Source organism: Microbacterium sp. VKM Ac-2923, assembly GCF_022815605.1.
Taxonomy (GTDB): domain Bacteria; phylum Actinomycetota; class Actinomycetes; order Actinomycetales; family Microbacteriaceae; genus Microbacterium.
In genome coordinates this window covers 1-57,671 of sequence record NZ_JALGRP010000003.1, presented here as the reverse complement: position 1 = coordinate 57,671, position 57,671 = coordinate 1, and the positions used below count along the sequence as shown (strand labels likewise).

The following is a 57,671-nucleotide window of genomic DNA, read 5'->3' as shown; positions in this document are numbered from 1 at the left end:
GCGTCGTCTCCGGCGAGCCAGGCGACGACACCGGCCACCTCGCCGGGCGACGCGAAGCGCCCCGCGGGAATGTTCTTCTTGTACTCCGCCTGGGTGTCGGCGGTGAGTTCGGCGGTCATCTCGGTCTCGATGAACCCGGGCGCAACGACGTTGGCGGTGATGCCGCGGGCACCGAGTTCCCTCGTCAGCGAACGGGCGAACCCGACCAGGGCGCTCTTGGACGCGGCGTAATTGATCTGACCAGCGGAGCCGTAGAGCCCGACGACGCTCGAGATGAGGATGACACGACCCCAGCGTGCCTTGAGCATGCCCTTCGATGCGCGCTTGACGACGCGGAACGCTCCGCCGAGGTTGGTGTTCACGACGCTGTCGAAGTCGTCCTCGCTCATGCGCAGCAACAGGGTGTCCTTGGTGACACCGGCGTTGGCGACGACCACCGCGATCGGGCCCAACTCCCTCTCGACCTGCGAGAAAGCGACATCCACGGCGGCGGCATCCGTCACGTCGGCACGCACGGTGAGCGTGCCCTCAGGACCCTCGCCCGACCGGGCGGTGACGGCGACCTTCCATCCCTCGGCGACGAAACGCTCGGCGATGGCACGACCAATGCCCCGGTTTCCTCCGGTGACGACGACGACGCGGTCCTGGGACATGGTGACACTCCTGTGCGGGCGGGGGACGTAATCGGCCCAGCCTAGCGAGCAGCGCCTTGCGCCGATGTCGGTGGTCGCCGCGAGGCGCGCGCCGGCGGGGTTTGACACGAGCCGAGCGCCGCTGGAACGCTGGAAGCCCGCGCGATGAAAGGCACCCCGTGAGCGACGACCGCACCAACGACCCCTCCCCGTACGGGCACACCCCCGACTCCGCCGGCCCCGACGCATCGTCGAGCCCGTCGGCCGACAGCGCGCCCCCGGCGCCCGGCTCTGGCGCCCCCGCAGCACCGCGCAGCGACTCCGCCTCGGCGGGGTACCCCGCGCCGCCCGCACCCGCGTACGGCGCGCCCGCGGCGCCCGGCGCCGACCCCATGTCGACGGGGTACCCCGCGCCGCCCGCACCCTCGTACGGCGCGCCCGCCTACCCGGCCGCCGCCTACGACTCGTCGGCATCCGGCTCCGCGCCGCAGGCGAGCGACCAGTACGCGGGGGCGGCCTACGGTCAGCAGGTCTACGGCCAACAGGCCTACGGAGCGCCCGCCTACGGCTGCGGCGCTCTTCCGCGCGTCAACCCGCTCGCCATCGTGGCGCTCGTCTCGTCGCTCGTCGGGTTGTTCGTCATCCCCCTCATCGGGCAGATCGTCGGCATCATCACCGGCCACATCTCGCTCAAGCAGGTCAAGACCACGGGGGAACGCGGCCGCGGCATGGCCCTGTCGGGTGTGCTCATCGGTTACATCAGTCTCGGACTCGGCATCCTGCTCATCATCTTCATCGCGGTCATGATCGCCGCCACCAGCGGGACGAGCGCTCGTTACGGCGCCTGACCTCCGCAGCGACCACGAGCGGGTGCCGCCATGTCGGCGGCGCCCGCTGCCGCGCCCGGCTTGTCATGACGTCGAGAAGACGTCCGACCGAACGCGCTGGCCCCCTCGTCGACGGGCGTACCCTGAGACCACTGTGAAGACACACCGCGCCCAGTCTGCGACGTCGCTCCCCAAGGCACCCCGGGAGGACGCCGACGGTCGTTTCGCCAAGTACATGCTGATGATGGGGATCCGCATCGCGTGCTTCATCGCGATGGCCGTCGTCACCCCGTACGGCTGGTACACCTTTGTCTTCGCCGCGGGCGCCATCTTCCTGCCGTACGTCGCCGTGATCGTGGCGAACGTCGGCCAGGATGCCGCCGAGACGAAAGCGATCAACCCGGAACGCGCGCTCGAAGCTCCTCGGCCTGCACCGGTGGCCCCGTCTTCACCCGACGCCCCGCTCGTCATCCGGATCGCCGAGACCCCGCGCATCGACCCCCCGCGCGACGGTCGGTCGTGATCGACCCGGCGCGCCCGCCGGTCGAACACCCGCCCGTCGCGCCGCAGCCCGCCGTGGAGCACACGCCCGCCGAGCAGACGGAGTGCTCGCGCGCAGGATGCCGCAACGACGCGGTCTGGGCCCTCCGCTGGCGCAATCCCCGCATCCACGCGGCCGACCGACGCAAGACGTGGGTGGCGTGCGACGAACACGTCGTGTACCTGCGCGAGTTCCTCAGCGCCCGAGACTTCCCCGTCGAGGTCGCCGCTCTCTCCTCTCCACGCGCGTGAGCGGGAACCAGCCGACCGACGTACCCTGGGAGACGTGGCCAGGGCAGACGACGTGAGCGATCGCGGAGCGCGGGTCGCCGACAGGGCGCCCGCGACAGTGCGCGAGACCCCCGCCGCCGCGCGGTGGGCGATGTACATCGGCATCGCGATCCTCTTCGCGATCGCGTGCGCGTTCCTCTCGAACTGGCAGTTCTCGCGCAACGCCGAGCGCACCGAGCAGCTGCAGCTCGTCGAGAACAATTACGACGCAGCCCCCGTCCCGCTCGGGGACCTGCTCGCCCCCGGAGCCGCGATGAATCCCGCCGACGAGTGGCGCCCCGTGCGCCTGGAGGGTCGGTATCTGGCGGACGAGCAGCTCCTCGTGCGCAACCGCGCGCACGGCGGGTCCGCCGCGTACGAACAGCTCGTCCCGTTCCGGCTCGACGACGGACGCACCTTCCTCATCGACCGTGGCTGGTTGCCCCCGGGTGAACGTCAGGCCGCACCGGACGAGATCCCCGCTCCCCCGTCGGGCCCCGTGACCGTCCAGGTACGTCTGCGGCCCGAAGAGGCAGCTCCCACCTCGGGACGCACCGCGGAGGCGGGCCAGGTCCCCACGATCAACCTCGGCCTCGTCGCCGAGCAGACCGGCCCTCTCGAACAGGGCGCGTACGGGCTGCTGACGTCGGAGACGCCCGCCCCCGCGACGGCCCCGTTCACCGTCGCTCCCCCCGACAACGACCCGGGCCCGTATCTGTCCTACGCGATCCAGTGGATCCTCTTCGCCATCATGGGCTTCGCCTTCATCGGCTACGTGATCGTCAACGAACGCCGCCTCCGCCGCGAAGACGCCGAGGACGCCGAGGACGGCGAGAGCGAAGGCGACGACGACGAGAGCCCGACCCCGGCACGCGAGGCGCGGCCGACCGATCGCCGCCGCGTCGATCCGGTCGCTCTGCACCGCTCCCGCAAACGTCCGCGCGACCGCGACGCCGACGACGAAGACGCCCTGCTCGACGCCCGCTGAGAGATCGGATGCCGCATCGCGGCATCGGTGAGGCCCGTTGCACGCGTGACGCGCTCAGATCCGGGCCGGCGCCACACCCCGGCGACGACATCACGCCGGGCTCCGGGAACCGCCCGACCAGGCAGCGGGTCAGGCGAGCGTCATGAGGCGCCCGTGAGGAGACGCCCGTGATGAGACGAACGGTGTCAGACGAGCGCGACCAGGCGCGCTCGATCAAACGATCGTGATCAGGCGCGCGCGATCAGACGAGCCCGATCAGGCGCGCATCATCAGGCAAGCGTGATCAGGTCTGCGTAGTCGCGCCCCCAGATGTCTTCGACACCGTCGGGGAGGATGAGGACGCGCTCGGGGTTGAGCGCCTCGACGGCTCCCTCATCGTGCGACACGAGCACGACCGCGCCCTCGTAGTGCGAGAGGGCACCGAGGATCTCCTCGCGCGAGGCGGGATCGAGGTTGTTGGTCGGCTCGTCGAGCAGCAGCATGTTGGCCGACGACACCACCAGCGTCGCCAGCGACAGACGCGTCTTCTCGCCGCCCGAGAGCACACCCGCGGGCTTCAGCACGTCGTCGCCCACGAACAGGAAGGAGCCCAGCACCTTGCGGGCCTCGGTCGCGGTGATATGGGGGGCCGACGACATCATGTTCTCGAGCACCGAGCGACCCACGTCGAGGTTCTCGTGCTCCTGCGCGTAGTAGCCGATCTTGAGCCCGTGGCCGGGCTCGAGCTGCCCGGTATCGGGCTGATCGACACCCGCGAGGATGCGCAGCAGCGTCGTCTTGCCGGCGCCGTTCAACCCCAGGATCACCACGCGCGAACCGCGGTCGATGGCGAGGTCGACGTCGGTGAAGATCTCCAGTGACCCGTACGACTTCGAGAGACCGGATGCCATGAGCGGCGTCTTGCCGCACGGCGCGGGCTTGGGGAAACGGAGCTTGGCGACCCGCTCGTCCTGACGCACCTCGTCGAGGCCCGACAGCATCTTCTCGGCCCGAGCGACCATCTGGTGCGCCGCCGCGGCCTTCGAGGCCTTGGCGCCGAAGCGCGCGGCCTGCAGCTGCAGGGCGGTGGCCTTCTTCTCGACGTTGACGCGCTCCTTCTTGCGGCGCTCCTCGTCGGCCACCCGCTGGCGGAGGTAGTTCTTCCAGTTCATGTTGTAGATGTCGATCACCTGGCGATTGGCATCCAGGTAGAACACGCGGTTCACGGTCTCGCCGACCAGCTCGACGTCGTGCGAGATCACGATGAGCCCGCCCTTGTAGCCCTTCAAGAACTCGCGCAACCACACGACGCTGTCGGCGTCGAGGTGGTTGGTCGGCTCGTCGAGGATCATCGTCTGCGCGTCCGAGAAGAGGATGCGCGCCAGCTCGATGCGCCGGCGTTGACCGCCGGACAGGGTCTTCAGCTGCTGATCCAGGATGCGGTCGGGCAACGACAGGTTGTGGGCGATGGATGCCGCCTCGGCTTCGGCCGCGTACCCGCCCGCCGCTTCGAAGCGCTCGGTGAGGTTGCCGTACTTCTTCATCGCCTTCGCGGCCACGGCGGGGTCGTCATCACCCATCGCCAGCGATGCCTGGTGCATGCCGAGGGCGAGTGAGCCGAGCCCGCGGGCATCGAGGATGCGCGTGCGAGCGAGCATCTCGGGGTCGCCCGAGCGGGGATCCTGCGGCAGGTAGCCGAGTTCGCCCGAGCGGTCGACGCCACCGTTCGAGGGCAACAGGTCACCCGCCAGAACCTTGGTCAGCGTGGTCTTGCCCGCGCCGTTGCGCCCGACGAGGCCGATCTTGTCGCCGTCGGAGACGCGGAACGCCACGTCGGACATGAGCACGCGGGCACCCACGCGGATCTCGAGGTCGTGCACGGCGAGCACAGCGAACGTCCGTTCAGTCGGGGAAGGGGAACCGGCCCGATAAGGCCAGCCATCCAGTATAAGTCGCTCTTCCCGAACACCCGCCGATAGCGCGGTCAGGTCGCGGGGAAGGCGGATGCCGCGGCGCCCGACGGCAGGCGCGGGCGGCGCCGGCGCCGCGGCGCGCGCGGTACTTCGGCGTCGAGACGTTCCTCCGGCGCATCGGCGTCCCGGTTTGCGTTCCACCCCGATGACTGACCTAAACTAAGCCAATCCTTACCTAACACGCAGGAGGCTCTTCGTGTCCCGATTCCGCGCTCTGGCGGCCCTCGCCGCCGGTTCCGCCCTTGTCCTCACCGGCTGCGCCGGCACCTCGGCCACTCCGGGAGGCGAGGCGGCGCAGGGTTCCGACGACGTCTTCCCCGTGACGGTCGACAGTGCCCTCGGCCAGGCCGTCATCGAGAAGAAGCCCGAGCGCGTCGCGACCGTGGCGTGGTCGAACCAGGAGGTTCCCCTCGCCCTCGGCGTCGTGCCGGTCGGCATGGCCAAGGCCACGTGGGGCGATGACGACGGCGACGGCGTGCTCCCCTGGGTCGAGGACAAGCTCACCGAGCTCGGCGCCGAGACCCCCGTGCTGTTCGACGAGACCGACGGGATCGACTTCGAGGCCGTCGCCGACACGCAGCCCGACGTCATCCTGGCCGCGTACTCGGGCCTGACGCAGGAGGACTTCGACACGCTGTCGAAGATCGCCCCGGTGGTCGCCTACCCCGAGGCCGCGTGGGGCACCACGATGGACCAGATGATCGAGCTGAACGCCAAGGGCCTCGGTCTCGAGAGCGAGGGCAAGGCCCTCATCGAGCAGATCAAGACCGAGTCGCAGGAGGCGTTCGACGCCTACCCCGCCCTCGCCGACGTCAAGCCGGTGTTCGCGTTCACCGACCCGACCGACCTGAGCACCGTCACCTACTACACCGCTCACGACCCCCGGCCCGGCTACCTTCACGAGTTCGGCATGCCCGTCCCCGAGCAGGTGACCACCGCCTCGGCCGAGACCGAGGCCTTCTACACGGAGATCAGCGCCGAGAACGCCGACGCCTTCGACGACGTGGGCCTGTGGATCACCTACGGTCCCACCGACGGTTCGCTCATCGCCCAGCTGCAGGCTGACCCGCTGCTGTCGAAGGTCCCCGCGATCGCCGCCGGTCACATCGCTGTCCTCGAGGACAGCACGCCTCTCGCTGCCGCGGCGAACCCCTCGCCGCTGTCCATCAGCTGGGGCCTGTCGAAGTACCTCGACCTCCTCAACAGCGCCCTCGGCTGATCCGCCGCCGACCGTGCCCACCGTGAGCTCCCGCTTCGCCGTCGCCCCGACGCTGCCCGACCCCGCTCCCCTGCGGCGGTCGGCCGGCCGTCGGCTGGCGTGGCTGCTGGCCCTCGCGGTGGGCGCGGTGGTGGTGTCGGCGGCATCCGTCGCCTTCGGCACGCGCGACGTGTCGATCACCGAGATCGTCTCGGCCTTCAGCGGCGGCACGGGCGTCGGAGAAGCCGCCGTGCTCGCCCGCATCCCGCGGACGGTCCTGGGCCTCGTCGTCGGTGCCGCCCTCGCGATGGCCGGCCTGACCATGCAGGCCGTCACGCGCAACCCGCTCGCCGACCCCGGCATCCTGGGCGTCTCTGCGGGGGCGTCTCTCGCGGTCGTGACCGGTATCGCGTTCTTCGGCCTCTCCAGCTCCCTCGGCTTCATGGGCTTCGCGATCGTCGGAGCCGCCGTCGCGGCGGTGTTCGTCTATGTCGTCGGTTCGCTCGGACGCGGGGGGGCCACTCCCCTCAAGCTCGCCCTCGCCGGGGCGGCCACCACCGCGGCTTTCGGCTCGCTGTCGAGTGCGATCCTCCTCCCCCGCGTCGACCTGCTCGAGGTGTTCCGGTTCTGGCAGATCGGCGGCATCGGCGGCGCCACGTGGGAGCGCGTGCAGATCGTGCTGCCGGTGCTCGCCGCGGGTGCGTTGGTGTGCGTCCTCTGTTCGCGCGGGATGAACTCCCTCGCCCTCGGCGACGACGTCGCCACGGGTCTCGGCGAGCACGTGGGGCGCACGCGCCTGGTCGCCTCGCCCGGAGCCGTCGTCCTCGTGGGGGCGGCGACCGCCGTCGCCGGTCCCATCGCGTTCGTCGGTCTCGTCGTGCCGCACGTCTGCCGCCTGCTCGTCGGCACCGACCACCGCTGGCTGGTGCCCTTCTCGGCGCTCGGCGGAGGGGTGCTGCTCGTCGGGGCCGACGTCGTGGGCCGTCTCATCGCCCGGCCCACCGAGGTCGAGGTCGGCATCCTCACCGCTCTCATCGGTGCCCCCTTCTTCATCTGGATCGTCCGTCGGCAGAAGGTGCGCGAACTGTGAGCCAGGTCGTCGAACGGCCCGCCGACGTCGCCGCCCTCGTCCGCGGACGCCGCTCCCGCGCGCGTCGACGCTCGAGCGTCGCGCTCGTCCTCGTGATCGCCGTCTTCGCCGTCTATGTCACGACGCTGATGGTCGGCAACACCTTCTACACCCCCGATCAGGTCCTGCGGGTGCTGCTCGGCCAGACCGTGCCGGGCGCGTCCTTCACGATCGGCGAGCTGCGTCTGCCCCGCGCCACGCTGGGCCTCCTGGCCGGCCTCGCGTTCGGCATGGCAGGTGTCACGTTCCAGACGATGCTGCGGAACCCCCTCGCCTCCCCCGACATCATCGGCATCTCCTCGGGTGCGAGCGCCGCCGCCGTGGTCGCGATCATCGGCTTCTCCCTCTCGGACACGCTCGTCTCGGTCTTCGCGCTCGTCGGGGCCTTGGTCACCGCCGGGGCGATCTACCTGCTCTCCCGCAAGGGCGCGTTCACGGGCACCCGGCTCATCCTGATCGGCATCGGGGTCGCCGCCATGCTCGACAGCGTGACCACGTGGATGCTGACCCGCGCGGCCAACTGGGATCTGCAGACCGCGATGCAGTGGCTGACCGGCAGTCTCAACAACGCCTCGTGGGGGCGGCTCCTCCCCCTCGCCGTCGTCATCGCGGTCGTCGTGCCCCTCATGGCCGCCAACACCCGGGGGCTCGCCGTCCTGCGTCTCGGCGACGATTCTGCGGCCGGTCTCGGCGTCCGCGTCGAGCGCACCCGCCTGCTCCTCATCGTCGGGGCGGTCGTTCTTCTGGCCGTCGCGACCGCGGCATCCGGCCCCATCGCTTTCGTCGCCTTCATGGCCGGCCCGATCGCCGCACGACTCATCGGCCCGGGAGGGTCGCTCCTGCTGCCCGCGGGCCTCGTCGGTGCGCTGTTGGTGATGGTGTCCGACCTCCTCGGGCAGTTCGCCTTCGACAACCGCTACCCCGTGGGCGTCATCACCGGCGTGCTCGGTGCGCCGTACCTCATCTACCTCCTCATCAGGACGAACCGCTCGGGAGGATCGCTATGACCCGCGATCGAACGCTCTCCGCCGAAGGCCTCACCCTCGCCTACGGCGACCGCACCATCGTGGACGAGCTCGACCTCGAGCTCCCCGCCGGTCGGATCACCGCGATCGTCGGGGCGAACGGCTGCGGCAAGTCGACGTTGCTTCGCGCCCTCGCGCGCCTGCTGCCGCCTCAGGCCGGCCGCGTCATCCTCGATGGCAAGGCCCTGCACGAACGCCCCTCGAAAGAGGTCGCGCGTATCCTCGGCCTGCTGCCGCAGAACCCGATCGCGCCGGAGGGCATCGCCGTCGCCGACCTCGTCGGTCGCGGACGCCACCCCCACCAGCGAGCGCTGGCCCGCTGGAGCGCCCGCGACTACGAGGTCGTCGCCGAAGCCCTCGCCGCCACCGGCACGAGCGATCTCGCCGACCGCTCGATCGACGAGCTCTCGGGCGGTCAACGCCAGCGCGTCTGGATCGCGATGGCTCTCGCGCAGGAGACCGACATCCTGCTGCTGGACGAGCCCACGACGTTCCTCGACGTCGCCCACCAGGTCGAGGTGCTCGACCTCCTCACCGACCTCAACCGCGACCGCGGCACGACCACGGTCATGGTGCTGCACGACATGAACATGGCCGCTCGCTACGCCGACCACCTGGTGGCACTGCGCGAGGGGCGCGTCGTCGCCGCGGGCGACCCGAACGAGGTCATGACCAGCGAACTCATCGCCGACGTCTTCGGCCTCGACGCCCTCGTCGTCCCCGACCCCGTGTCCGGTACGCCGCTCGTCCTGCCCCGGGGCCGCCACCACGTGACGGCCCGCGCCGCGCACGCCGACACCCCCCGGGAGACTCACGATGCCCTCCAGCCTTGAGACCTCGCGGTTCTTCCGCGTCCGCGTCGCACGCATCACCGACCTCACCCCGAGCTTCCGCCGATTCACGTTCGCCGGCGACGACCTCCACGAGTACGGCGACCCCGGCTTCGACCAGCGCGTCAAGGTCGTCTTCCCCACCGACACCATCGGGTTGGATGCCATGCCCGTCGGCGGCGACTGGTGGACGCAATGGCGGGAGCTGCCCGACGATTCGCGCCCGCCGTTCCGCACGTACACGACCCGTGCGGTCCGCCGCGCCGACCGCGAGGTCGACATCGACATGGTCGCGCACGAGGTGCTCGGCCCGGCCTCCGCGTGGATCCAGGACGCGCGCCCCGGCGACGAGGTCCTCATCTTCGCGCCCACCGTGGCGCTCACCGACGTGAGCTTCGGGGTCGACTTCGTCCCGCCGGCCCGCACGGGCGATTACCTCCTCGCGGGCGACGAGACCGCCGCCCCCGCCATCGCCGTGATCCTCGAGCAATTGCCCCCGGATGCCACCGGCACGGTCGTCCTCGAGGTCCCGACGCCCGAGGACTGCGCATACCTGCCGCGGCATCCCGGGTTCGACTACCGCCTCGCCGCCCGCACGGCCGGCGACCGCCACGACCACCTCGTCGCGGCCACGCGCGAGGCGGCGTTCGCGCTGACGCCGGAGGGACACGGCGACGAGGTCGAAGAGGTCGACATCGATGAGGGCATGCTCTGGGAGGTCCCCCGCACGGCCAAGGGCGGCGCGGCGCTGAAGAAAGCCCCGCTGTACGCCTGGCTCGCCGGCGAGGCCTCGGCCATCAAGACCCTGCGCCGCCATCTCGTCACCGAGCGCGGCGTCGACCGCCGCGCCGTGGCCTTCATGGGCTACTGGCGCACGGGCCGCGCGGAGTGCTGAGCCGCGGCCGGGGGCACCGGTCGCGCGAGTGCTGAACACCGGTCGGGGGCACCGGCCACGCGAAGTGCTGAACACCGACCGGGCGCGCTGGCCGCGCGAAGTGCTGAATACCGACCGGGCGCACCGGTCACGCGAAGTGCTGAACACCGACCGGGCGCGCTTCGCGGTAACCTCTCGCTGTCAGCGGCCTGCCGCGACCCGCCCGATGCGTTCGATCGCGTCGCGCAGCACCTCGGGGGCGCAGCCGACGTTGATGCGAACGTGTCCCACGCCCTCGACGCCGAACAGCGGGCCGTGGTGCAGCGCGACCCCGGCCTCGCGGCGGAGGAACGGCGCGGGGTTCTCGCCCCATCCGTAGGCCGAGACGTCGACCCACGCGAGGAATCCCGCATCCGGGATGCGATAGCGCGCGAGGGGAAGGTGCTCGGCGAGCAGGTCGGCCAGCAGGCGGCGGTTGAGGTCGAGAGCGGCCAGCAGGCCCTGGAGCCACTCATCGCTGTCCGCCGAGAACGCGGCCCGGTTGGCGATGACGCCGAACAGTCCCGCGCGCCATTCGACCTCCCACGGCAGCCCGCGCACGACCTGCGCAGTCTCCTCCGCGCCGGTCACGATCACCGCGCACTTCAGCCCCGCGAGGTTGTAGGTCTTGCTGGCGCTGGTGACGGTGTACCCCACCGCGGCGGCCTCGGGGGCGGCATCCAGGAATGGAGTGAAAACCGCGGGCGCGTGGGTGAGGGGGGCGTGGATCTCGTCGCTGACGACGGTGGCTCCGTAACGGTGCGTCAGTCGCGCGAGGGCGGCGAGCGACTCGCGGGTGTGCACGGTGCCGGTGGGGTTGTGCGGGTTGCACAGCAGCACCGAACGGGCGCCGTCGTCGAGTGCCCGCTCGATGCCATCGAGGTCGAGTCTCCACCCCTCACCGTCCGTGAGCAGAGGAACCCGCTCCACGACCGCGCCCGCCTCCTCAACCGTGTCGTAGAACGGTGGATACACCGGCGGCGTCACGATGACCCGGTCACCGGGCGAGGTGACGGCGCGCAGCACCTCGACCACGCCCATCATCACGTCGCCGGTCCAGCGGATGCGCGCCGGGTCAGGACGCCATCCCCAGTGACGATCGGCGTAGTCCGCGAAGTCCAGGTCGATGCCCGGCCGCGGCGGGGTGTACCCGGTGTCGCCGATCTCGACGGCCCGGTGGAGCGCCGCCGTGATCGCCGGTGCCAGCGCGAAGTCGGTCTCGGCCACGAACATGGGGATGACGTCGTCGCCGTAGGAACGCCACTTGGTGCTGGTCCGCTGGCGCAGAAGATCGAGCGGCAGGGCCTGCAACGGGGGAACGCTCATTCCGCGAGCCTAATCAGACCGATGCGGACGATCGAAACCCACCGTCAGACGGAGAAACACGAACGCCCACCCCGTGCGGGATGGGCGTTCGTGAACAGTTCTCAGATCGCGAAACCGAGGGCGCGCATCATGTCGCGGCCGTCGTCGGTAATCCGCTCGGGGCCCCACGGCGGCATCCACACCCAGTTGATCCGGAAGCGGTCCACCACGTTGTCGAGGGACTGGGCGGTCTGTTCTTCGAGCACGTCGGTCAGCGGGCAGCCGGCCGAGGTGAGGGTCATGTGGATGACGAGGGCGTCGTTCTCGTCATCCCACGCGAGGTCGTAGATGAGCCCCAGGTCGACGACGTTGATCCCCAGTTCGGGGTCCATGACGTCTTTCAGGGCCTCGGTGACCTCGTCGTACTTCTCGGGCGCGAGCGTTGCGGTCATGTAACGATCTTACGCGTCCACCGGCGTACCGGCCTCGAGGAAACGGTCGTAACCCTCTTCTTCGAGACGGTCTGCGAGTTCCGGGCCGCCCTCTTCGACGATGCGGCCCTTGACGACCACGTGGACGAAGTCCGGACGGATGTAACGGAGGATGCGCGTGTAGTGCGTGATGAGCAGCACGCCCAGGTCGGTCTGCTCCTTGGCACGGTTGACGCCCTCCGACACGATCTTGAGCGCGTCGACGTCGAGGCCGGAGTCGGTCTCGTCGAGCACCGCGATCTTGGGCTTCAACAGCTCGAGCTGGAGGATCTCGTGACGCTTCTTCTCGCCGCCGGAGAAGCCCTCGTTGACGTTGCGCGCGGCGAACGTCGGGTCCATGCGCAGGTTGGACATGGCGCCCTTGACGTCCTTCGTCCAGCCGCGGATCGCGGGGGCCTCGCCGTCGATGGCCGTCTTGGCCGTGCGGAGGAAGTTGGTGACCGTGACACCGGGGATCTCGACCGGGTACTGCATCGCGAGGAAGAGGCCGGCGCGGGCGCGCTCGTCGACGCTCATCTCGAGCACGTCTTCGCCGTCGAGCGTGATGGAGCCGCTCGTCACGGTGTACTTGGGGTGACCGGCGATGGTGTACGCCAGGGTCGACTTGCCGGAGCCGTTGGGGCCCATGATGGCGTGGGTCTCACCGGTGCGCAGCGTCAGCGTGACGCCGTTGAGGATCGGGGTCGTACCGTTCTCCGTCTCGACCGTCACGTGGAGGTCGCGGATCTCGAGGACAGGCATGGTGTTCCTTACGTAAGTCTGGGGTCGTGGGCGCGGCTCAGGCCGTCGCCTTGGTGACGGAAGGATCGATGAGCACGTCGTCTCCGTCGATCACGACCTCGTACACGGGCACCGGCTCGAAAGCCGGGAGGTTCAGGGGACGACCGGTTTTGAGCGAGAACGCCGAGCCGTGCGCCCAGCACTCCAGCGTCTCGCCCTCGACGAAGCCGTCCGACAGCGAGATGTCGCCGTGGGTGCAGACGTCTCCGATCGCGTGCACCTCGCCTTTGCCGTCGAGGACGACGGCGATGGCGGTGCCGTCGATCTCGACGCGGTGCGCTTCGTCTTGCACGAGGTCGCTCAGCGCGCAGGCGCGGGACGCGCTCATGCGGCAGCCCCCTCGGCCAGTTCGCGCTCGATCGCCTCGGTCAGCTCGGTCTCGAGCTCGGGGATGCCGATGCGCTGCACGATCTCGCTGAGGAAGCCGAGCACGACCAGACGTCGAGCCTCGTCTTCGGCGATGCCGCGAGCCTGCAGGTAGAACAGCTGCTCGTCGTCGAAACGACCCGTGGCGCTGGCGTGGCCTGCACCCTGGATGTCGCCGGTCTCGATCTCGAGGTTGGGGATCGAGTCGGCGCGCGCGCCGTCGGTGAGCACGAGGTTGCGGTTGGCCTCGTACGAGTCGGTGCCGGTGGCATCCGGTCCGATGAGCACGTCGCCGATCCACACGCTCCGGGCGCTCTTGCCCTGCAACGCCCCCTTGTAGAGCACGTCGCCGACCGTGTGCGGTCCCTTGTGGTGCAGGTACACCTGCGACTCGAGGTGCTGGCCGGCATCGGCGAACGAGAGGCCGTACAGGCGGCCCTCGGATCCCGCGCCCGAGAGCTCGACGGAGGGGTTCACGCGAACGACGCCGCCGCCGAAGCTCACCACGACGTGCGTGAGCTTGGCGTCGCGGTCGACACGGGCCTGGTGGGACGCTGCGTGGATGGCGTCGTCATCCCACTTCTGAACGGAGACGACCGTGAGATCGGCACCGTCGCGAACGAGGATCTCGACGTTCTGCGCGTGCTGGGCTGAGCCCTCGTGACGCAGCACCACGGTCCCGCGGGAGTGGGCCTGCGCCTCGATCACGACGTGTGCGTGCGCGAGGCCGCCGGTGCCGGTCAGACGCACGATCACGGGCTCGTCGAGTTCGACGTTCGCGGGGATCCGCAGCAGCGGTGCCTCGGTCTCGTGCGTCCACGCCAGAGCGGCCGTCAGGTCTTCGGGCCGGAAGTGCTCGCCGCGCGGTGCGTCGCCCGCGGCCAGGCGCAACTGCTGCACCTGATCGGGCGCCTCGACCTCGACGCGCATGACGCCGGTCGGACCCGCCTCGTCGACGAACAACGGCGCGAGCCTGTCGATCGGGGTCAGCTTCCAGTTGACCTCGCGGCCGGTCGGCGTGCCGAAATCGGCCGGATCGAACGAGGTCGCCCGCTCCGAGCGCGTCTGCACCGGAACGATGGATGCCACGAGGGCGGCCGGGTCGATATGACCCTCCGCGGTGCCCGCGGGGGTCGTGGTCGCTGTCGTCACTTAGCTAACGCTCCATTCGGCGAGAGGGCGGGGAACTGAGGGCGGGGCGGCGATCGCCGGAGCGATCATCCGACGCTGCCCTCCATGCCCATCTCGATGAGCTTGTTCAACTCGAGCGCGTACTCCATGGGCAGCTCCCGCGCGATGGGCTCGATGAACCCGCGCACGATCATGGCCATGGCCTCGTCTTCGGGGAGTCCGCGCGACTGCAGGTAGAAGAGCTGCTCTTCGCTGACCTTCGAGACGGTCGCCTCGTGACCGAGTTGCACGTCGTCGACGCGGATGTCGATCGAGGGGTAGGTGTCGCTCCGCGAGATGGTGTCGACCAGCAGCGCGTCGCAGCGCACCGTGTTGGCGGAGTGGTGCGCGTTGGCATCCACTCGCACTTCACCGCGGTAACCGGCGCGACCGCCGCCACGGGCGATGGACTTCGACACGATCGAGGACTGCGTGTACGGCGCCATGTGGATCATCTTGGCGCCGGCGTCCTGGTGCTGACCGGGACCGGCGAAGGCGACCGACAGGGTCTCGCCCTTGGCGTGCTCGCCCATGAGGTAGATGGACGGGTACTTCATCGTCACCTTGGAGCCGATGTTGCCGTCGACCCACTCCATGGTCGCGCCCTCGTGGGCGACGGCCCGCTTGGTGACGAGGTTGTAGACGTTGTTCGACCAGTTCTGGATCGTCGTGTAGCGCACGCGGGCGTTCTTCTTCACGATGATCTCGACGACGGCCGAGTGCAGCGAGTCGCTCTTGTAGATCGGCGCCGTGCAGCCCTCGATGTAGTGCACGTAGCTGTCTTCGTCGGCGATGATCAGGGTCCGCTCGAACTGACCCATGTTCTCGGTGTTGATGCGGAAGTACGCCTGCAGGGGGATCTCGACGTGCACGCCCTTGGGGACGTAGACGAACGAGCCGCCCGACCACACGGCCGTGTTCAGCGCCGCGAACTTGTTGTCGCCGGCGGGGATGACGGTGCCGAAGTACTCCTCGAAGAACTCGGGGTGCTCGCGCAGTGCAGTGTCGGTGTCCATGAAGATGACACCCTGCTGCTCGAGGTCTTCACGGATCTGGTGGTAGACCACCTCGGACTCGTACTGCGCGGCCACGCCGGCGACGAGACGCTGACGCTCGGCCTCGGGGATGCCCAGCTTCTCGTAGGTGTTGCGGATCTCTTCCGGAAGGTCTTCCCAGGACTGGGCCTGCTTCTCGGTCGAGCGCACGAAGTACTTGATGTTGTCGAAGTCGATCTCACTGAGATCGGCGCCCCAGGTGGGCATGGGCTTGCGACCGAAGAGCTGGTAGCCCTTGAGACGCGTCTTCAGCATCCACTCGGGCTCGGACTTCAGGGCGGAGATGCCGCGCACGACGTCCTCGTTGATTCCGCGCTGGGCGAGCGCGCCGGCGGCATCGGTGTCGTGCCAGCCGAACTCGTATTGCCCCAGGCTTTCGAGCTCGGGTCGGTCGATGAGTACATCGGACATGGTGGTCACTCTCCTTCTCGGACCTCAACGGTGTCATCCGTCCCGACATTCCGGACTCCGGTCGAAGTCCCAGGAAGGTCGCTGGTGGGCCCGCTCGAAGGCGCTGGCTGCGCGCCTAGACTGTCAGCGGTGCGGAACGCGTGAAGCGCTGCACCCGGACCCTTCGATTCTACAGGCAACACCCGCTCCCGGCATGGCAGGCCCGCTCCTCCGAACGCCCGGAGCACCTCGACGCCAGGAAGCCGTACGCATGCCCTCCGCCCCGTCCTCCACCGCCCCGTCACGCCTCCCGTCGCCGGTGCGCCGCTTCGTCGCGTGGCTGCCCGCCGACGTCGACCGTCGGGTGCGGGTGTTCGCGTGGCTGTCGTTCGTCGCGGAAGTGCTCATCATCGGCACCGGGGGCGCCGTGCGCCTGACCGGCTCGGGACTCGGCTGCCCCACGTGGCCGCGCTGCACCCCCGACTCGCTCGTGAACACCCCCGAGATGGGTATCCACGGCATCATCGAGTTCGGCAACCGGACGCTGACCGGGCTCGTCGGCATCCTTGCCCTCGCCGTGGTGGTGCTCGTGTGGCGCATGCGGCATGAGCGCCGGGTGCTGTTCGTGCTGTCGCTCGTCGTGCTCGCGGGCATCGTCGCGCAGGCCCTGGTCGGCGGCGTCACGGTGCTCACGGGACTCAACCCCTTCATCGTCGGCTTCCACTACGTCGCGTCCGTCTCGCTCGTGGCGGTCTGCGCCGCGTTCCTCGTCTTCATGTATCAGCCCGCGGGCCCCCGCGCCCGTGCCGTTCCCCGCTGGTTCGCGGGGCTGGTGCACGCGACGACCGGCGTGCTGGCCCTGACGATCGTGTTCGGTGTGCTCACCACGGGCGCCGGTCCTCACTCCGGCGACGAGGCCTCGGTCCGCAACGGCTTCGACGCCCAGGTGCTCGAGCACGTCCACGCGTGGCCCGGTTACGCGCTGTTCGTCCTGACGCTGGCGGTCGTCGTGATCGCCTGGCGGCTCCGCCTCCCGGTGCGTCGCTGGGCGAGTGCCCTGCTGGCCGTCGAACTCGTGCAGATCGCCATCGGCCTGTATCAGGCGCGCAACGGACTGCCCGAGCTCGCCGTCGGGGCGCACATGGTGCTCGCCGCTCTGGCCGCGGCGACCATGACCGTCGTCGTGCTGCGCCTGAAGCAGCCGGCCATCGCCGACGAGCCGATCAGGCGTCGCGAGACGGCGTCCGCGCGACGCTGAGCACACGCCGGCCGGTGCCGTCGGGGCGAGACGGCGCTCTTATACGCTCATAGGCCATTCATGGGCGACCCCTAACGCCGACACCGCCGGGTGAGACAGTCTTGTTCCCCGGGTGCCCTGCGCCCGTGATCCATCCGATGCCACCGCGTCGGATGACGCTGTCCGACTCCCCGGGTCGGAACGACAAGGAGTTCAACCCATGCACACTCGTCCCCGTCTGCTGACCAGCATCCCCTTCTGGGTGCTCGTCGCCGGATCCCTGGCCGCCATCATCGGCGGTCTCGCGATCGTCCTGAACGGGATCACCGCGATGGAGGAGGTCCTCAACGACCCCAACGCCACCGTCGTGCAGGTCTACGTCGGTCAGTCCTGGGTCGTGGTCGGAGCCGCCGTCCTCGGCGCCGGCGCCGTGGGCATCGTCGCCGTGCTCGCGCTCGGCGCAGCCGCAGCCCTGACCCGCCGCCCCGACGTCGCGGTCGAGAGCATCGACTGGAACACCGACGACGAGACGGCCGCCGCGCCCGCCGTCACCCCGTACACGCCCGCCGCGACCGCCGCCCCCATCTCGGTGGAGGATGCCGACATCGAGACGCCGTCGACTGCTCCGGCTCCGCCGCAGGCCGCCGCGGAGCGTCACGACGCACCCAAGCTCGACGCCGGTCACGACGCACCCAAGCTCGACGCCGGAGACGACGCCACGCGCCGCTGACCCGCGTACCGAAGCGCCCGCTCCCGCGATGGGGGCGGGCGCTTGCACGTTCACCGTCCTTCGGTGTCCGAAACACCCGGACCGCCCGCGCGCAGTTCCGGGTGTCCTGGACATGCACCCCACGGCTCGCGGATGCGGTGTCCACAACACCCGGACGATCCACGCGCGACTCCGGGCGTCCTGGACACCCAACGAACCTGCCCACCGCCCCGCCCGGCGTCCACAACACCCGGACGATCCACGCGCGACTCCGGGCGTCCTGGACACCTAACGAACCTGCCCACCGCCCCGCCCGGTGTCCACAACACCCGGACGATCCACGCGCGACTCAGGGCGTCCTGGACACTCACCTGCCACGCCACCGAACAGCGGCGCACCGCCTGGCATCCGGAACACGAAACGCCCGCCCCGGAGAGGGACGGGCGCCTCGGATCAGGTCAGAAGGGCAGCAGCGGGTCGACGGCGATCGCGACGAACAGCAGTGTCAGGTAGGTGACCGAGGCGTGGAACACGCGCATCGGGCGCGACTCCCCGCCGCGGACGGCGCGCGAATACAGGCGGTGCGATTCGTAGATGAACCAGCCGCCGAACACCAGCGCCGACACGGTGTAGACCAGGCCCATGGATGCCACCGGGATGAGCAGCAGCGAGCAGGCGACGGTGGCCCACGCGTACAGGATGACCTGCAGCCCCACCTGGGAACCGGTGCGGGTCGCACCCAGCATCGGAACGTCGACCTCTTCGTACTGCGCGGCGTACTTCATCGACAACGGCCAGTAGTGCGGCGGCGTCCAGAGGAACACCAGCGCGAAGAGGATGAACGGCGCCCAGGAGAGCGAACCCGTGACGGCCGACCAGCCGATGAGCACCGGGAAGCAGCCCGCAATGCCGCCCCACACGATGTTCTGCTCGGTGCGGCGCTTGAGGATCATCGTGTAGATCACGACGTAGAAGAAGATGGCCGCGGCGGAGAGCCCCGCGGTGAGCGGGTTGGTGAACGCCCACAGCCAGACGGTCGAGACCGCCGCGAGCGTCCACGCGAACACCAGCGCGCCGCGCGGGGAGACCTCGCCCGTCACGAGCGGTCGATTCTCGGTGCGCTGCATGTGCGCATCGATGTCGCGGTCGAGGTACATGTTGAACGCCGCGGCGGAGCCGGCGCTCAGCGAGCCGCCGATCACCGTGGCGAAGATGAGCCACAGATCGGGGAGCCCGCCCTGGGCGAGGATCATCACCGGAACGGTGGTGACCAGCAGCAACTCGAGGACGCGGGGCTTGGTCAGGGCGACGTAGGCCCGGACCGTGCGCCCGACGGAGCGGCGATCGGTCGTCGCAATGACGTGCGACGTCGTCGAGATGTCCATCGTCCCCCGGGGTAGCGCGTAAAGATCCTCACTGATTCTATGCCATCCGCACCAGACGCCCGGCCGCCTGTCGACCCCCGTCACGATCCGCAACAGCGTCGCCCGTTCTCGCTATGCTGGCGGTGAACGCGCGCCCCGCGACGACACCCCCACCCCCCTCCCACTCCTACGGTGGTGAGCGCGGACGTCGGCCGTGAACGGGCGCAGATCGAGAGAGGCACCGTTTTGTCGGACTTCGAATGGGATGACATCGATCGGCGCGCGGTGGACACCGCCCGCATTCTGGCGGCGGATGCCGTCGAGAAGGTGGGCAACGGCCACCCCGGTACCGCGATGTCGCTGGCCCCGGCCGCATACCTGCTCTACCAGCGGGTTCTGCGCCACGACCCGGCCGACACGCACTGGCCCGGCCGCGACCGCTTCATCCTCTCGGCGGGACACTCCTCCCTCACCCAGTACGTCCAGCTCTACCTCGGCGGTTTCGGCCTCGAGCTGAAGGACCTCGAGGCGCTCCGCACGTGGGGGTCGCTGACCCCCGGGCACCCGGAGTTCGGGCACACCGACGGCGTGGAGATCACCACGGGCCCGCTCGGCCAGGGACTGGCATCGTCCGTGGGCTTCGCCTACGCCGCCCGCTACGAGCGCGGCCTGTTCGACGCCGAGAGCGCCCCGGGTGAGAGCCCGTTCGACCACTTCGTCTACGTCATCGCCGGTGACGGCGACCTCCAGGAGGGCGTGACGAGCGAGGCCTCCTCGCTCGCCGGCCATCAGGAGCTCGGCAACCTCATCGCGATCTACGACTCCAACCAGATCTCGATCGAGGACGACACCAACGTCGCTTTCACTGAAGACGTCGCCAAGCGCTACGAGGCGTACGGCTGGCAGGTGCAGACCGTCGACTGGAAGAAGACCGGCGAGTACGTCGAAGACGTCGCCGAACTCCACGCCGCGATCGAGGCCGCCAAGGGCGAGACGAGCAAGCCGTCGCTCATCATCCTCAAGACGATCATCGGCTGGCCGTCGCCCGGCAAGCAGAACTCCGGCAAGATCCACGGCTCGGCCCTCGGCGCCGACGAGCTCAAGGCCACCAAAGAGGTCCTCGGCTTCGACCCCGAGCAGCACTTCGCCGTCGCCGACGACGTCATCGCGCACACCCGTCAGCTCGTCGAGCGCGGCGAGGCCGAGAAGGCCGCCTGGCAGTCGACCTTCGACGCGTGGGCCGCGAAGCACCCGGAGCGCAAGCAGCTGTGGGACCGCCTGCAGGCCCGCGAGCTGCCCGAGGGCATCGCCGACGCCCTGCCCGCCTTCGAGGCGGGCAAAGACGTGTCCACCCGCGCCGCCTCCGGCACGGTCATCAACGCCCTCGCCGCCGAGCTCCCCGAGCTCTGGGGCGGTTCGGCCGACCTCGCCGAGTCCAACCTGACGACGATCAAGGATGCCAAGTCCTTCATCCCCTCGTCGTGGTCGACGCACGAGTGGTCGGGTGACCCCTACGGTCGCGTGCTGCACTTCGGCATCCGCGAGCACGCCATGGGCGCGATCCTCAACGGCATCGTGCTGCACGGCCCCACCCGCCCGTTCGGCGGCACCTTCCTCATCTTCAGCGACTACATGCGCCCGCCGGTGCGTCTGGCCGCCCTGATGAACATCCCGACCCTCTTCGTCTGGACGCACGACTCCGTCGCGCTCGGCGAGGACGGCCCCACGCATCAGCCCATCGAGCAGTTGGCCACCCTCCGCGCCATCCCGAACTTCGCCCTCGTGCGTCCCGCGGATGCCAACGAGACCTCCGTGGTCTGGCTCGAACTGCTGCGCCGGACGGCCGGCCCCGCCGGTATCGCGCTCACCCGCCAGAACATCCCCGTCTTCGCCCGCGGCGAGGGCGCGGCATCCGGTGACGAGTTCGCGTCGGCCGCGGGCGCCGTCAAGGGAGCGTACGTGCTGGCCGAGGCCGCAAGCGGCGAGCCCGACGTCATCCTGATCGCCACCGGTTCCGAGGTCCAGCTCGCCGTCCAGGCGCGCGAGACCCTGGCCGCCGAGGGCGTCCACGCCCGCGTGGTGTCGGCTCCGTCGCTGGAGTGGTTCGCCGAGCAGGACGAGGCGTACCGCGAGTCCGTGCTGCCCGCAGCCGTGAAGGCGCGCGTGTCGGTCGAGGCGGGCTCCGCCCTCAGCTGGCACGGCATCGTCGGCGACGCCGGCCGTTCGGTCGCCATCGACCACTTCGGTGCGTCGGCCGACTACAAGACCCTGTTCCAGAAGTTCGGCATCACGGCCGAGGCCGTCGTCGAGGCCGCGCGCGAGTCGCTCGCCGCCGCCAAGAAGTAACCCGAGGAGATTTACGACATGAGCACTCCCACCGCAGACCTCGCCGCCGCCGGCGTCAGCATCTGGCTCGACGACCTGTCGCGCCAGCGGATCCAGTCCGGCAACCTCGCCGAGCTCATCGACGCCCGCAACGTCTCGGGTGTCACGACCAACCCCACGATCTTCGCCGGCGCCCTGTCCAAGGGCGAGGCGTACGAGGGTCAGGTCAAGGAGCTCGCCGCCGCAGGCGCCGATGTCGACGAGGCGATCTTCTCGATCACCACCGACGACGTCCGCGACGCGTGCGACATCTTCCTCCCCGTCTTCGAGGCGACCAACGGCGTCGACGGCCGCGTGTCGATCGAGGTCTCCCCCGATCTCGCGCACGACACCGACGCCACCGTCGCGCAGGCCAAGGACCTGTCGGCCCGCGTCGACCGCAAGAACGTGCTGATCAAGATCCCCGCGACGAAGGCGGGCCTGCCCGCCATCACCGAGGTCATCGGTGCGGGCATCTCGGTGAACGTCACGCTCATCTTCAGCCTCGAGCGCTACGAGGAGGTCATCGACGCCTACCTCGCCGGTGTCGAGAAGGCGCAGGCCGCGGGCCACGACATCTCGACCCTGCAGTCGGTCGCGTCGTTCTTCGTCTCGCGCGTCGACACCGAGATCGACAAGCGACTCGCCGCCCTCGGTTCAGACGAGGCCGCCGAACTCAAGGGCAAGGCGGGAATCGCCAACGCCCGCCTGGCCTACGAACTGTTCGAGAAGAAGTTCTCCGAAGACCGCGCGAAGACGCTGCTCGATGCCGGCGCCACCGTCCAGCGTCCCCTGTGGGCGTCGACCGGTGTCAAGGACCCGGCCCTGCCCGACACGCTCTACGTGACCGAGCTCGTCGCCCCCGGAACCGTCAACACCATGCCGGAGAAGACGCTCGAGGCCACGTACGACCACGGTGTCATCGCCGGAGACACCGTGACCGGCGCCTACGCCGACGCGCACGACGTCTTCGACCGTCTCGCCGCCGCGGGTGTCGACGTCGCCGACGCGACGCAGACGCTCGAGGACGAGGGTGTCGAGAAGTTCATCGCCTCCTGGCACGAGCTGCAGGACACGGTCAAGACCGCCCTCGACGCCGGAAGCGCCCAGGCCGCCAAGTGAGCTTCGCGGTCAAGGTCACCGGCCGCGTCGGCTCGGTCGTCGCGGCCGAGCTGCCGGGCCTGACCGGCTCGCTGATCGCGTCGGGCATCACCGCCGGCGACGCGAGCTTGTGGGGCCCTGCCGCCGAAGACGAAGCGTCCCGTCGGCTCGGGTGGGTGCGGGCGGTCTCCGTCTCGCGCCCGCTCGTGCCCGAGATCACCGCCCTGCGCGACGAGCTCGTCGCGCAGGGCGTGACGCGCGTCGTGCTCGCGGGGATGGGCGGTTCGTCGCTCGCTCCCGAGGTCATCGCCCAGACGGCCGGCGTTCCGCTGGTCATCGTCGACTCGACCTCGCCCGCCCAGGTGCTCGCCGCGATCGACGGCGACGGCGAGGCCGGCGGTCTCGCGCAGACCGTCCTGGTCGTGTCGAGCAAGTCCGGTTCGACCATCGAGACCGACTCCGTCAAGCGGGCGTTCGAGGCGGCATACCGCGATCTGGGGATCGACCCCGCCGACCGCATCGTCGTCGTGACCGACCCCGGTTCACCGCTCGAAGAAGCGGCGCGTGCCGACGGATACCGCGTCTTCACCGCCGACCCCGAGGTGGGCGGCCGGTATTCCGCGCTCACTGCGTTCGGCCTCGTGCCGACCGGGCTCGCCGGAGTCGACATCGACGACCTCCTCGACGAGGCGGATGCCACGCTTCTCGAGGTCGCCATCGACTCCCCCGAGAACCCGGCGCTCGTCCTGGCCGCCGCGATCGCCGGTGGCGGCGCCCTGCGCCGCGACAAACTCGGCCTGATCACCGACGGAACCCACATCGTGGGCCTGCCGGACTGGATCGAGCAGCTGGTCGCCGAGTCGACGGGCAAGGACGGATCCGGCATCCTCCCCGTGGTTCTGCTGCCGGTCTCGCCCGAGCTCGAGTCCCAGCCCGACGATCTGCAGGTCGTCCGTTTCGTCGAGGACGCGCACGCGTTCCACCTCTTCGAGCGGCACACCGACGAGGTGCTCGTCAGCGGGTCGCTGGGCGCGCAGTTCGTCGTGTGGGAGTACGCGACTGCCGTCGCGGGACGCCTGCTCGGCATCGATCCCTTCGATCAGCCCGACGTCGAGTCGGCGAAGGACGCCACGCGTGGCCTGCTCCAGGCGCAGCCCGCCCCCACCGCTCCGGCGTTCGTCGCCGACGGCGTCGAGGTGCGCGTGTCCGACCCCGCCCTCGCGGCCGGCGGAACTGTCGCGGCAGTGCTCGAGGCCCTGTACGCGCAGGTCCCCGCCGACGGCTACGTGAGCATTCAGGCGTACGTGAACCGCCTCGACCTCCCGCAGCTCGCGGGCCTTCGCGAGCTCGTCGCCGCCGACTCCGGTCGCCCCACCACGTTCGGTTGGGGTCCCCGGTTCCTGCACTCGACGGGCCAGTACCACAAGGGGGGACCCGCCACCGGTGTCTTCCTTCAGATCATCGAACGCACCGATGTCGACCTCGAGATCCCCGGTCGACCGTTCACGTTCGGACAACTCATCCAGGCACAGGCCGCGGGAGACGCGAGCGTTCTGGCGGGGGCGCCGCATGGCCGTCCCGTCGTCACGCTGACGCTGACCGACCCGCAGGTCGAGGTGCTCTCACTCTTCGAGGCGGCACAGTAAGTCATGGTCGTAGAGATCACACCGGGTCACAATCCCCTGCGCGATCCCGAGGATCGCCGTTTGAGCCGGATCGCGGGGCCCAGCGCCCTCGTGATCTTCGGCGTCACCGGCGATCTGTCGCGCAAAAAGCTCATGCCGGCGGTCTACGACCTCGCCAATCGCGGCTTGCTGCCCCCCGGGTTCGCCCTGGTCGGTTTCGCGCGTCGCGACTGGGAGGACCAGGACTTCGCCGAGGTCGTCTACGACTCGGTCAAGAAGTACGCCCGCACCGAGTTCCGCGAGGAGACGTGGAAAGAGCTGCTCGAGGGCATCCGCTTCGTCCAGGGCGAGTTCGACGACCCCGAGGCGTTCCAGCGCCTGCGGGCCACTGTCGACAAGCTCGACACCGAACGCGGCACGATGGGCAATCACGCGTACTACCTGTCGATTCCGCCGAAGGCCTTCCCGCTGGTCACGACGCAGCTGAAGGCGTCCGGCCTCGTCGGCGAGACCGCAGACGACACGACCGGATGGCGTCGCGTCGTCATCGAGAAGCCGTTCGGGCACGACCTGGCATCGGCCCGCGCGTTGAACGAGGTCGTCGAGAGTGCGTTCCCGGCTGACGCGATCTTCCGCATCGACCACTATCTCGGCAAGGAGACGGTGCAGAACATCCTGGCGCTGCGCTTCGCCAACGAGCTGTACGAGCCGATCTGGAATCGCAACTACGTCGACCACGTGCAGATCACGATGGCCGAGGACATCGGTGTAGGCGGCCGTGCCGGTTACTACGACGGCATCGGCGCCGCGCGCGACGTGATCCAGAACCACCTGTTGCAGCTTCTCGCGCTGACGGCGATGGAGGAGCCCATCAGCTTCAACGCCGCCGACCTCCGCGCTGAGAAAGAGAAGGTGCTCGCGGCGGTACGACTGCCCGAGAACCTCGCCGAGGCCACCGCCCGCGGGCAGTACGCCGGCGGCTGGCAGGGCGGTGAGGAGGTGCTCGGCTTCCTCGAGGAAGACGGGATGAACCCCGAATCCGTCACCGAGACGTTCGCCGCGATCAAGCTCGAGATCAACACGCGCCGCTGGTCGGGCGTACCGTTCTATGTCCGCAGCGGAAAGCGGCTCGGCCGGCGCGTCACCGAGGTGGCCGTCGTGTTCAAACGTGCGCCGCAGCAGCTGTTCTCGCAGAGCCAGACGCAGGAGCTGGGGCAGAACGCCCTCGTCATCCGCGTGCAGCCCGACGAGGGCGTCACGATCCGCTTCGGTTCCAAGGTCCCCGGCGACGGCACGCAGGTGCGCGACGTGACGATGGACTTCGGGTACGGTCACGCCTTCACCGAGGCCAGCCCCGAAGCGTACGAGCGGCTCATCCTCGACGTCCTGCTCGGCGACCCGCCGCTGTTCCCGCGGCACGAAGAGGTCGAGCTGAGCTGGAAGATCCTCGACCCGATCGAGGAGTTCTGGGCCGCGGAGGGCGGTCCGCTCGAACAGTACTCGCCCGGGTCGTGGGGGCCGGCATCCGCCGATGAGCTCCTCGCCCGCGACGGCCGCACCTGGAGGCGCCCGTGATCATCGACCTGCCCGACACCACCGTCAGCGCGATCTCGAAGAAGCTCGTCAGCGTCCGCGAAGAGGGCGGCGCGGTCGCCCTGGGCCGCGTGCTGACGCTCATCATCGTCACGCATCACGGCGCCGAAGAAGAAGTCATCGAGGCCGCGAACGACGCCTCGCGCGAGCACCCCATGCGCGTCATCGCGGTGCTGTTCGGCGACGAGGACGAGGCCCCCCGTCTCGACGCCCAAATCCGCGTGGGAGGTGACGCGGGCGCCAGCGAAGTCGTTGTGCTGCGTGCCCACGGTGCCGCCGGCTCCAACGCCGAGAGCCTTGTCACGGGACTGTTGCTGCCCGACGCCCCGGTCGTGGCGTGGTGGCCGGCCGAGGCCCCGTCGAACCCGTCGCGCTCGGCCATCGGCCGCATCGCCCAGCGCCGCATCACCGACGCCTCGTCGCAGGCCGACCCGGCCGCGTGGGTCGCCGAGCTCGGGGAGCACTACTCCCCCGGCGACACCGACTTCGCGTGGACCCGTGTCACCCGGTGGCGCGAACAACTCGCGGCGGTGCTCGACCAGCCGCCGTACGAGCCGGTCACCGCGATCGAGGTGCGTGGCGCGTCGGACTCCCCGTCCACCGCGCTGCTCGCGGCGTGGCTGGGGATGAAGCTCGACGCCCCCGTCGACTACGCCTACCTCCCGGCCGACGCGTGGTCGAGCGGCATCAAGTCGGTGCGCCTCACGCGCGCAAGCGGCGACACTCTGCTCGAGCGTCCCGAGGCCGGCGTCGCGATCCTCAGCCAACCGGGGCAGCCGACTCACGACCTCGCCTTCCCGCGACGCACCCTGCGGGAGTGCCTGGCCGAGGAGCTGCGGCGACTCGACCCCGACGTGCTTTACGGCCGTGTGATCACCGAGGGCCACGACTTGCTGCACGCCGCGAGCGAGAAGAGCGGGTCGTGAGCGACTCGGGCGCGAAGCGCGTCATCATCAAGCGCGACGCCGACGCCCTGGCGGAGTACGTGGCGACGCGGTTCGTGAACCGCATCGTGAAGCGCGTCGCCGAGGGCAAGCGGATGCACATCTGCCTGACCGGCGGAACGATGGGCGGCGCTGTCCTGCGTACGGCCGCGCGCGACGAGCGCGCGGCCGACATCGACTGGTCTCTCGTGCACTTCTGGTTCGGTGACGAGCGTTTCGTGCCCCGGGACAGCGACGATCGGAACGAGAAGCAGGCGCGCGAGGCATTCCTGGACCACCTCGACATCCCCGCCGAGAACATCCACGTCGTCGCCTCCAGCGAAGACGGCGTCGATCTGGATGCCGCGGCCATCGCCTATGCCGACGAACTGGCGCAGTTCGCTCCGTCGGATCGCAGTGAGACCGGCCCCTGGCCCTCGTTCGACATCTGCTTCCTCGGCGTCGGGCCCGATGCCCACATCGCCTCGCTGTTCCCCGACCGGCCCGAGATCTCGGTGACCGACCGGGCGACCGTGCCGGTCCGGGAGTCGCCGAAGCCGCCGAGCGAGCGGGTGTCGCTCACGCGCCCCGTCATCAACAGCTCCAAGCGCGTGTGGATGGTGATCGCGGGGGCGGACAAGGCTGCCGCCCTCGGCCTCGCCCTTGCCGGAGCGAGCTACCAGAGCGTTCCCGCCGCGGGGGCGAAAGGACGCCGACGCACGGCGTTCTTCGTGGACGAGATCGCCGCCGATCACGTACCGCCGCAGCTCATCGACCGCGAGTACTGAGCGCTCGAACCCGAGAGGACCGGATGCCCTGGCATCCGGTCCTCTCGTGCGTCACCGTCTTGCGGAGAAACACCCCTTGTCTTCGTCCCGACCGCGACTTAGCCTTCCGAAGGGGGGCATCCTGATCCGGTCCGGGGAGAGATCCTCGGCTCCGGACGACGCAGTTGGGAGCGTTCGGATGCCATTTATCGGTCGCGCGCACGAGAAGCGGATCGCGGAAGAGGTGATCGGCACGTCCGGAGGGGCGGCGTGCCTGTTCGTCGGCGCGGAGGGCATCGGCAAGTCCGCCCTCGCCCGAGAGATCGCCGAGCAGCACGGCGCCGTCGTCGTCTCGGCGAGCCCGAGCGAACGCCTGTGGCCGTACTCGGGGCTGTCGGCACTGGCGACGGGCCTCGGGGGCGAACGGCGCGAAGCCGTGAACGCCGTCCTCGCGCGCGGCCGGGACTGGCCCGAGCATCTCCTCGCCGAGGAACTCAGCCGCACCCTGCATCTCGTCCATGAACAACCCGATGTCGTCGTCGTCGACGACCTCGATCAGATGGACGGGGCGAGCATCACGGTGCTGTCGTTCGTCTTCGGTCGACTACGAGGCACCGGACTGAGCGTCGTGGCCACCGCGGGCGCCGCCGACGGGCGCCGCGACTTCGCCGGCATGCGGCACGAGCGCATCGGCCGGCTGTCGTTCGAAGAGACCCTCGACCTCGCTCGGGTCGTCCTCGGGTCGGGTGCGGCCCTCGCCGTCCTGCACACCGTGGCCGGGTTCGTCGGTGGCGACCCGGGGATCCTCTCGCGCGTGCGGCTGACTCCGTGCGAGGCGGCGGGCGACGACCCGCTCCCTCTGCCGCTCCGACTTGCCGACGAGGTGCCGGGTCGGCGCGGGCGCACGGTTGAGACGTTCCGCGACCCTCGTGTCGCCGCGGTCATGGACCTGTTGTGCGTGGGACCGATCTTCGCTCACGACCGCCTGCGGTCCGTCGCCTCGGGCCTGGGGATCGAGCTGAACGCGTTGATCGACGGGGGCCTCGTGGCCGTCCACGGCGAGCTCGCCCGCGTTGCCGACTCCGCTCTGCGTCTCCGGCACCTCGGCTCGCTCACCGCCGATGAGAGGTACCGGCTGCATGACCGGGCCGCCGCGGAACACGCGGGAGAGTACCCGGCGACCGTCCTGTGGCATCAGAGCTACGCCGAACCCGACGGCGATCGCGAACCGCTGCTGGTCGCGGCGGTGGAGCTCGCTCGCTCGGGTGAACCGTCCGCGGCCGTCGAGTTCGCCGAGCGCGCTCAGGCCGGCCGGATCGACGACGTCGCCCGGTGCCGCCTCCTCGTCGAGCTCGGAGAGGCCCTCGTGCTCGAGGGGCACGTGGTGCGGGGCCGGCACTACCTCTGGCGGGCCGGAACACCGACCGATCCGGCCGTGCGGATCCGAGGGACACTCGCGTGGTCGATGGCGACGGCGGCGCCCGACCACGTCCTCGACGACCTGGTGCTGCGCGTCGCGGACGAGACCGACGACCCGCGGGCCGTCGAACGACTGTTGTGCGAGAGCGCACGACGACACCTGTCGCGCGGTGAGGTCGGACGGGCGCACGCCCTCGTCGTGCTCGCCACCGAGCGTGGAATCGCTGCGACGGAGACCACGCTGCTCGCTCGACTGCTCGAGGAGCTGGGCGCCGATGTCCTGCTCCCCATCACCATCGACACCGGGAGCGTCCGGAGCGCACCGGAGCCGGACGCCCCGATCGAACAGGCGTTGCTCGCCCTGCACATCAGCGTGCTGCGCGAGGACTACGCGGCGGTTCGACGCGGCATCCGGTCCCTGCTCGACCGCCGACCGCGTCTCGCGCCGTACTGGCGCGATCAGCTGGGGTGTCTGCTGGTGACGACGGAGGCGCGCGGAGGCGACCCGATCGCGGCGCGCGAGGCCGTGGACGCCTGGAGACGCGAGTGGGTCCCGGGTCGACGGTCGGAGGTGGCGGACACCCTCGTACTCGCCGGCGCTGCCGCGGTCGATCCCCTCGGGCGGGAAGTGTCCGAACTCGTCCGCCGCGGTCGCGATCTCTGCCGACGAGAGGGCACGACGACCGCGCTGCCGTGGTTCGCCGTCATCGAGGGCGGCTGCGCGCTGGCGGAGGGACGGTTCGACGACGCCGTGGCCGCGCTCCAGGCCGCGCGGGAGGCTGTGCCCTGCGACGACCCGTCGCTCTTGCGCGCCGACGCCGACCTGATCGAGGCGCTGTGGCTGAGCGGCCTCCGCGGAGATGCGCGTCGTCTGCTCGCCCGCCTCGAGGAGGCATCGCAGCGCATTCCCCGCCGCTGGACCACACTGGCGGTGGCGCGGTCGCGTGCTGTCTGCCGCAGCGACCACGACGGCGCGCAGGCATTCCGCGAAGCCGCGGCCATCGGTCGCACCGACGACCCTCCCATCGAGCGCGTCCGCCTCCGGACGACGCGGGAGAGGTGTCTTCCGATCACCGAGCGACCACCGGCGCGGGCGGTCCCCCGACCCGGTGATCGGGGACGCTCGCTCACCCCCCAGGAGCGCGACGTCGTGGCCCTGGTCGGTCGTGGGCTGCGCAACCGCGAGATCGCGGCCGCCCTGTTCATCTCCCTGCGCACCGTCGAGCTGCGCCTGACCGGCGTCTACCGCAAACTCGGGGTGAGCTCGCGTGTGCACCTGGTGGCGCTGCTGCACGCTTCCCCGGCGGAGACCTCCGGCGCCTGAGGGAACGTCGGGATGCCGGAAGGGGTCACGAAGCGATCGGCGACAGCGCCGCACGACGGTCGGGACTGCGCCAGCGTCCGTCCGAGGGCCGGCCGAGTGCGGCGACGAGCGCGCGCAGGCACAGCACCGCGTCCCAGACGCGCAGAAGCGGATACAGGAGCATCCACACCCGCGGACGCGTACCCGTCACTGCGCACGCGAACGCCGTCATCGCGGCATCCGTCACGACGAACGCCGCCGCCAACGGGCCGACCGGAAGCGCCGATGCCATCGTCGCCGCGACCGTCGCGGACTCACCGGTGAGAACGGGCGCGGCCACCGCGGCCAGCGCCGCGACGACGAGGGCCGGCACCATCGCGGCGAGGACCAGGCTGGAGACGACCGTCTCGACCGCGAAGACGCCGACCGATGTCCAGAACAGGCCGCGGCGCGGACCGTGACGCCGGAGCGTCTGCCAGAAACCGAGGCTCCACCGGCGCATCTGGGCCGAGTAATCCCGGAGGATGGCGGGGTCCTGCGTCTCCGCCACCGCGCAGGCGGGGTGGAAGGCGATGCGGCCCAGACGCTTCGCGTGCACCTCGAAGGTCATGTTGAAATCCTCGATCGTCAACCCGGGCGCCTCGATGTCGATGCGGTCGAGGACGTCGGTGCGGTACATGCTCGCGAACCCCGGCACGATCGTCACCGCGTCGGCGGCCGTCGCGGCCTGCCCGAACTTGTGCAGGTACTGCGTGCACACGTAGGTGCGCTCGCGGTAGGAGGTGAGCACCCGTCCCATTCCTCGCGTCGCGGCATCCGGTGCCGTCGTGGCCCGCCCCGCCACCGCGACCACCCCGTCGTCGGTGAACAGCGGCAGCCCGGTGCGCAGGTAGTCCGGCCGGGGACGCGAATCCGCGTCCAGCAGCAGCAGGATCGGGTACCGTTCGGCAATGCGGAAGTGCGCGAGGCCGGAGCGAATGGCTCCCGCCTTCCCCCGGTTGGTGACGAGGTTCCAGGCCGTGGCGCCCGCCTCACGGGCCCGGTCCACGGTCTGATCGGTCGACCCGTCCGAGACGACGAAGACGTTGCGCGCGGGTACCAGGGCGCGGGCGGCGCGGACGGCGTCGGCGATCACAAGCTGCTCGTTGTGCGCGGCGATGAGCACCGCCACCTCGTCGGCGCGGTAGAACATCGACGGCGACATCAGGCCGGCGCGGGTGCGTCCCCCCGCCGCGAGTCGGCAGAGGGCGACGATGCCCCACACCACGGTGGAGAAGCCGATCGTGCAGATCACGACGACGACGATGCCGACCGTCGTCACGTCGGGCGCCCCGTCGACGAGGCCACGACGCAGGCGGTCGGTCGGTCGTCGATCCCGGTTCCGGTCATGGCATCCCCCGTCAGATCTGCGCTCGACCGTACGCGATGACACGGGCAGGCGGCGGGCCGGGACCCGCATGCGCGGTGCGGTTTCCCGCAGGATCCGCTGCGGTGCGCGGCGTCCCGCATGATCGCCGCTCGTTCCTTGACCGATCGCCGGGGGCGGCTCAGGGTGGGCCGTGGATCGCGGTCGATACCCGACTGCCGCTTGCACCACGCTCCAGGAGGATGATGATGTCCACACTCGATGTCCGGGCGGACCTGTTCGACGCCCCGCTCCCACCGAGGTCCGGTGACGCCCCGTTCGACTTCGATGTCGCCATCGTCGGCCTCGGATATGTCGGCCTGCCGACAGCCCTCGCCTATCACGCGAGCGGTTCGAGGGTGATCGCTTTGGACGTGTCGTCTCGTCGACTCCGGACGATCGCGGCTCGAGGCGCCGATCTCATCGATTCCGACCGGGAGCGGCTCGACGCCGCCCTGCGCGCGCCCGCGGCATTCCGGTTGACCGGTGACGTCTCGGAGCTCTCCCGCGCTGCCGCCGTCGTCGTGTGCGTCCCTACCCCCGTCGACGACCGGCAGGTGCCCGATCTCGTCCCGCTCCGCGCGGCGTGCGCCACCGTCGTCGCCGCCGCGCGCCCGGGCCAGCTGATCATGCTCACCTCCACGACCTACGTCGGATGCACTCACGACCTCGTGGAGCAGCCCCTGCGCGAACGGGGGATGCAGATCGGTCGCGACGTCTTCGTGACCTTTAGCGCCGAGCGGATCGACCCGGGCAACGTCGGCTTCGCCCAGGAGGTCGTCCCGCGCGTCGTGGGTGGGGCCACCCCGCAGTGCGAGGAGGAGGGCGCGCTCCTCCTCGGCCGGTACGCCGCACGGGTGCACCGCGTGTCGAGCCTGGCGACCGCCGAAATGACGAAGCTGCTCGAGAACACCTTCCGCGCGGTCAACATCGCTCTGGCCAACGAGTTCGCCGACATCTGCGGCGCCCTCGACGTCCCCGTCACCGAGGTGATCGAGGCCGCGAGCACGAAGCCTTACGGATTCATGGCCTTCTACCCCGGGCCGGGCGTCGGAGGTCACTGCATCCCGTGCGATCCCCACTACCTGCTGTGGCAGCTGAAGGCACTGCACGTGGATGCCGGCGTCATCACCGAGGCGATGACGCGCATCGCCGCGCGCCCCCGGCGCGTCGTCGAGCGCATCCGCGACGTCCTCGGGCGGGCGGGCAAGGGCACGCGCGGCGCCCGGATCCTGATCGTCGGCGTGACCTACAAGCCCGACGTCGCCGACCTGCGGGAGTCCCCCGCGCTGGAGATCATCGACCTGCTCATCGACCTCGACGCCGAAGTGCAGTACGTCGACACGCACGCCCCGCACGTGTTCCTCGGCTCCGGTCGTGAACGGGATTCCCTGGTCGATCCCGCCGCCTTCCGTCCCGATCTGGTGCTCGTTCACACCCGCCACCACGACTGCGATCTCACCTGGTTGAATGCCGACACCCTCGTCGTCGACGGTACCTACCGCAGCGCGGACATCGCGGGGCGGGTGCTGCTGTGACGGTGTCGGTCTACCCCGGACACGGGGCGAGAAGATCCCTGGTCACCGGGGGTGCAGGTTTCGTCGGCAGTCACCTCGTCGAGCACCTGCTCGGTCTCGGCGACGAGGTCGTCGTCCTCGACGACCTCTCCACCGGATCCGCACGTAACCTGGCCGGCGTCGCCGACCACCCGCGGGTCACGATGGTGCACGGATCCATCCTCAACCCCCTGACGGTGGGAGAGGCGATGCAGTCGTGCGATCGGGTGTTCCATCTGGCGGCGGCCGTCGGGGTGAAGCTCATCGTCGAGCAACCGCTGCGGGGCCTGCGCATCAACATCCACGGAACCGAGAACGTCCTCACCGCCGCGATCGAGCGGCAGGCGTCCGTGCTGCTCGTCTCGACGAGCGAGGTGTACGGCAAGAACACGGCCGATCGCCTGCGCGAGGATGCCGACCGGGTGCTCGGCGACCCGCTGCTGTCACGCTGGACGTACGCCGGGGCGAAGGGCATCGACGAGGCGTTCGCGAAGGCCTACTGCGACCAGGAGGGCCTCGACGTGTCGATCGTGCGGCTGTTCAACACGGTCGGGCCGCGCCAGACCGGCCGCTACGGCATGGTGCTGCCGAACCTCGTCGGGCAGGCGCTGCGCGGGCAGCCTTTGACCGTGTTCGGCGACGGGCTGCAGACGCGCTGCTTCTCCGCCGTCGAGGACGTGGTGCCGGCGATGGTCCGCATCGAACGCGACCCGCGGGCACGTGGCCAGGCGTACAACCTCGGGGGTGCCCGCGAGATCTCCATTCTCGACCTCGCCCACGAGATCATCCGCACGCTCGACAGCCGCAGTGTCGTCGAGCTCATCCCTTACGACCAGGCGTACGCGCCCGGCTTCGAGGACATGCGCCGCCGGGTGCCCGACAACACCAAGGCGCACGACCTCGTCGGCTACGAACCGCGCACGTCGCTGACCTCGACGATCATGCGCGTCGCCGCCGACCTGCTCTCGCGCGAGCGACTGGGGTCGGACGCCATGCCGCTCGCGGGCGCGGACTCGTTCCGGGGCGCGCTGTGATCGCCGGCGTCCTCGTCGATCGCTCGGCCGCGTCGACCCTGCGTCGCACCGTCGCCGTCGTCGCCGCGCTGGCGGTGGGGGCCGGAGGCGTGATGGCCGTGGCACCCGCCCCGCCCGCCGCGGCGGCGACCCGCACCATCGTGAGCCTGACCTTCGACGATGCGAACGCCAACCAGCTGCAGGCGCTTCCCACGCTCCGCGCGAACGGGATGAAGGCGACGTTCTACGTCCCGTCGGGCTTCATCGGGGCGGCGGGCCACATGACGCGCGCCGATCTGACGAGTCTGAAGAATGCCGGCCACGAGATCGGCGGGCACACCGTGAACCACCCCGATCTCGCTCAGGTGGGCATCGACGAGGCCAAGCGGCAGATCTGCACCGACCGTCGAAACCTCACGTCGTGGGGGTTCACCGTCCGCAGCTTCGCCTATCCCTTCGCCTCCAGCACGCCCGAAGTCGAGCGGGCCGCCGCGGCATGCGGGTACAGCAGCGCGCGGCTGCTCGGCGACATCCCCAGTCGCTTCGGGTGCCCGGAGTGCTCTTACGCCGAGTCCACGCGTCCCGCCGACCGCTACGCGTTGAAGGCCCTCGATCAGGTGGATGCCACCTGGACCCTCGACGATCTCATCGCCGGTGTCACGAATGCCGAGCGCAACGGCGGCGGATGGGTGCCGTACACGTTCCACGACGTGTGCGCCGATGCGTGCAGCGACTTGGCCGTCACCCCGACGGTTCTGACGCGCTTCCTCGAGTGGCTCAAGACCCGCCAGGGCGCCGGGACGGTGGTGCGCACGGTCGGCGACGTGATCGGGGGCGCTGCCAAACCGCTCGTCGCCGGCCCCGCCGTTCCCGCTCCCACCGGGTCGACGAACGGCGTCGTCAATTCGAGCTTGGAGGTCGGGGCTCCCGACTGCTGGATGCGGGGCGGCTACGGGAGCAACTCCCCTGCGTTCGGCACCGGTTCGCCCGCGCACAGCGGCGCTGTCTCGAGCCTCATCACGATGTCGTCCTATGTCGACGGGGATGCCAAGTTGCTCCCGCAGTTCGACCTGGGTCAGTGCGCGCCGACGGTGACGGCCGGCAGGACGTACGCGTTGCGCGAGTGGTACGTCTCCTCCGGCGTCACCCAGTTCGCGGTATACCTGCGCTCCACCTCGGGCGCCTGGTCGTACTGGACGTCGAGCCCCTGGTTCGCCTCCGCGGCCGAGTGGACGCTGGCGGACTGGACGACTCCGCCGATCCCGGCGGGATACGACGGCATCAGCTTCGCCCTGACGATCTTCGCCGACGGGAGCCTGCGCACCGACGATCTGCAGCTGTACGACAGCGCGGGCGCTCCGCCCATCCCCTCCGCGGGCGCCGCCGCGGGGCCGACCGCCACGGCCTCGGCCGCGCCGCCCCAGGGACCGGTCGAGCTCGTCCGCCCCACCGAGAGCACTGTCTCCGGATGACGCGGCGGGTCGCATTCGGGGCGGCGGTCACCCTCGGGGTGGTCGCCGCCCTCGGTCTGTGCGCGTGCACCCCGGAGACGCCTGTCCGCCCGGATACCGGGTATCCCTGGCACACCGACATCGTGGCCACGACGTTCTGGGTCGGCGAGGTCTTCGATCCGGACGCCCCCGACGGGAGTCAGCGCATCTCGACCTACGATTCCGCGTGGCTGGAATCGTACGGCGGATGCGACGGTGTCGACACCGGCGGAGGGTGCCGCACCGAAGCGCGCACCGCCGACCACGACTTCTTCCCCACCGCGATGACCCCGCGGCAGAATCCGTTCTATCTGGACCTTCCGTTCGACGACGTCAACGACAGGGAGGGCTTCGCCACACGCGGAGGCGTCGTGCCCTGGGCAGACGACCCCGCTCTGGCGGGAGCGGTCGACGATCCGGCGGTGAGCCTGATGAAGAACCGCTGGGTCGTGCTGCACCGCGACGGCCGCCTCTGCTACGGGCAGATACAGGACGCGGGTCCCGGGGAATACCGCGACGCCGCGTACGTGTTCGGCGAGGACGATCGGCGCCCCGCGAACACGCGGTACAACGGCGCGGGTCTTGACGTGTCGCCCGCGCTGAACGGCTGCCTCGCCTTCACCGAGCTCGACGGTGACGACGACCGCGTCGACTGGGCGTTCGTCGACGACGACGACGTACCCCCCGGCCCATGGACGCGAATCGTGACCGACTCGCCGGTCCGATGACTCGGGACGCCACCCCTCCCCCGGCCAGGTACCGTCATCCGGACCCCGAACGGAGCGGGAAACGACGAAGGGCCGGATGCCATGGCATCCCGCCCTTCGATGGTCACTGACCGCGTCGCTCGCGGAGTTGCTGCAAGGCGTCGTCGAGGAGGGAAGCAGCTTCTTCGTCGCTCCGACGCTCCTTCACATACGCCAGGTGCGTCTTGTAGGGCTCGGCCTTCGACAGCGCCGGCGGGTTCGCCTTGTCGCGCCCGGCCGGGAGTCCCGAGTGCGGGGAATCGATGGTCTCGGGGATCTCGTCGTCGGCGATTCCGGCGGCGAAGTAGCGCACCGTCTCGTTGCCGAGGGCGTCCCAGTAGGACACGGCCACGCGGTCGGCGTGGAACCCGTGGTCCTGCTCGCCCATGGGGCCCGCACCGACGCGGGAGCCGCGAATCGCGTTGCCTCCGGTCGCCATGTCAGAGCTCCGCGAACTTCGTCAGCAGGCCGAGGCCGACGATGGTGACGAACCACACCAGAGCCAGGACGACCGTGAAACGGTTGAGGTTGCGCTCCGCGAGCCCGGACGACCCGAGGGCGGAACTCATGCCGCCACCGAACATGTCGGACAGACCGCCACCGCGACCCTTGTGGAGCAGGATGAGCAGGGTCAGCAGGAGGCTGGTGACACCCAGCAGCACCTGCAGGACGAACTCGAGAATCTGCACTGTCGAAAGCCTTTCGCGAGCGGCATGGTCGACCGCACAAGCGTCAAGTATAGGGGGAGGCGCTCCAGACGCACGGATGCCCGCGGCGAGGCGCCGCGGGCATCCGGGGGCGTCAGACGCCGACGTGCTTCTGGAAGCGGATGATGGCGGCGAATTCGTCGACGACGAGGCTCGCACCACCGACCAGGGCGCCGTCGACATCGGGCTCTCGCATGAACGCGGCGATGTTGTTCGACTTGACCGATCCGCCGTAGAGCACGCGGGTGCGCGCGGCAGCGTCGGCACCGAGCTTGTCTGCCACGACAGCACGGAGCTTGGCACACACCTCCTGCGCCTGGTCGGGCGTCGCCGCCTGACCCGAACCGATGGCCCACACGGGCTCGTAGGCGACGACGATGTCGGCATCCGCCGCCACGCCCTCGAGCGCAACCTCGAGCTGACCCACGGGAACGGCGCTGGCGCCGAACTTCTCGAGGTCCTCCGAGGTCTCGCCGACGCAGATCACGGGCACGAGACCGTGACGAAGTGCCGCCTGGGTCTTCGCCGCGACGACGTCATCGGACTCGTGGTGGAACTGCCGGCGCTCGGAATGCCCGATGATGACGTACGTCGCATCGAGCTTCGCGAGGAACTGGCCCGAGATCTCGCCGGTGTACGCGCCCGAGTCGTGAGCCGACAGGTCCTGACCGCCGAGGGCGAACGAGATCTTGTCCGCGTCCAGCAGCGTCTGCACGGTACGCAGGTCGGTGTAGGGCGGGAACACCGCCACCTCGACGCTGCCGTTCTCGTGCTTCGCTTCCTTCAACGTCCAGTGCAACTTCTGGACGAACGCGACCGCCTGCAGGTGATCGAGGTTCATCTTCCAGTTGCCGGCGATCAGAGGGGTTCTGTTCAGTGCCATCCGAGGACCTCCAGTCCGGGGAGCTTCTTGCCTTCGAGGAACTCCAGGCTCGCGCCGCCACCCGTGGAGATGTGGCCGAAGGCGTCATCCGCGAAGCCGAGCTGACGCACGGCCGCCGCGGAGTCGCCGCCGCCGACGACACTGAGGCCGTCGACCTCGGTGAGCGCCTGCGCGACGGTCTTGGTCCCGGCTTCGAACGCCGCCATCTCGAACACGCCCATCGGGCCGTTCCAGAAGACCGTGCGTGAAGCGCGGATCGCGTCGGCGAAGATGTCCGCCGTGCGGGGTCCGATGTCGAGGCCGAGTCCCGAAGCACCGAAGTCGGTGTCCTCGAGGGCGTCGGCATCCGCGATGACGTGCTCGGCTTCCGCCGAGAACGACGCTGCGACGACCGCGTCCACCGGGAGGACGATCTCGACGCCGCGCTCCTTCGCCGTGGCGAGGTAGCCCTTCACGGTGTCGATCTGGTCCTTCTCGAGCAGGCTCGAGCCGACCTTGTGGCCCTCCGCGACGAGGAAGGTGAACATCATGCCGCCCCCCACGAGGAGCTTGTCGACGCGGGGCAGCAGGTGCTCGATCACACCGAGCTTGTCGCTGACCTTCGAACCGCCGAGGACGACCGTGTAAGGGCGCTCGGGGTTCTCGGTGAGACGGTCGAGGACCTCGAGCTCCTTCTGGATGAGTAAGCCCGCGGCCGAGGGCACGATCTGGGCGAGGTCGTAGACGCTCGCCTGCTTGCGGTGCACGACGCCGAAGCCGTCGGAGACGAGGGCGTCGCCGAGAGCGGCGAGCTCTCGGGCGAAAGCCTGGCGCTCCGACTCGTCCTTCGAGGTCTCCCCCGCATTGAAGCGGAGGTTCTCGATGACGGCGACCTCACCGTTCTCGAGAGAGGCGACGGCATCCTGAGCAGACTCGCCCACCGTGTCGCGCGCGAACGCGACCGGCTGGCCGAGCAGCTCGGAGAGGCGCTGCGCGACCGGCTCGAGCGAATACTTCGGGTCGGGCGCCCCGTCGGGGCGGCCCAGGTGCGAGCACACGACCACACGCGCGCCGGCGTTGATCAGTGCGTTGAGGGTCGGCAGCGACGCGCGCACGCGGCCATCGTCCGTGATGATCCCGTCCTTGAGAGGAACGTTGAGATCACAACGGACGATGACGCGCGTGCCGGCGAGCGACCCCAGCGATTCGAGGGTGCGCAGAGCCATGAAGGTTTACAGGCGCTCGGCGACGTACTCGGTCAGGTCGACGAGACGATTGGAGTAGCCCCACTCGTTGTCGTACCACGACGACACCTTGACGAGGTTGCCGCTGACGTTGGTCAGCTCCGCGTCGAAGATCGAGGAGTGCGGGTTGCCCTGGATGTCGCTCGAGACGATCGGGTCCTCGGTGTACTGCAGGATACCGTTGAGGCGGCCCTCGGCAGCGGCCTTCTTGTAGACCTCGTTGACCTGGTCGACGGTCAGGCCGTCGGTGGGGGTGACGATCGTGAGGTCGACGATCGAGCCGGTGGGAACCGGAACGCGGTACGACGAGCCACTCAGCTTGCCGTTGAGCTCGGGCAGGACCAGGCCGATGGCCTTGGCGGCACCGGTCGAGGCGGGGACGATGTTGATCGCCGCTCCCCGGGCGCGACGAAGGTCGCTGTGCGGGCCGTCCTGCAGGTTCTGGTCGGCCGTGTAGGCGTGGGCGGTCATCATGAAGCCGCGCTCGATGCCGAATGCCTCGTTGAACACCTGGGCGAGGGGCGCCAGGCAGTTCGTGGTGCACGACGCGTTCGAGATGATGACGTCGGTCTCGGGGTTGTACGACTCTTCGTTGACGCCCATGACGATCGTGGCGTCGTCGCCCGTGGCGGGAGCCGAGATGAGGACCTTCTTGGCCCCACCCGTGATGTGCTTCTTGGCGTCCTCGGCCTTGGTGAAGCGACCGGTCGACTCGATGACGATGTCGACGCCGAGCTCGCCCCAGGGGAGGTTGGCCGGGTCGCGCTCTTCGAAGACCTTGATGGTCTTGTCGCCGACAGTGATGGAGTCTGCGGTGTACGAGACGTCCTCGGTCAGCACGCCGCCGACGGAGTCGTACTTGAGGAGGTGCGCCAGCGACTTGTTGTCGGTGAGGTCGTTCACCGCCACGATTTCGAGGTCGGCACCCTGCGCGAGAGCCGCGCGGAGGTAGTTGCGTCCGATACGGCCGAAGCCGTTGATTCCGATCTTGACGGTCACGGAATATCTCCTGAATCAGTTGTGCGCGATAGGCGCGTGATTGCGGTGTTCGCTGGCGGACAACGGCGTCCCGGTGGGGTGCCCCACCGGGACGCCGCACCGCTTACGACAGTACCAGCAGACCCGCGGTCTTCTCTCGGGCGGCGGCGAAGCGCTCCTGGGCGTCGGCCCAGTTCGCGATGTTCCAGAACGCCTTCACGTAGTCGGCGCGCACGTTCTTGTAGTCCAGGTAGTACGCGTGCTCCCAGACGTCGAGCAGCAGGATCGGCACGGTGCCCGCGACGATCTGACCCTGCTGGTCGAAGAACTGCTGGATCAGGAGGTTCTCGCCGATCGAGTCCCAAAACAGACCCGCCCAGCCCGAGCCCTGCACGCCGAGGGCTGCGGCGGTGAACTGCGCACGGAAGGCGTCGAACGAGCCGAACTGGTCGTCGATGGCCGACTCGAGGTCGCCGGTGGGCTTGTCTCCGCCGTTGGGCGAGAGGTTCGTCCAGAAGATCGAGTGGTTGGTGTGACCGCCGAGGTTGAACGCGAGGTCTTTCTGCAGGCGGTTGATGTTGGCGAAATCGCCCTTCTCGCGCGCTTCGGCGAGGAGGTCGAGGGTGGTGTTGGCGCCGTTGACGTAGGTCTGGTGGTGCTTGCTGTGGTGCAGCTCCATGATCGTCGCGCTGATGTGCGGCTCCAGCGCCGAGTAGTCGTAGGGCAGTTCGGGCAGCGTGTACTTCGCCATGTTCTCAACTTCCGAATCGGGCGCCGCCGAGACCTCTTCGCCGAGAGGACGTGCCGAGGGATCGAGCAGCGAGGGTGACGAGTTCATCCTACTGAGGCCCAACCAGGGCGCACCGGGGTTGCTTCCCCGGATGACGGTGAGTACGCCGCCCGGGCGCGTCGCCCCCGATCCGGATGCCGGAGAAGCTCCATGCTCGGCGCCGACGGGGACGGCGGCCTCGGGCGCCCGGGAGGAGTTCCGTCCTCGGCCCCGCGAGGAGTTCAGTCCTCGGCGCCCGGGAGGAGCTCCGTCCTCCGCGCCCGGGAGGAGTTCCGTCCTCCGCGCGCCCGGGAGGAGTTCAGTCCTCGGCGCCCACGGGCACGGCGGCCTCGGTGCCCGGGATGCCCTCGGACTCGGCCTTCTTGTCGGCCATCGCCAGCAGCCGTCGGATGCGCCCGGCCACCGCGTCTTTCGTGAGGGGAGGATCGGCGTGGTGCCCGAGCTCGTCGAGGCTGGCGTCGCGGTGCGCGAGGCGCAGCTCGCCGGCCTGCTGCAGGTGGTCGGGAACCTCGTCTCCGAGGATCTCGAGAGCGCGTTCCACGCGCGCGCACGCGGCCACCGCGGCCTGGGCCGAGCGACGCAGGTTGGCGTCGTCGAAGTTGACGAGACGGTTGACGCCGGCGCGCACCTCGCGCCGCTGGCGCATCTGGTCCCACTCCCCGGCCGTGCGGCGAGCACCCATCTCATAGAGCGCGCCGCGGATCGCCTCACCGTCGCGCACCACGACGCGCGGCACGCCGCGCACCTCGCGCGCTTTGGCCGGGATGCCGATGCGGTGGCCGGCCCCGACGAGCGCCATCGCGGCTTCGGACGACGGGCATGAGATCTCCAGCGCGGCGGACCGGCCCGGGTCGCTCAACGATCCGCTGGCCAGGAACGCGCCACGCCAGATGGCGCTGAGATCGGGGCGCGATCCGGTCGTGAGCTTGTTGGGGAGGCCGCGCACCGGGCGACGCCGCTGGTCCAGCAGCCCCGTCTGGCGGGCGAGGGTCTCGCCCGCCTCGATCACGCGCACCGCGAAGTGCCCGCCGGTGCGGCCACCGGAGCCCTGCACGTGGTGGAGTTCGGGACGCACACCGTACAGCTCCATGAGGTCGCGGGCGACGCGACGCGCGAGCACGTCGGAGTCGAGCTCGGCCTCGACGGCGACGCGGTTGGCGATGGAGTGCAGACCACCGGAGAAGCGCAGGAGGGCCGTGAGTTCGGCGACGCGCGCGGTCGGGCGCGGGTCGCGAACGGTGATGAGTTCGGCCTTCACGTCGGCGGTCAGCGGCACGGTTCTCCTCGGGTGGGGGGCGGCGGGGACGACGGTACAGCCTACTCGCGACCGAGGTCGCGATGAGCCACGCGGACGGCCACCCCGGGAACGTCGGCCAGACGTGCAGCGAGTTCGCGGGACATCACCACCGACCGGTGCTTGCCCCCGGTGCAGCCCACCGCCACGACGGAGTGCCGCTTGTTCTCCCGCTGATACCCCTCCAGGACCGGGCGCAGCGCCGTCGCGTACGCGTCGAGGAACTCCGACGCCCCCTCCTGCGCGAGCACGTATTCCCGCACCTCGGGGTCTTCACCGGTGAGCGCGCGCAGATCTTCGTTCCAGAACGGGTTCGGCAGGAACCGCATGTCGGCGACGAGGTCGACATCGGGCGGCAGTCCGTACTTGAAACCGAAGCTCATGAGCGTGACGGTGTGGCGGGCGGCGCCCTCTTCGCCGAACAGCGCCACGGCGCGCAGGGAAAGCTGATGGACGTTCAGCCTCGAGGTGTCGATCACCACGTCGGCCGCCTCTCGCACGGGCGCGAGCCGCTCGCGTTCGCGACGGATGCCGTCGAGGATCGTGCCGTCTTCCTGCAGGGGGTGCGGGCGACGCACGGCCTCGAACCGGCGCACGAGGACCGCGTCGCTGGCATCCAGGAAGACGATGCGCACCTGCCGACCCGCCTGAAGCGTCCGCATCGCCTCGGGCAGGTCGCCGAACAGCGATCGCCCGCGAACGTCGACCACGACGGCCACGCGCGGTACGGCGCCACCTGCCAGCTCGGTGAGCTCGAGCAGGGGCCGCAGCATCTGCGGGGGGAGGTTGTCGACGACGTACCAGTCGAGGTCCTCGAGGGAGTTGGCCACGGTCGACCGGCCCGCCCCCGACATACCGGTGACGATCAGCACTTCACCTGGCTCGTCGCGTGCCGGCTCCATGGGCGTCCGCCTCCCGTCGTGTCATCCCAGCCTACCGAGCCAGGTGCGCGTGTATCGCCTCGGCGAGAGCCGGACCGATACCCGGGAGGGCGGTGATCTCTTCGGGACCGGCGTCTTTCAGCGCGGACACCGAGCCGAAGTGCCGCAACAGCGCCTTGATACGGGTGTCGCCGAGTCCGGGGACCTCCGTCAGCACGCTCGTGATGTCTCGCTTACGACGTTTGCGCTGATGCACGATCGCGAAGCGGTGGGCCTCGTCGCGCAGCCGCTGCAGCAGGTACAGGGACTCCGAGGTGCGCGGCAGGATGACCGGGTACTCCTCCCCCGGCAGCCAGACCTCCTCGAGGCGTTTCGCGATGCCGCACAGCGCGATCTCGTCGTGACCCGCGTCCGCGAGGGCGCGGGCGGCCGCGGCGACCTGCGGTTGTCCGCCGTCGACGACGAGGAGCTGCGGCCGATAGGCGAAGCGGGGGCGCTTGCGCGCCGTGACGACGTCGCCGTCGGCGGTGGCCAGCTCGGAGTCGGGGTCGGCCACGATCGCGCCGCCGACGGTCTCGGGCTCGATCTCCTCCGGCCGGTCGAGGTACGCCAGCCGCCGGGTGAGCACCTGGTACATCGAGTCGGTGTCGTCGGTGGTCTCGGCGACGCCGAAGGAGCGGTACTGGTCCTTGCGCGGCAGACCGTCCTCGAACACCACCATCGAGGCCACGACGTTGGTGCCGGCCAGGTGCGACACGTCGAAGCACTCGATGCGCAACGGCGCCTCGGACATGCCCAGGGCCTCCTGCAGGTCGGTCAGCGCCTGGGAGCGTGAGACGTAGTCGCTCGTGCGCCGCGTCTTGTGCAGCATGAGCGCCTGCTGCGCGTTGAGCGTCGCGGTCTTGAGCAGGTCGGACTTGCGTCCGCGTTGGGCGACCTGCAGGGTCACCGGACGCCCGCGACGCTCGCGGAGCCAGGCCTCCAGCTGTTCGGCGTCGTCGGGGAGCTCGGGCACGAGCACCTGGCGCGGGATGTCCGAGGCATCCGCGTCGCCGTAGGTGCGCTGCAGCACCTGGTCGACGAGCTCGGCGCCGGAGATGTCGATCTCCTTCTCGATCGTCGTCGCGCGCACGCCGCGCACGCGACCGCCGCGCACGACGAAGTGCTGCACGGTGGCGGCGAGCTCGTCCTCGGCGATGCCGAACAGATCGGCGTCGGTATCGGATGCCAGCACGAGGGCGCTCTTGCCCAGCACGGCCTCGATGGCCTGCAGCCGGTCGCGGTAGTGGGCGGCCGACTCGTAGTCCATCGCCGCCGACGCCTCCTTCATGCGGGCGGTGAGTTCGCGCGCGAAGCGCTGATCGCCGCCGGACATGAACGCGACGAAGTCGCTGACGATGGCGCGGTGCTCGTCGACCGAGACCTTCATCGAGCACGGTCCGCCGCAGCGGCCGATCTGCCCCGGGAAGCACGGGCGCCCGGATGCCATCGCCTTCTTGTACGAAGAATCGCTGCACGTGCGGATCGGGAACACCTTGATCATCAGGTCGATCGTGTCGTGCACCGCCCACACCTTGGGGTACGGCCCGAAGTACTTCGCCCCGCGGATCTTGTGATTGCGGGTGACGATGACGCGCGGGGCCTCGTCGGCGAGGGTGATCGCCATGAAGGGGTACGACTTGTCGTCGCGGTAGCGCACGTTGAAGGGCGGATCGAACTCCTTGATCCACATGTACTCCAGCTGCAGCGAGTCGACATCACTGGGAACGACGGTCCACTCGACGCTGGCCGCCGTGGTGACCATGCGCCGCGTGCGCTCGTGCAGCGAGTACAGCGGGGCGAAGTAGTTCGACAGTCGCGCACGCAGGTTCTTGGCTTTGCCGACGTACAGCACGCGCCCCTCGGCATCGCGAAACCGATAGACACCCGGGTTGGTGGGGATCTCGCCGGCCTTCGGGCGGTAGGGCAGGTGCGACATCCGCTCTCGGGATGCCATGCCTCAGCCCGCCGCGCTCACGAGCTCCCGCTCGGCGCCGTCGGCGTCGAGCGCGGCCGCGTTGCGCTGCGTCCCCGTGCGTCCGGTCTCCAGCAGCTCCGCGAGGAAGGCACCGGTGTAGCTCCCCTCGACCTTCGCGACCTGCTCCGGCGTTCCGGTCGCCACGATCGTGCCGCCGCCGGAGCCGCCCTCAGGGCCCAGGTCGATGACCCAGTCGCTGCTCTTGATCACGTCGAGGTTGTGCTCGATGACGATCACGGTGTTGCCCTTGTCGACCAGGCCGTTGAGCACCTTCAGCAGCAGCGAGACGTCCTCGAAGTGCAGGCCCGTGGTCGGCTCGTCGAGCACGTAGATCGATCGGCCGTTGCTCCGGCGCTGCAGCTCGGTCGCGAGTTTCACGCGCTGCGCCTCGCCGCCCGACAGGGTCGTCGCCGACTGCCCGAGGCGCACGTAGCCCAGACCGACGTCGACGAGGGTCTTGAGGTAGCGGTGGATCGCCTGGATGGGCTCGAAGAACTCCGCGGCCTCGGCGATCGGCATCTCGAGCACTTCCGCGATGTTCTTGCCTTTGTAATGCACCGACAGGGTGTCGCGGTTGTAACGCTTGCCGTGGCAGACCTCGCAGTCTACGTAGACGTCGGGCAGGAAGTTCATCTCGATCTTCAGCGTGCCGTCTCCCGAGCAGGCCTCGCAACGACCGCCCTTGACGTTGAAACTGAAGCGCCCCGCCTGGTAGCCGCGCACCTTCGCCTCGGGGGTCTCGCTGAAGAGGCTGCGCACACGATCGAACACCCCGGTGTACGTGGCCGGGTTAGAGCGCGGGGTGCGGCCGATGGGCGCCTGATCGACATGCACGACCTTGTCGAGATTGTCGAGACCTGTCACTCGCGTGTGCTTGCCGGGAACGCGACGCGCCCCGTTGAGCTTCGAGGCGAGCACTTCGTACAGGATGCCGTTGACCAGCGTCGACTTGCCCGACCCGCTCACACCCGTAACGGCCGTCAGCACGCCGAGGGGGAAATCCGCCGTCACGTTCTGCAGGTTGTTCTCGCGCGCACCGACGACCGTCACCTGACGCTTCTTGTCGATCTTGCGACGCTTCTTGGGCGCCTCGATCGCTCGGCGTCCGGAGAGGTAGGCGCCCGTGAGCGAGTTCTCATCTGTCAGCAGCCCGGCGAGGGGGCCGGAGTGCACGACGTTGCCGCCGTCGACGCCGGCGCGCGGTCCGATGTCGACCACCCAGTCGGCGGCGTGGATGGTCTCCTCGTCGTGCTCGACGACGATGAGGGTGTTGCCCAGATCGCGCAGGGTCTCGAGGGTCTGGATGAGCCGACGATTGTCTCGCTGGTGGAGCCCGATGGACGGTTCGTCGAGCACGTACAGCACGCCCGTCAGACCGGAGCCGATCTGCGTCGCCAAACGGATCCGCTGCGCTTCGCCGCCCGACAGCGTGCCCGCCGCGCGCCCCAGGCTGAGGTAGTTCAGCCCCACCTGCAGCAGGAAGTCGAGCCGCGCGCGGATCTCGCGCAGCACGGCCGCGGCGATGGTCGCCTCGCGGTCGGTGAGGGTGAGTTCCGAGAAGAACTCACGGGCGTCGGCGAGGCTCATGCGCGATGCCGCGGCGATCGACGTGTTGTCGACGAGCACGGCGAGCACCTCGGGCTTGAGGCGGTCACCGTCGCAGACGGCGCACGGGACCTCACGCAGGTACTCGGACCAGCGCTGTCGCTGCGTGTCGGACTCCGCCTGCAAGTACTGACGTTCGATGTAGGGGACGACGCCCTCGAACCCGGAGGAGTAGCGCATCTCGCGCCCGTACCGGTTCTTCCACTTGACCGTCACCTTGTAGTTCTCGCCGCGGAGAACCGCTTGTTGCACGTCGTGCGAGAGCTTCTTCCACGGGGTGTCGAGCGAGAAGTCGAGATCCCTCGCCAGTCCCTCGAGCAGGCGTTCGTAGTACTGGAAGAGGCCCTTGCCCTGCGTCGTCCAGGGCAGGATCGCGCCGTCGCGGATCGACAGCTCTTCGTCGCCCAGCATGAGATCGACGTCGACGGACATGCGTGTGCCGAGACCCGAGCAGACGGGGCACGCGCCGAAAGGGGCGTTGAAGGAGAAGGTGCGCGGTTCGATCTCGGTGAGCTGCAGCGGGTGGCCGTTGGGGCAGGCAAGCTTCTCGGAGAACGACTGCCACGCATCGTCGCCCTCTTCGTCGACGAAGTTCACCTGCATGATGCCTCCGGCGAGACCCATCGCCGTCTCGACCGAGTCGGTCACGCGGCTGAGGTTGTCTCCGGATGCCACGAGTCGGTCGACCACCACGGCGATGTCGTGTTTGTAGCTCTTCTTCAGCGCGGGGGGCTCGGCAAGCTGGATCAGCTCACCGTCGACGACCGCGCGCGCGTATCCCTTGGCGCTGAGCTCTTTGAAGAGGTCGACGAACTCCCCCTTCTTCTGGGTGACGACGGGTGCGACGATCTGGTATCGCGTTCGCTCCGGCAACTCCATGAGCTGGTCGGCGACCTGCTGGATGGTCTGCCGTTGGATGCGCGCGCCGCAGTCGGGGCAGTGGGGCACGCCGACGCGCGCCCACAGGAGTCGCATGTAGTCGTGGATCTCAGTGATCGTGCCGACCGTCGAGCGCGGGTTGCGGTTGGTGGACTTCTGGTCGATCGAGACCGCGGGACTGAGCCCCTCGATGAAGTCCACATCGGGGCGATCGACCTGCCCGAGGAACTGGCGCGCGTAGGCGCTCAACGACTCCACGTAGCGGCGTTGCCCCTCGGCGAAGATCGTGTCGAACGCGAGGCTGGACTTACCCGAACCGGACAGCCCCGTGAAGACGACGAGAGAGTCTCGGGGGATGTCGAGGTCGACGTTCTTGAGGTTGTGGACGCGCGCACCGCGCACACTCAGCTTTCCGCTGGTACCGGAGGGGGCGGACGATGAGGGCGAGGAAACGGGAACGATCGGCACGTGTTAAGTCTAGGTCGGGCCTCCGACATCGGCCTCGGATTCGCCCCGAGCGCACGGATGTGCGAAAGTGCGGCCGCGACCTCCCCGACCTCACCTGCTCGAGTTAGCGTTGCCTGCGAACGGCGCGAGGCTGTCACGGAGGGCGACGAGCGCCGCCTGATCGACACCGACCCGCGCCATGATCTTGCCGGGCACCTCGAGGGCGGCTTCCCGGAGTGACCTCCCCTCCTCGGTGAGCGCGATGTCGAGGACGCGCTCGTCGTCGGCGCGGCGGGCCCGGGCGACGCGCCCCTGGGCTTCGAGCCGCTTGACAAGCGGCGACAGCGTGGCCGATTCCATCGCGAGCTCGGCGGCGAGGGCGCCGAGCGATCGCGGCGATCGCTCCCATAGCGCCAGCATCACCAGGTACTGCGGATGCGTGAGGCCGAGAGGCTCGAGCACGGGTCGGTAGATCGAGACGATGTTGCGCGAGGCGGTGACGAGCGCAAAGCACACCTGGTTTTCCAGCTTCAGCGGATCCTGCATGACCTTCCCCCACATGATTGTTAGTAGACTAACAATCATGACACGAAGGGATGCCGACCGCCCCCCGCTCCGCGCGCGCGTGCGCGAGGCCGGCGGCTGGTACCAGTACCTCAACACCCGCCTGATCCGCATCGCCGGACCCGCCTCGGTCGGCCCCTACGAGACGACTCCCGAGCCGGCGCGCGCGGGGCGACCCTGTCCTCTGTGCGGTCACCCCATGACCGAGCACAGCGTCGATCGCTCCGGACCGAAGCCTCTCCTGCACTGCCCCTGACCAGACGACGGCAGGGCGCCGACGCCGACTGGCTCGGTAGCAGGCACGCCTCTCGATCTCGTTCGTCACCGTGCGGGCCCGGCCGGGGAACCGGCCGTTCGAGCGACGCCCGCCGGCTCTCCTCCTTCACTAGGCGGCGAGCCGGAGTGCGTTCATCTCAGGAACAGACGACCCGGGTCGTGCAACGGCCAGCCGGGGTTGACGGAGCGCGTTCACCCCAGCTGTGGACGACTCCGGTCGTCCATCGGCCAGCCGGGCCTGACGCAGCGCATTCACCCCACCCGTGGACGACCCCGGTCGCGCAACGGCCAACCGGGATTAACGGAGCACGTTCACCCCAGCTGTGGACGACCCCGGTCGTCCAACGGCCAACCGGGGTTGACGGCGACCTCCCACGGATGACCGTCGGGGTCGACGAAGACGCCGGAGTACCCGCCCCACGGCGTCGACGCCCCCGTGCGCACGACCGTCGCCCCCGCCGCCGCCGCCTCGGCCAAGACCGTGTCGACCTGACCGGAGTCGCGGACGTTATGCGCCAGCGTCACGCCGCCCCATCCGCCTGTGTCCTCTACGCGGGAGTCCTCGGCGAGCGCGTCGCGGCTCCAGAGGGCCACCACCAGACCACCCGCGTCGAAGAACGTCACCTCACCATCGACAGACGACGAGTGAGCTTTCCACCCCAGCGCTCCGTAGAAGGAGATGGCCCGCGAGAGGTCTCTCACCCCCAGGGTCACGAGCGTGACACGTTGGTCCATGACGGATGGCCGGGCTCAGGCGTGCCCGGCACGCTCCATTGCTCGCAGCTCCTTTTTCATGTCCTGCACCTCGTCGCGAAGTCGACCGGCGAGCTCGAACTTCAGTTCTCCCGCGGCTGCCAACATCTGCTGCGTCAAGTCGGCGATCGTCGATTCCAGCTGATCGGCACCTTCGGCGGCGATCCCCGTCCGGCGCAGCGACGGCGTCGGCGATTTGCCCTTGCCCGCCTTCTCGTTGCGTGCAAGGAGCTTCCGGGTGTCGGTCGCTTCGCGGTTCAGCACCTCGGTGATGTCAGCGATCTTCTTACGGAGCGGCTGTGGATCGATCCCGTGCTCCGTGTTGTAGGCGACCTGCTTTTCACGTCGGCGTTCGGTCTCGTCGATCGCTTTCCGCATCGAATCCGTGATCCGGTCGGCGTACATGTGCACTTCGCCCGACACGTTTCGCGCCGCGCGACCGATGGTCTGGATGAGGGAGGTTCCACTGCGCAGGAATCCCTCTTTGTCGGCGTCCAGAATCGCGACGAGTGAGACCTCGGGGAGGTCGAGTCCTTCTCGGAGCAGGTTGATACCCACGAGCACGTCGTACACGCCGGCGCGCAGCTCCGTCAGCAACTCGACGCGACGCAGGGTGTCGACGTCGGAGTGCAGGTACCGCACGCGCACCCCGTGCTCGCCGAGGAAGTCGGTGAGCTCCTCTGCCATCTTCTTGGTCAGCGTGGTGACGAGGACGCGCTCGTCGCGTTCGACGCGTACGCGGATCTCCTCCAGCAGGTCGTCGATCTGTCCCTTGGACGGCTTGACGACGATCTCGGGATCGACCAGACCCGTCGGACGGATGATCTGCTCGACCACTCCATCGGCGATGCCCATCTCGTACCGGCCCGGCGTCGCCGACAGATACACGGCCTGACCGACGCGCTCCTTGAACTCGTCCCACCGCAGGGGGCGGTTGTCCATGGCACTCGGCAGTCGGAATCCGTGCTCGACCAGTGTCCGTTTGCGCGACGCGTCGCCCTCGTACATGGCGCCGATCTGCGGCACGGTCACGTGGGACTCGTCGATCACCAGGAGGAAGTCATCGGGGAAGAAGTCGAGCAGCGTATGCGGCGGGTCGCCGGGCATACGCCCGTCCATGTGTCGCGAGTAGTTCTCGATGCCGGAGCAGAATCCGAGCTGCTGCAGCATCTCGAGGTCGAAGCTCGTGCGCATGCGCAGACGCTGCGCCTCGAGGAGCTTGCCTTGCGACTCGAACTCCTTGAGACGCTCCTCGAGCTCATGCTCGATGGTGCCGATCGCGCGCTGGACGGTCTCGGTACCGGCGACGTAGTGCGAAGCGGGGAAGATCGGCACCGAATCCATCTTCTCGATGACGTCACCGGTCAGCGGATGCAGGGTGTACAACGCTTCGATCTCGTCGCCGAACATCTCGATGCGGATGGCGTACTCCTCGTACACCGGAATGATCTCGATCGTGTCGCCGCGCACCCGGAAGTTGCCCCGCGAGAAATCGACGTCGTTGCGGTTGTACTGCATCGAGATGAACTTGCGGATCAGCGCATCGCGGTCGTACCGCTCCCCCACCTGCAGAGCGACCATCGCGCGCAGATACTCCTCCGGCGCGCCGAGACCGTAGATGCACGACACCGTGGAGACGACGATCACGTCGCGGCGGGAGAGAAGCGAGTTGGTGGTCGAGTGGCGCAGGCGCTCGACCTCCGCGTTGATCGAGGAGTCCTTCTCGATGAACGTGTCCGTCTGCGGCACGTAGGCCTCGGGCTGGTAGTAGTCGTAATACGACACGAAGTACTCGACGGCGTTGTTCGGCATGAGTTCGCGGAACTCATTCGCCAACTGTGCAGCGAGGGTCTTGTTGTGCGCGAGTACCAGAGTGGGGCGCTGCACTTGCTCCACCAGCCACGCCGTCGTCGCCGACTTTCCCGTACCCGTCGCGCCCAGCAGGACGACATCGGTCTCGCCTGCGTTGATGCGCCCGGCGAGATCGGCGATCGCCTGCGGCTGATCGCCGGACGGCGAGTATTCGCTGATGACCTCGAAAGGACGGACGGAACGTGTTGCCTGCATGATTCCAGCGTAGGCGGGGCCTCCGACATCGGGGGCGGATTGCGTTCGCCGTGCGCGAGCGCGAGCCCGCGAAGGTCGTCACCGCGCGCGGGTCACACGATCCCAGAGCTCGTCGACCTGCCGCTTCGTGGCATCCAGCGTCGTGGTCGTGTCGATCACCACATCGGCGAGAGCCAAGCGCTCCGCGTCGCCGGCCTGCGATCCGATACGAGCGCGGGCGTCCGCCTCGCTCAGCCCACGGATCCCCACGAGCCGCCGCACGCGTTCCTCCACGGGCGCGTGGGCGACCACGACCAGGTCCCACGCGTCGCCTCCCCGCGCTTCCGCGAGCAGGGGGACGTCGTAGACGACCACCGCCTCCGGGTCCGCGGCAGCCGCCGCGTCGAACCGCCGCTGCGACTCGGCGCGCACGGCGGGATGCACGAGCGCATTGAGTGCCGCGAGCCGGTCGGGGTGACCGAACACCCGCGCGCCGAGAGCGGGACGATTCAGAGAGCCGTCCGCGCGGAGAACGTCGGAACCGAACTCCGCGGCGATGGCCTCCAACACCGGCGAGCCGGGAGCCTGCACCTCGCGGACGATCGCGTCGGCATCGACGACGACCGCTCCACGATCAGCGAGAACGGCCGCGATGGTGGACTTGCCTGAGGCGATTCCGCCCGTCAACGCGAGAAGAGGCATTCGACGAGGATGCCACATCCGTCCCCATACGGGATCGGGTTCTCTCCGGTCGGGCCGGCGCCCTCAGAAGTCGAAGTCGCCCCCGAAATCACCGCCGAAGTCGGCTCCGGCGCCCGGGTCGACCCCTCCGGCGTCGACGGCGCCCGCGTCACCGGCACCGCCGTCCGCCGCCGCACCGTCCGCGTAGCCCGCGTCGTACCCCGGCTCGAACATGGCCCCGACCAGCGCGGATCCCACCACGTACCCGCCGATCGTGCCGAGCATGGATGCTCCCAGCATCGATCCGAACCCCGGGCCCGCCGAGAACGACCTCCCTCCGAACGTGCGCTCCATGAAGCCGGGCTGCGCGTACTCCGCCCGGGTCGCGGCGCGCGCGAGGGTGGCGGGGTCGTCGTTCGCCGGACGCTCCGAGGGTGCCAGTCCCGAGGAGAGGTCTTGCAGTACCTGTTGCCGCTGCGAAGGCGTCAGCTTGCCGAAGGCCTCGGCATGCACCTGCTCAACCGTCTCCGGGGGCGCTGTGCGCAGGAGGTAGCGGTAGCGCTCGACTGCCTGACGGTCTTCGTCCGACCCGGACACCACCGGATCGCCGCCCTGTGCCGACGGCGGCGCATAACGACCCTCGGCATCGCGCAGGTCACTGGCTGCGCCTCGAGAAGCCGGTGGTACGGGTGCGGGCCGCGACCGTTCGTCGCCGGACCCGAAGAGTCGATCCAGGAATCCCATGATGCCTCCTCCTGCGTGATGTGCATTCACGGTAGACGGCACCCGCCGCTGCCGACGGGGGCTTGCCGCCGCACACGATCGGGTACTCATCCTCGACGCGCGAGCGCTTCGCTCGTCCACCGGGCGTAGAGGTCCCACGGGTCGTCGACCCCGGCTGCCAGAGCCTCGACGTGCTGGTCGAGGGCGCAGGATCGCCGGAACCACTCCGTGCGTCCGTATCGCTCAGCGGCGAAAAGCGCGTGACGGCGTCGCTCGACCGATCGGTCGCCGGGTTCGAAGGCGAGGAGTTCCTCGTGCCAGATCGCGGCCAGACGCTGCCGTGGCCGCGCCGTCGTGCCGATCTTTATGCGGTCCTCGAACCTCAGGTAGTACACGACGTCGACACGGGGCGGCGGGAGTTCGTCGTCGACGACGTCACCGTGCCGCCACTCGCACACGGCGCACAACCAGCCGCTCGGCCATCGCACGCCGAGGCGCGAACCGCACAGGCGACACGGTGCAGGAAGCACGTCGGTCACCCCGTCGTGCGCTGTCGTCCATTCCGCGCTCACCGCCGCGTGCCACGCGCATAGAGCGACCGGCGCGGCCGGCTCGACGGCGCCCCCGCAGGCGACGACGAGGCAGACGGGGGCGGGCACGCGTTCACGCTATGCCCGACCCCCGACATCGGCTCAGTCGTCGGCTTCGGGAGCCTGCAGCACCAGGAACAGTCCCGCGTACGGGCCGAGTTCGAGCGAGAAGCTCTGCAGCTCGTCCACCCGTCCGACGACATCGCCGCTCGCGGCATCCACCGCCGTGCTCTGCGGGACGAGGTACTCGGAGCGGACCGTCCCCTCGATCGTCTCGTTCGAGAAGTTCAGCACGGTGATCTGCAGCGGCGCGTCTTCCGCGCGGCGGTCTCCCCCGTCGAGACGGTGCACCATGACGAGCATGCTCGGATGCCCTACCTGTGGGATGTCGACCTGCGACGCGATGGCGATCCCATGATCGCTGCGGATGCCCAGCACCCCGCGCAATCCCGACAGGAACGAGTCCGGATCCGCCTGCTGGTCGCCCAGCGATCCGTAGAGCGAACGGGCCCGCGGCATCCCGGACACCGACGACGACGCCTCCGGTGCCACGTCGAGCAGGTCGTGCGCTCCGCGTTCGATCCACCTCGTGTCGCCGGAGGAGATGAGGTGCCGCACCTCTTCGGCGGGCAGGGTGAGCGAGCCCGTGAGGTCCCACCCCGACAGGGCGAACACCCCCGGCTGCCACGAGTTGTACTTGACCAGCAACAGGTGCGCGTCACGGATGGCCGGCACGTCGGCGTCGGTGATGTCGCCGAGGGTCGCTTTCCCCTGCGTCGCGGCGATGAGGGATGCCGTGGTGCAGGCGATGCCGTTCTGAGTGAAGACGAGGTTGTAGTCGGCGTCGATCGTGAGCTTCTCTGTCAGCTCCGCGCGCACCATCTCGGCGATCTCCCCGCCGGTGTGCTCGCCGTGACGGAAGGGGTACGCCGTCTCGCGGTGCGTCGTGGCCCAGTGGACGAGCTCATACGTGAGCTCGTCGTGGTTCTGCATTCCGTGCACCAGTTGTGCGGGCTCGAGGCCCGTCTCGAGGGCCGTGTTCAGGGCGAGCCGGAGGAACTCGGTGTTCGCCGTCGCCAGGGCGTGGTGGTAGCCCGGGCGCGTGACGAAGTCGTACGACAGGTCGGCGCCGACGGCGCCGGTGTCGCGGATGTCCTCCATCGTCAGGTTCAGCTCCTGGAAGGTGAAGCCGCCCACCTTACGCACCATGCCGGCGATGATGTGGTTCGCTGCGTGCGAGAGGGGGTGCCCCTCCGACCACGCGGGCAGTCCCTCGGCGCTCTTCTCGACACCGAGGAAGCCGTTGGCATCCAGGCGCAGAGCGCTCGTCCCGAGATCGCCGAGCGAGTGGAGGGCATCGCCGATCACGAGCCGCATCCCCGCGAAGGTGGGGTCGAGCCAGTTGATGGAGGGCTGGCCCTCCTTGAAGTAGTGCAAGTACACCCACCGACGCTCGAGGCCGTCGGTCCCGACGACGGGAGCGGTGACGCTCCAGTTCGTCTCCTTCACCCCAGGCGTATAGAAGATGACGCGCTGCAGTTCGCCGATGATGTAACCGCGTGCGCTGAGCTCGCGTTCGGTGTCGGCGTCGAGGTTGACCGAGTCGCGTCCCGCGGGCACCTCCGGCAGCATCTCCCAGTCCTCCCGGGGGATCTCGACCATGTGGTAGATGCCCGGATAGTCCTTGTAGGCCATCTCGGCGAGGCGGAAGTCCGCACCTTTGCCCGTATGTCCGGGAACGATGTCGTCGATCACGCTGCCACCGTGGGACTCCGCCATGTCGGCCACGCGACGGAACGCGTTCTCGTCGCCGAACTCCGGGTCGATCTGCGTACTGATGCGGTCGAAGTGGCCGTCGACGCTGGGCGTCTCCTGCCATCCGGTGATCCCGCCGGCCCGCTTGACCGGACCGGTGTGGATGCCGTTGATGCCCACCCACTCGAAGGCCTCCCACAGCGCCTCGTCACCCAGAGCATCGAGGAACGATTCCCCCGGCCGGGTGATGAGCGAAATAGGGTACGCCGTGAACCACACATCGGTGGACTCGATGGCCCGCCGGGCGTCAGGACGCGCGTACGGGTTCCGCCACATCGACGGTTGCCCCGACAGCTGCCTGCTCAACACATCGGCGTCTTTCAACATCGACTGTCGCACGAGCCACTCGACGTACGACGGGTTGAGCCCGTTGGCGTTACGGGGATCCGTCAGGAACCGACGCAACGTGCCCCCGCGGAACTGGTCCCGCGGACGCAGACGTCGCGGCCGGGCCGGATACCGCTGCTCGTCGTAGCTGATCTCGGTCGCCGGTTCGATGGATTCCTCCGCGTCGTTCGGAGCCATCCCCACCACGTCGTCGTCTGTCATGCTGCGCTCGTCGGCATCATCCACGCCCGACCTCCCTCACGTCGTGTTCGACGCTAGTCGGTCGCGACGACAACGCACCGAGGCATTGACCCGAGGGCGGAAAGCAGGGACAGTTCCTGTCACGGTGAGGGCGACCTGGAGGAGCGCAAGGCCCAGACAGCGATTGCCGCGGCCACCGCGCACATCGCGAGGATCACACCGAGGAACCACCCCCAGCCGACAGAGCCGAACACGAGCCCCAACGCCCAGCCGAAGACACTCGATCCGGCGTAGTAGCCGAGATAGTAGAGCGACGATGCCTGCGCGCGCGCTCGGGGATCGGCGGCGACCGGCGTCCACCCGGACGCGACGGCATGCGCCCCGAAGAATCCCGCGGTGAACGCGACTAGACCCACGACCACCGCCGGCAGCACAGGGATGAACATCAGACCAGCGCCCGTCGCCATGACCACTGTGCACGCGATCAGAACGGGGAGCCGGCCATGACGCACAGCCAGAGCTCCCGCGCGAGGGGACGAGACGGTACCCGCCAGATACACGAGGAACAGCATCGTCACCACCGCCGGCGCGAGAGCGAACGGCGGCTCCGAGAGGTGGAATCCCAGGTAGTTGTAGACCGCCACGAAGCCTCCCATGAGGAGAAACCCTTGCGCGTAGAGCGCAAGCTGCACCCGTGATCGCAGGTTGAGCCACAGCCGGCGACGGACGGAGAGGCCACGCATCGTCCTCGCCCTGCCCGGCACGAAGCCACGCGAAGCCGGTATCAGCAACAGGAAGATCACCGCTGCGACCACGCAGAGCGCGGCGACGGATGCCACCCCCCACCGCCAACCGGCCCCTTCGGCGATCCATCCGGACACGACCCGTCCACTCAACCCACCGACGGTCGTGCCCGAGATGTACGAGCCCGCCGCCGCCGCGACGTAACGCCCGTCGACCTCCTCGCTCAGATACGCAAGCGCGACGGCCGGCACGGCTCCGAGCGCAACGCCCTCGAGGAGGCGAAGAGCGAGCAGGATGCCGAGGTCCGGGGCGAACGGGGTGGCGCCCGCGATGATGGTCGCCGCGATCAGACCGATCGTCATCGCCGGTACGCGTCCGATCCGATCGGCCACGATCGACCAAGGGATGACCGCCGTTGCCAACCCCAGCGTCGACGCCGACACCGTCAACGCCGCCGCCGACGGCGATGTCGGCACGTCGGCGGCAACCGCGGGCAGGATTGCCTGAGTGGCATAGAGCTGCGCGAATGTGGCCACGCCCGCGAAGAACAGCCCGGCCAGCAAACGACGGTACTCACGGCTGCCCGGCACGTGCCCAGAGAAGTCGCTCACCCTCCCGACACTAGTTCCGTCGCCGGAGACAGCTGAGCGCCGGCACGCACTCCCGTGAGGGAGGCGTACCGGCGCTCTCGCAGATGTGCCCGTAAATGCGAAATGGCCACCCAGCTTTGGGTGGCCATTTCGTTAGAAGAAGTCCGGCGGTGTCCTACTC

At 69.3% G+C, this 57,671-nt stretch carries 51 protein-coding genes (1 of these 51 running past the window's edge); 23 read left to right on the top strand and 28 right to left on the bottom strand.

Features of this window, described 5'->3' with window-relative positions; genetic code table 11:
- A protein-coding gene (gene fabG / locus MT347_RS06155; protein ID WP_243499178.1) for a 3-oxoacyl-ACP reductase FabG crosses the window boundary here: on the bottom strand, window positions 1-653 show its 5' portion. 58 nt of this gene lie to the left of the window's left edge; the window shows 653 of its 711 coding nt (coding positions 1-653); the start codon lies at window positions 651-653; its stop codon lies off the left edge, out of view.
- Between the two features lie 158 nt (window positions 654-811).
- Between fabG and MT347_RS06150 the strand changes: the two genes are divergently transcribed.
- The 4 genes from MT347_RS06150 (at window position 812) to MT347_RS06135 (ending at window position 3,257) form a co-directional block, all read left to right on the top strand.
- Window positions 812-1,480 carry a DUF4190 domain-containing protein gene (locus MT347_RS06150; protein WP_243499176.1) on the top strand — a complete coding sequence of 223 codons (669 nt, stop codon included), beginning with the start codon at window positions 812-814 and terminating at the stop codon, window positions 1,478-1,480.
- A 133-nt stretch (window positions 1,481-1,613) separates the two neighbouring features.
- Complete coding sequence (locus MT347_RS06145; RefSeq protein WP_243499174.1) at window positions 1,614-1,982, top strand: DUF3099 domain-containing protein; 369 nt, start codon at window positions 1,614-1,616, stop codon at window positions 1,980-1,982.
- A complete protein-coding gene (locus MT347_RS06140; protein WP_374206508.1) occupies window positions 1,979-2,251 on the top strand; it encodes a hypothetical protein in 273 nt (90 codons plus the stop codon). The genes MT347_RS06145 and MT347_RS06140 overlap by 4 nt, the downstream gene beginning before the upstream one ends.
- 130 nt (window positions 2,252-2,381) lie before the next feature.
- Window positions 2,382-3,257, top strand: coding sequence for an SURF1 family protein (locus MT347_RS06135; RefSeq protein WP_243499761.1), 876 nt, complete (start codon window positions 2,382-2,384; stop codon window positions 3,255-3,257).
- 269 nt (window positions 3,258-3,526) lie between these two features.
- Here the strand turns inward: MT347_RS06135 and MT347_RS06130 are convergent, their stop codons facing one another.
- Window positions 3,527-5,125, bottom strand: coding sequence for an ABC-F family ATP-binding cassette domain-containing protein (locus tag MT347_RS06130; protein WP_243499172.1), 1,599 nt, complete (start codon window positions 5,123-5,125; stop codon window positions 3,527-3,529).
- Between the two features lie 280 nt (window positions 5,126-5,405).
- On the opposite strand from MT347_RS06130, the gene MT347_RS06125 reads away from it, so the two are divergent.
- The 5 genes from MT347_RS06125 to MT347_RS06105 are packed head-to-tail and all read left to right on the top strand — an operon-like array spanning window position 5,406 to window position 10,286.
- Entirely contained in the window at window positions 5,406-6,428 is a 1,023-nt protein-coding gene (locus tag MT347_RS06125) for an ABC transporter substrate-binding protein (RefSeq protein ID WP_243499169.1), read from the top strand.
- Between the two features lie 22 nt (window positions 6,429-6,450).
- Window positions 6,451-7,497 (top strand): iron ABC transporter permease, encoded by a 1,047-nt coding sequence (locus MT347_RS06120; RefSeq protein ID WP_243499167.1) that lies wholly within the window; start codon window positions 6,451-6,453, stop codon window positions 7,495-7,497.
- Window positions 7,494-8,543: an iron chelate uptake ABC transporter family permease subunit gene (locus tag MT347_RS06115; RefSeq protein WP_243499165.1), complete on the top strand. Its 1,050-nt coding sequence runs from the start codon at window positions 7,494-7,496 to the stop codon at window positions 8,541-8,543. The genes MT347_RS06120 and MT347_RS06115 overlap by 4 nt, the downstream gene beginning before the upstream one ends.
- Window positions 8,540-9,394, top strand: a complete 855-nt coding sequence (locus MT347_RS06110; protein ID WP_243499163.1) for an ABC transporter ATP-binding protein — start codon at window positions 8,540-8,542, stop codon at window positions 9,392-9,394. Before MT347_RS06115 ends, MT347_RS06110 begins: the two co-directional genes overlap by 4 nt.
- Window positions 9,378-10,286 (top strand): siderophore-interacting protein, encoded by a 909-nt coding sequence (locus MT347_RS06105; protein WP_243499160.1) that lies wholly within the window; start codon window positions 9,378-9,380, stop codon window positions 10,284-10,286. The genes MT347_RS06110 and MT347_RS06105 overlap by 17 nt, the downstream gene beginning before the upstream one ends.
- 180 nt (window positions 10,287-10,466) lie before the next feature.
- Here the strand turns inward: MT347_RS06105 and MT347_RS06100 are convergent, their stop codons facing one another.
- From MT347_RS06100 to sufB, 6 genes are all read right to left on the bottom strand, one after another.
- Entirely contained in the window at window positions 10,467-11,630 is a 1,164-nt protein-coding gene (locus MT347_RS06100; RefSeq protein WP_243499158.1) for a MalY/PatB family protein, read from the bottom strand.
- A gap of 101 nt (window positions 11,631-11,731) precedes the next feature.
- On the bottom strand, window positions 11,732-12,061 hold the full coding sequence (locus MT347_RS06095; protein ID WP_055837689.1) for a metal-sulfur cluster assembly factor: 330 nt from the start codon (window positions 12,059-12,061) through the stop codon (window positions 11,732-11,734).
- Between the two features lie 9 nt (window positions 12,062-12,070).
- Window positions 12,071-12,841 (bottom strand): Fe-S cluster assembly ATPase SufC, encoded by a 771-nt coding sequence (gene sufC / locus MT347_RS06090; RefSeq protein WP_243499156.1) that lies wholly within the window; start codon window positions 12,839-12,841, stop codon window positions 12,071-12,073.
- Between the two features lie 37 nt (window positions 12,842-12,878).
- On the bottom strand, window positions 12,879-13,208 hold the full coding sequence (locus tag MT347_RS06085) for a non-heme iron oxygenase ferredoxin subunit (RefSeq protein WP_243499154.1): 330 nt from the start codon (window positions 13,206-13,208) through the stop codon (window positions 12,879-12,881).
- Window positions 13,205-14,398 (bottom strand): Fe-S cluster assembly protein SufD, encoded by a 1,194-nt coding sequence (gene sufD, locus MT347_RS06080; RefSeq protein ID WP_243499153.1) that lies wholly within the window; start codon window positions 14,396-14,398, stop codon window positions 13,205-13,207. The genes MT347_RS06085 and sufD overlap by 4 nt, the downstream gene beginning before the upstream one ends.
- A gap of 65 nt (window positions 14,399-14,463) precedes the next feature.
- Complete coding sequence (gene sufB / locus MT347_RS06075; RefSeq protein WP_243499152.1) at window positions 14,464-15,882, bottom strand: Fe-S cluster assembly protein SufB; 1,419 nt, start codon at window positions 15,880-15,882, stop codon at window positions 14,464-14,466.
- 250 nt (window positions 15,883-16,132) lie between these two features.
- On the opposite strand from sufB, the gene MT347_RS06070 reads away from it, so the two are divergent.
- Window positions 16,133-17,119, top strand: a complete 987-nt coding sequence (locus tag MT347_RS06070; protein ID WP_243499151.1) for a heme A synthase — start codon at window positions 16,133-16,135, stop codon at window positions 17,117-17,119.
- A 199-nt stretch (window positions 17,120-17,318) separates the two neighbouring features.
- Window positions 17,319-17,828: a hypothetical protein gene (locus tag MT347_RS06065; RefSeq protein WP_243499149.1), complete on the top strand. Its 510-nt coding sequence runs from the start codon at window positions 17,319-17,321 to the stop codon at window positions 17,826-17,828.
- Between the two features lie 437 nt (window positions 17,829-18,265).
- On the opposite strand, the gene MT347_RS06060 is transcribed toward MT347_RS06065, so the two are convergent.
- A complete protein-coding gene (locus MT347_RS06060; protein WP_243499146.1) occupies window positions 18,266-19,192 on the bottom strand; it encodes a heme o synthase in 927 nt (308 codons plus the stop codon).
- Between the two features lie 225 nt (window positions 19,193-19,417).
- Here MT347_RS06060 and tkt point away from each other — a divergent pair, with 225 nt between their 5' ends.
- The 7 genes from tkt to MT347_RS06025 all read left to right on the top strand — a co-directional run bounded on the left by tkt (window position 19,418) and on the right by MT347_RS06025 (window position 30,287).
- Window positions 19,418-21,517, top strand: a complete 2,100-nt coding sequence (gene tkt / locus MT347_RS06055; RefSeq protein ID WP_243499759.1) for a transketolase — start codon at window positions 19,418-19,420, stop codon at window positions 21,515-21,517.
- An 18-nt stretch (window positions 21,518-21,535) separates the two neighbouring features.
- Window positions 21,536-22,657 carry a transaldolase gene (gene tal, locus MT347_RS06050; protein WP_243499144.1) on the top strand — a complete coding sequence of 374 codons (1,122 nt, stop codon included), beginning with the start codon at window positions 21,536-21,538 and terminating at the stop codon, window positions 22,655-22,657.
- Entirely contained in the window at window positions 22,654-24,282 is a 1,629-nt protein-coding gene (locus MT347_RS06045) for a glucose-6-phosphate isomerase (protein WP_243499142.1), read from the top strand. The genes tal and MT347_RS06045 overlap by 4 nt, the downstream gene beginning before the upstream one ends.
- A gap of 3 nt (window positions 24,283-24,285) precedes the next feature.
- Window positions 24,286-25,836: a glucose-6-phosphate dehydrogenase gene (zwf, locus tag MT347_RS06040; RefSeq protein WP_243499140.1), complete on the top strand. Its 1,551-nt coding sequence runs from the start codon at window positions 24,286-24,288 to the stop codon at window positions 25,834-25,836.
- Complete coding sequence (locus MT347_RS06035) at window positions 25,833-26,780, top strand: glucose-6-phosphate dehydrogenase assembly protein OpcA (protein WP_243499138.1); 948 nt, start codon at window positions 25,833-25,835, stop codon at window positions 26,778-26,780. The genes zwf and MT347_RS06035 overlap by 4 nt, the downstream gene beginning before the upstream one ends.
- Window positions 26,777-27,565 carry a 6-phosphogluconolactonase gene (pgl, locus tag MT347_RS06030; RefSeq protein ID WP_243499136.1) on the top strand — a complete coding sequence of 263 codons (789 nt, stop codon included), beginning with the start codon at window positions 26,777-26,779 and terminating at the stop codon, window positions 27,563-27,565. The genes MT347_RS06035 and pgl overlap by 4 nt, the downstream gene beginning before the upstream one ends.
- Window positions 27,566-27,743: 178 nt before the next feature.
- Window positions 27,744-30,287 (top strand): LuxR family transcriptional regulator, encoded by a 2,544-nt coding sequence (locus tag MT347_RS06025; RefSeq protein WP_243499134.1) that lies wholly within the window; start codon window positions 27,744-27,746, stop codon window positions 30,285-30,287.
- Between the two features lie 25 nt (window positions 30,288-30,312).
- Here the strand turns inward: MT347_RS06025 and MT347_RS06020 are convergent, their stop codons facing one another.
- Window positions 30,313-31,587, bottom strand: coding sequence for a glycosyltransferase (locus tag MT347_RS06020; protein ID WP_243499132.1), 1,275 nt, complete (start codon window positions 31,585-31,587; stop codon window positions 30,313-30,315).
- A gap of 293 nt (window positions 31,588-31,880) precedes the next feature.
- On the opposite strand from MT347_RS06020, the gene MT347_RS06015 reads away from it, so the two are divergent.
- From MT347_RS06015 to MT347_RS06000, 4 genes are read left to right on the top strand one after another with little or no spacing between them, the layout of a single operon-like run.
- Complete coding sequence (locus MT347_RS06015) at window positions 31,881-33,209, top strand: nucleotide sugar dehydrogenase (RefSeq protein ID WP_243499130.1); 1,329 nt, start codon at window positions 31,881-31,883, stop codon at window positions 33,207-33,209.
- Complete coding sequence (locus tag MT347_RS06010; RefSeq protein ID WP_243499128.1) at window positions 33,206-34,261, top strand: GDP-mannose 4,6-dehydratase; 1,056 nt, start codon at window positions 33,206-33,208, stop codon at window positions 34,259-34,261. Before MT347_RS06015 ends, MT347_RS06010 begins: the two co-directional genes overlap by 4 nt.
- Complete coding sequence (locus tag MT347_RS06005; RefSeq protein ID WP_243499126.1) at window positions 34,258-35,712, top strand: polysaccharide deacetylase family protein; 1,455 nt, start codon at window positions 34,258-34,260, stop codon at window positions 35,710-35,712. The genes MT347_RS06010 and MT347_RS06005 overlap by 4 nt, the downstream gene beginning before the upstream one ends.
- Window positions 35,709-36,458 carry a hypothetical protein gene (locus MT347_RS06000; protein WP_243499124.1) on the top strand — a complete coding sequence of 250 codons (750 nt, stop codon included), beginning with the start codon at window positions 35,709-35,711 and terminating at the stop codon, window positions 36,456-36,458. Before MT347_RS06005 ends, MT347_RS06000 begins: the two co-directional genes overlap by 4 nt.
- A 103-nt stretch (window positions 36,459-36,561) precedes the next feature.
- Here the strand turns inward: MT347_RS06000 and MT347_RS05995 are convergent, their stop codons facing one another.
- From MT347_RS05995 to MT347_RS05945, 11 genes are all read right to left on the bottom strand, one after another.
- Window positions 36,562-36,915, bottom strand: coding sequence for an RNA polymerase-binding protein RbpA (locus MT347_RS05995; RefSeq protein WP_243499122.1), 354 nt, complete (start codon window positions 36,913-36,915; stop codon window positions 36,562-36,564).
- Window position 36,916: 1 nt separating this feature from the next.
- Window positions 36,917-37,165 carry a preprotein translocase subunit SecG gene (gene secG / locus MT347_RS05990; RefSeq protein ID WP_243499120.1) on the bottom strand — a complete coding sequence of 83 codons (249 nt, stop codon included), beginning with the start codon at window positions 37,163-37,165 and terminating at the stop codon, window positions 36,917-36,919.
- 112 nt (window positions 37,166-37,277) lie between these two features.
- A complete protein-coding gene (gene tpiA, locus MT347_RS05985) occupies window positions 37,278-38,066 on the bottom strand; it encodes a triose-phosphate isomerase (protein ID WP_243499118.1) in 789 nt (262 codons plus the stop codon).
- Window positions 38,057-39,271, bottom strand: a complete 1,215-nt coding sequence (gene pgk, locus MT347_RS05980; protein WP_243499116.1) for a phosphoglycerate kinase — start codon at window positions 39,269-39,271, stop codon at window positions 38,057-38,059. Before pgk ends, tpiA begins: the two co-directional genes overlap by 10 nt.
- 6 nt (window positions 39,272-39,277) lie before the next feature.
- Window positions 39,278-40,288 carry a type I glyceraldehyde-3-phosphate dehydrogenase gene (gene gap / locus MT347_RS05975; RefSeq protein ID WP_243499114.1) on the bottom strand — a complete coding sequence of 337 codons (1,011 nt, stop codon included), beginning with the start codon at window positions 40,286-40,288 and terminating at the stop codon, window positions 39,278-39,280.
- Between the two features lie 103 nt (window positions 40,289-40,391).
- Window positions 40,392-41,018, bottom strand: a complete 627-nt coding sequence (locus tag MT347_RS05970; RefSeq protein ID WP_243499757.1) for a superoxide dismutase — start codon at window positions 41,016-41,018, stop codon at window positions 40,392-40,394.
- 337 nt (window positions 41,019-41,355) lie between these two features.
- Window positions 41,356-42,333, bottom strand: a complete 978-nt coding sequence (gene whiA, locus MT347_RS05965) for a DNA-binding protein WhiA (protein WP_243499112.1) — start codon at window positions 42,331-42,333, stop codon at window positions 41,356-41,358.
- Between the two features lie 41 nt (window positions 42,334-42,374).
- The gene (gene rapZ, locus MT347_RS05960) at window positions 42,375-43,253 is read right to left on the bottom strand and encodes an RNase adapter RapZ (protein ID WP_243499110.1); all 879 of its coding nucleotides are present in this window, start codon (window positions 43,251-43,253) and stop codon (window positions 42,375-42,377) included.
- A 31-nt stretch (window positions 43,254-43,284) separates the two neighbouring features.
- Complete coding sequence (gene uvrC, locus MT347_RS05955; protein ID WP_243499108.1) at window positions 43,285-45,228, bottom strand: excinuclease ABC subunit UvrC; 1,944 nt, start codon at window positions 45,226-45,228, stop codon at window positions 43,285-43,287.
- Between the two features lie 3 nt (window positions 45,229-45,231).
- Window positions 45,232-48,201, bottom strand: a complete 2,970-nt coding sequence (uvrA, locus tag MT347_RS05950) for an excinuclease ABC subunit UvrA (protein ID WP_243499106.1) — start codon at window positions 48,199-48,201, stop codon at window positions 45,232-45,234.
- A gap of 90 nt (window positions 48,202-48,291) precedes the next feature.
- Window positions 48,292-48,726 carry a MarR family winged helix-turn-helix transcriptional regulator gene (locus MT347_RS05945; protein WP_243499104.1) on the bottom strand — a complete coding sequence of 145 codons (435 nt, stop codon included), beginning with the start codon at window positions 48,724-48,726 and terminating at the stop codon, window positions 48,292-48,294.
- Between the two features lie 37 nt (window positions 48,727-48,763).
- Here MT347_RS05945 and MT347_RS05940 point away from each other — a divergent pair, with 37 nt between their 5' ends.
- Window positions 48,764-49,000, top strand: a complete 237-nt coding sequence (locus tag MT347_RS05940) for a hypothetical protein (RefSeq protein WP_243499102.1) — start codon at window positions 48,764-48,766, stop codon at window positions 48,998-49,000.
- Window positions 49,001-49,332: 332 nt separating this feature from the next.
- On the opposite strand, the gene MT347_RS05935 is transcribed toward MT347_RS05940, so the two are convergent.
- From MT347_RS05935 to MT347_RS05905, 7 genes are all read right to left on the bottom strand, one after another.
- Complete coding sequence (locus tag MT347_RS05935; protein WP_243499100.1) at window positions 49,333-49,755, bottom strand: VOC family protein; 423 nt, start codon at window positions 49,753-49,755, stop codon at window positions 49,333-49,335.
- Between the two features lie 15 nt (window positions 49,756-49,770).
- Window positions 49,771-51,840, bottom strand: coding sequence for an excinuclease ABC subunit UvrB (gene uvrB, locus MT347_RS05930; protein ID WP_243499098.1), 2,070 nt, complete (start codon window positions 51,838-51,840; stop codon window positions 49,771-49,773).
- Window positions 51,841-51,918: 78 nt separating this feature from the next.
- Window positions 51,919-52,521, bottom strand: a complete 603-nt coding sequence (gene coaE / locus MT347_RS05925) for a dephospho-CoA kinase (protein ID WP_243499096.1) — start codon at window positions 52,519-52,521, stop codon at window positions 51,919-51,921.
- A gap of 63 nt (window positions 52,522-52,584) precedes the next feature.
- Window positions 52,585-53,244 (bottom strand): hypothetical protein, encoded by a 660-nt coding sequence (locus MT347_RS05920; RefSeq protein ID WP_243499094.1) that lies wholly within the window; start codon window positions 53,242-53,244, stop codon window positions 52,585-52,587.
- Between the two features lie 86 nt (window positions 53,245-53,330).
- Window positions 53,331-53,882, bottom strand: a complete 552-nt coding sequence (locus MT347_RS05915; RefSeq protein WP_243499092.1) for a GIY-YIG nuclease family protein — start codon at window positions 53,880-53,882, stop codon at window positions 53,331-53,333.
- 33 nt (window positions 53,883-53,915) lie between these two features.
- Window positions 53,916-56,153 (bottom strand): maltose alpha-D-glucosyltransferase, encoded by a 2,238-nt coding sequence (gene treS, locus MT347_RS05910; protein WP_243499755.1) that lies wholly within the window; start codon window positions 56,151-56,153, stop codon window positions 53,916-53,918.
- Between the two features lie 143 nt (window positions 56,154-56,296).
- Window positions 56,297-57,511: an MFS transporter gene (locus MT347_RS05905; RefSeq protein WP_243499090.1), complete on the bottom strand. Its 1,215-nt coding sequence runs from the start codon at window positions 57,509-57,511 to the stop codon at window positions 56,297-56,299.
- Window positions 57,512-57,671 lie beyond the last annotated feature (160 nt).

What these genes read in the sequence shown, in the direction of transcription:
- MT347_RS06135 (WP_243499761.1), top strand. Translation starts at nt 2,382, where the DNA reads ATGTACATCGGCATCGCGATCCTCTTCGCGATCGCGTGCGCGTTCCTC.
- MT347_RS06110 (WP_243499163.1), top strand. Translation starts at nt 8,540, where the DNA reads ATGACCCGCGATCGAACGCTCTCCGCCGAAGGCCTCACCCTCGCCTAC.
- MT347_RS06105 (WP_243499160.1), top strand. Translation starts at nt 9,378, where the DNA reads ATGCCCTCCAGCCTTGAGACCTCGCGGTTCTTCCGCGTCCGCGTCGCA.
- MT347_RS06100 (WP_243499158.1), bottom strand. Translation starts at nt 11,630, where the DNA reads ATGAGCGTTCCCCCGTTGCAGGCCCTGCCGCTCGATCTTCTGCGCCAG.
- MT347_RS06095 (WP_055837689.1), bottom strand. Translation starts at nt 12,061, where the DNA reads ATGACCGCAACGCTCGCGCCCGAGAAGTACGACGAGGTCACCGAGGCC.
- sufC (WP_243499156.1), bottom strand. Translation starts at nt 12,841, where the DNA reads ATGCCTGTCCTCGAGATCCGCGACCTCCACGTGACGGTCGAGACGGAG.
- MT347_RS06085 (WP_243499154.1), bottom strand. Translation starts at nt 13,208, where the DNA reads ATGAGCGCGTCCCGCGCCTGCGCGCTGAGCGACCTCGTGCAAGACGAA.
- sufB (WP_243499152.1), bottom strand. Translation starts at nt 15,882, where the DNA reads ATGTCCGATGTACTCATCGACCGACCCGAGCTCGAAAGCCTGGGGCAA.
- MT347_RS06070 (WP_243499151.1), top strand. Translation starts at nt 16,133, where the DNA reads ATGCCCTCCGCCCCGTCCTCCACCGCCCCGTCACGCCTCCCGTCGCCG.
- MT347_RS06065 (WP_243499149.1), top strand. Translation starts at nt 17,319, where the DNA reads ATGCACACTCGTCCCCGTCTGCTGACCAGCATCCCCTTCTGGGTGCTC.
- MT347_RS06060 (WP_243499146.1), bottom strand. Translation starts at nt 19,192, where the DNA reads ATGGACATCTCGACGACGTCGCACGTCATTGCGACGACCGATCGCCGC.
- tal (WP_243499144.1), top strand. Translation starts at nt 21,536, where the DNA reads ATGAGCACTCCCACCGCAGACCTCGCCGCCGCCGGCGTCAGCATCTGG.
- zwf (WP_243499140.1), top strand. Translation starts at nt 24,286, where the DNA reads ATGGTCGTAGAGATCACACCGGGTCACAATCCCCTGCGCGATCCCGAG.
- MT347_RS06025 (WP_243499134.1), top strand. Translation starts at nt 27,744, where the DNA reads ATGCCATTTATCGGTCGCGCGCACGAGAAGCGGATCGCGGAAGAGGTG.
- MT347_RS06015 (WP_243499130.1), top strand. Translation starts at nt 31,881, where the DNA reads ATGTCCACACTCGATGTCCGGGCGGACCTGTTCGACGCCCCGCTCCCA.
- MT347_RS06000 (WP_243499124.1), top strand. Translation starts at nt 35,709, where the DNA reads ATGACGCGGCGGGTCGCATTCGGGGCGGCGGTCACCCTCGGGGTGGTC.
- MT347_RS05995 (WP_243499122.1), bottom strand. Translation starts at nt 36,915, where the DNA reads ATGGCGACCGGAGGCAACGCGATTCGCGGCTCCCGCGTCGGTGCGGGC.
- tpiA (WP_243499118.1), bottom strand. Translation starts at nt 38,066, where the DNA reads ATGGCACTGAACAGAACCCCTCTGATCGCCGGCAACTGGAAGATGAAC.
- pgk (WP_243499116.1), bottom strand. Translation starts at nt 39,271, where the DNA reads ATGGCTCTGCGCACCCTCGAATCGCTGGGGTCGCTCGCCGGCACGCGC.
- MT347_RS05970 (WP_243499757.1), bottom strand. Translation starts at nt 41,018, where the DNA reads ATGGCGAAGTACACGCTGCCCGAACTGCCCTACGACTACTCGGCGCTG.
- rapZ (WP_243499110.1), bottom strand. Translation starts at nt 43,253, where the DNA reads ATGGAGCCGGCACGCGACGAGCCAGGTGAAGTGCTGATCGTCACCGGT.
- uvrC (WP_243499108.1), bottom strand. Translation starts at nt 45,228, where the DNA reads ATGGCATCCCGAGAGCGGATGTCGCACCTGCCCTACCGCCCGAAGGCC.
- MT347_RS05945 (WP_243499104.1), bottom strand. Translation starts at nt 48,726, where the DNA reads ATGCAGGATCCGCTGAAGCTGGAAAACCAGGTGTGCTTTGCGCTCGTC.
- MT347_RS05940 (WP_243499102.1), top strand. Translation starts at nt 48,764, where the DNA reads ATGACACGAAGGGATGCCGACCGCCCCCCGCTCCGCGCGCGCGTGCGC.
- MT347_RS05935 (WP_243499100.1), bottom strand. Translation starts at nt 49,755, where the DNA reads ATGGACCAACGTGTCACGCTCGTGACCCTGGGGGTGAGAGACCTCTCG.
- uvrB (WP_243499098.1), bottom strand. Translation starts at nt 51,840, where the DNA reads ATGCAGGCAACACGTTCCGTCCGTCCTTTCGAGGTCATCAGCGAATAC.
- coaE (WP_243499096.1), bottom strand. Translation starts at nt 52,521, where the DNA reads ATGCCTCTTCTCGCGTTGACGGGCGGAATCGCCTCAGGCAAGTCCACC.
- MT347_RS05920 (WP_243499094.1), bottom strand. Translation starts at nt 53,244, where the DNA reads ATGGGATTCCTGGATCGACTCTTCGGGTCCGGCGACGAACGGTCGCGG.
- treS (WP_243499755.1), bottom strand. Translation starts at nt 56,153, where the DNA reads ATGGCTCCGAACGACGCGGAGGAATCCATCGAACCGGCGACCGAGATC.